Below are 44042 nucleotides of genomic sequence, written 5' to 3'. Positions count from 1 at the left end.
ACCGCCTGCGCCGACCAGCCACCCGCCTCCCGCGTCCCAACCCGCGTCGCCAACGTCATGACCTCCTACACCTAGGCTGGTGGGGTGCGTAATGGGTTCGAGACGGCGGTGCTGCGCGTCGCCGCAGCCATACCCGAGGGCCGCGTGCTCAGCTACGGGGACATCGCCGACCTGCTCGAGGGCATGGGACCGCGCACCGTCGGTCGCGTCATGAGCCGGCACGGCGACGACGTGCCCTGGTGGCGTGTCCTGCGCGCCGACGGCACCGTGTTCGGTCCGCTCGCCGCCCGCGCCGCGATCGAGTACGCGCGGGAAGGGACGCCGCTCGCGCCGGCCCGGGACGGGGCGACCGCGCCGCGGGTGCGGATGCGCGAGGCCCGCTGGCAGCCCTCGCGCGACGAACTGGCCCGGCTGGACCGGGCGCTCGCGGCCGACGGCTGGTGGGAGGCGAGCACGCCGGAGCACGGTGAAGCAGTTCTGTCGGTGCCCGATGATGGAATCGACGCATGAGCAACGACGTGGTGGACCGGGGCGTGGTGAGCCGGGATGCGCGCGAACCCGCCGGGCGGGATGCAGGAATCGGGTCGGGTGCGCCGACGCTCGATCCCGCCCAGCGCGCCGTCGTCGAGGCGGCCGCCGGCCACGGGGCACAGCTGGTGCTGGGCGCCCCGGGAACGGGCAAGAGCACGGTGCTGATCGAACGCGCGGTGCACGCCGTCGACGCCGGTACCGACGCAGCCGGCCTGCTGCTCCTGGCGCCCTCGCGTCGCTCCGCCACCCGGCTGCGCGACCTGCTCTCCGCACGCCTGGACCGCACCGTCGCCTCCTCCCCGGCGCGCTCCTGGCAGGCGTACGCGTTCGACCTGCTGCGCCGGGCCCGCGTGGAGAAGTTCCTGACCCTGCCGGCGCCGCCGCGGCTGCTCTCCGGCGCGGAGCAGGACCAGATCATCGCCGACCTGTTGTCGGGCCACCGCGCCGGTCTCGGGGCCCCGCTCGTGTGGCCCCCCGACCTGGACGACGCCCTGCGCACCCGGGGCTTCCGCCAGGAGGTCCGGCAGCTGTTCGACCGGCTCACCGAGTACGGGCTCACCGCCGAGGACCTCGCCCGGCTCGGCACGGACCGCGGCCGGCCCGACTGGGTGGCCGCCGCCCGCCTGTACCGGGAGTACCGGGACGTGCTGGACCTGCGGATGCCCGAGGCGTTCGACCCGGCCGGCATCATCACCGAGGCGCGGCGCGTGCTGCAGGACAACCCCGCCTTCCTCGCCGCCGAACGGGCCCGGCTCTCGCTCATCCTGGTCGACGACCTGCAGGAGGCCACCCCGGCCATCCACGAGCTGCTCTACGTGATCGGGCAGGACGCCGACATCGTCATCACCGCGTCCGCGGAGTCCGTCGTCCAGGGCTTCCGGGGCGCGCGGCCCGACCTGCTCGCCGGCCTCGACGAGCACCTGCCCGGCCTGCACACCCACACCCTGACGACGTCGTGGCGGATGGGCCACGAGACCGCCGCGGCCTGGCGCCGGGTCGCCGACCGGGTGCCCGTGACCGGCGGCGCGACCCACGGCCGGGTCCTCGACATCCCGCCGCACCCCGGTGATCACGGCGGCGACCGGGGCGTGGACCTGGACACGGACGAGGGTGAGCGCGTGACCGACCGGGTGGAGGCGCACGTCGTCGCCTCCGCCCTGCACGAGGCCCGCTTCGTCGCCCAACGGCTTCTCGAGGCGCACCTGCGGGACCGGCGGCCGTGGTCGTCGATGGCCGTGATCGTGCGCACCGGGGCGATGCTCGCGTCCCTCGCCCGCGCCGTCGCGCAGCAGGGCGTCCCCGTCCGGCTGCCCTCCGCCGAGCGGCCCGTCCGGGACGAGGTGGCCGTCGCCGCCCTGCTCGACCTCTATGCCGTGAGCCTCGGCCGTCGCACGCTCACCGCGGATCTGGCGGTCGCCCTGCTCACCTCCCGGTTCGGCGGGGCGTCCGCGCTCGGCCTGCGTCGCCTCCGGCAGCAGCTGCGGGCGCTCGAGCTGGAGGCCGGCGGCGGCCGCGCGAGCGACGAGCTGCTCGTCGAGGCGCTCGAGACGCCCGGAGCGCTCACCGGCCTCACCCGGGACGCCCAGCCGGCGCGGCTCGTGGCCGGCATGCTCGCGGCCGGGAGCGCGGCCGCCGAGGAGGACGGCGCGAGCCCGGAGACCGTGCTGTGGGCGCTGTGGGAGGCGTCCGGCGCCGAACGCCGCTGGGTGCGGGAGGCCCTGGCCGGGGGACCGGCGGGGGAGCGCGCCGACCGGGACCTCGACGCCATGATGGCCCTGTTCCAGACCGCCGAACGGTATGTCGACCAGCTGCCCGGGGCGTCGCCGGCCCAGTTCCTCGACTACGTCGCGGGCCAGGAGGTGCCCATGGACACGCTGGCCGACCGTGCGGCCCTGGGCGACGCCGTCGAACTGCTCACGCCCGCCTCCGCCGCCGGCCGGGAGTGGGACGTCGTCATCGTCGCCGGCCTGCAGGACGGCGTCTGGCCGAACCCCCGGTTGCGCGGCGAGCTGCTCGGCTCCACCGAACTGGTCGACATCCTCGACTCGGGCGCCGACGTCGCCGGCATCCGGGACGTGCAGGCCCGGCTCCGGCAGGTGCGGCACGACGAGCTGCGCAGCTTCTCCGTGGCCGTCTCCCGTGCCCGGCAGTTGCTCATCTGCGTGGGTGTCGACGCGGAGGACGAGCAGCCCTCGGCGTTCCTCGACCTGGTCGACCCGTGGCCGGATCCGACCCAGCCCCGCCCGCACACGACGGTCGGCCGTCCCGTCACGCTGCGGGCGCTCGTCGCCGAGCTGCGGCAGTACGCGCAGTCCGACGACGCGGCCGAGCGCTCCGCCGCCGTCGCGCAACTGGCCCGGCTGGCCGCCGTCGGCCGTTCCACCGGTGGTGAGGCCGCCGTGGGCCAGACCGCTGCCGACCGTTCCGACGCCGGTGAGGTCGAGCCGTCCGTGCCCGGAGCCCACCCGGAGGACTGGTGGGGGCTGCTGCCGCTGAGCACCGAGGCGCCCATCGTCGCGGCGGGGGAGACGGTGACCGTGTCCCCGTCCCGGATCACCACCGTGCAGGACTCCCCGCTGAACTGGTTCGTCCAGACCGCGGGCGGCCAGGAGACCACCGACCTGGCCCGAAGCCTGGGCACGCTCGTCCACCGCATCGCCGAGCGCCTGCCCGACGGCACCCGAGCCGCTCTCGGTGCCGAACTGAGCCGGCTCTGGGCCCAGCTGTCCCTGCCGGACACGTGGGAGACCGCCAAGCAGTTCGAGCGCGCGCAGACGATGGTCGACCGCTTCGCCGAGTACGTCACCGTCAGCCGCACCGACGGGCGCACCCTGCTGCACGTCGAACAGGACTTCACGGTCGAACTGCAGCCGGTCGACGGCGCCGCGGGGCAGGGCCCGGTCCACACGGTGTTGCGCGGGCAGGTGGACCGGCTCGAGGTCGACGCCGACGGTCGCATCGTCATCGCGGACCTGAAGACCGGCCGGCACAAGCCGAAGAAGGACGACCTGGCGACCCACCCGCAGCTGGGCGCCTACCAGGTCGCCGTCGCCGCCGGGGGCTTCGCCGACGGCGCCCGGCCCGGCGGTGCGGCCCTGGTCAACCTCGGAACGGAGGAGAAGAACATGGTGCAGGACCAGCCACCGCTCGCGGACGGCGACCCGTGGGCCCTCGACCTCGTCCGGTCCGCGGCCAGCATCATGACCGGCGCGAGCTTCGAGTCCCGGCACGAGCCCACCGGCCGCGCCCGCTGCACCCTTCCCGGCGTCTGCCCGCTCTGCGCCGCGGGACGGCAGGTCACCGAATGAGTGCCGGCACCGAGCTGCCCGGCGGGGACACGGAGACCGACGCCCGCAGCACCATGATCACGCCGGCCCGCCTCGCCGAGGCGCTCGGCAGTCCGCCGCCCACCCCGGAGCAGGCCGAGGTCATCGCCGCGCCCCTGGAACCGCTGCTCGTCGTCGCGGGCGCCGGCTCGGGCAAGACGGCCACGATGTCCCAGCGGATCACCTGGCTGGTCGCCAACGGGCTGGTCTCCCCGGACCAGATCCTCGGCGTCACCTTCACCCGGAAGGCAGCCGGCGAGCTCGCCACCCGGGTGGGCTCCGCGCTGCGTCGGTTGCGGGCGGCGGGCCTGCTGCCCGCCAGCGCCGAGGCGGACGGCGCGGCCGTGCTCGACCCGCAGATCAGCACCTACCACTCGTACGCGGCGTCGATCGTGCAGGACCACGGCCTGCGCCTCGGTGTCGAGCGCGACGCCGTCGTCATCGGGCAGGCCCAGGCCTGGCAGCTCGCCAGCCAGGTCGTCGAGGCGTACGAGGGCGAGCACGAGCACTTCGTCAGCGCCAAGAGCACCCTGGTCGCCGGGGTGCTGCAGATGGCCTCGGAGTGCGCCGAGCACCTGCGGGAACCCGCCGCGGTCGAGGCGTGGCTCGACGAGACGGTCACCAGGCTCGCGGCGCTCCCGTACGTCGCCGGGAAGACGACCGCCGTCACCAAGGAGGCCGCGAAGGCGCTGGACCGCCTGCGCACCCTGGGCACCGTCGCCGGCCTCGTGACCCGGTACGACGAGGCCAAGCGGATGCGCGGGGTCCTCGACTACGGCGACCTGGTGCACATCGCCGCGCGGATCGCCGAGCGCGTTCCCGCCGTCGCCGCCGCGGAACGCGCGCGATACCCGGTCGTCGTGCTCGACGAGTTCCAGGACACCTCCCACGCTCAGGCGGTGCTGTTCCGCCGGCTGTTCGGGGACGGTCACCCGGTGACCGCGGTCGGCGACCCCAAGCAGTCGATCTACGGTTTCCGCGGGGCGTCGGCCGGCCAGCTCCAGCAGTTCGGCGACCAGTTCCCCCGCGTGGACGCGGACGGTGAACGGACCCGGGCCCGCACCCTGTACCTGACCACCGCCTGGCGCAACGACGAACACATCCTCGCGGCGGCCAACCGGGTCTCGGACCCGCTCGCCGGCGAGGTCGACGGCGTGGACGCGGTGCCGCCCCTGCAGCCGCGGCCCGGCGCGGGTCCGGGCCGGGTCGTCATCGAACGGCACGCCACGACGGACGAGGAGTCCGCGTCGATCGTCCGGCACGTCAGTGCGCTACGCCCGGACCTGCTGCCGGCCGCCCGCGCAGGCACTGCTGGTCCGTCGGCCGGCGCGCCGGCGGCCTCCGGTGCTGTCGGCGTCGAGCCGCCCTCGGTCGCGGTCCTGTGCCGCACCCGCGCGCAGATCGAACCGATCCGGCGGGCGCTGACCGACCACGGGATCCCCGTCGAGGTCGTCGGCCTCGGCGGCCTGCTCGACACCCCGGAGATCGTCGACGTGGTCAGCACCCTGCAGGTGCTCGCGGACCCGGGCCGCTCGGACGCCCTGATGCGGCTCATGGCCGGGGCACGGTGGCGGATCGGCCCGCGGGACCTGATGGCGCTGCGGGACTGGTCCCGGGTGCTGGCCTCCCGGCGCGAGCGGGCGCTGCGGCAGCGCGAGGAGCTCGACGCGAGCACCACCGGTACTGCGGAGGAAGCGGGTCCCGTCGAGTCGGACACGGTGGATGCGGCCAGCCTCGTCGAGGCGATCGACTGGCTCCCCGACGCGGGCTGGGAGTCGGCGCACGGCCGGTCGCTCTCGCCCGCGGGCCGGGAGCGGCTCGCACGCCTGGCGACCGAGCTGCGAGACCTGCGCGGCTACCTCGGCGACGAGCTGACGACCCTGATCGGGCAGGTCGAGCGGGTCATGCTGCTCGACATCGAGGTCGCGTCACGGCCGGGCGTCAGCATCCACCAGGCGCGGGCCAACCTCGACGCCTTCGCCGACGCCGCGGCATCGTTCCTCGCCGGCAGTCCCCGCATCGACGTCGTCGCCTTCCTCGGCTGGCTCGAGGCGGCGCGCGACGAGGAGAACGGCCTCGAGACCGCGCAGCCGGACGTCCGCAGCGACGCGGTGCAACTGCTGACCGCCCACGCGGCGAAGGGCCTGGAGTGGGACGCGGTGCTCGTGCCCGGGCTGAGCCGTGGCGTGTTCCCGTCGGACAAGAAGTCCCGGTGGAGCTCTGACACCCTGGTCCTGCCGTGGCCGCTGCGCGGGGATCACGCCCACCTCCCGCAGTGGGATCTCGACCAGCCGGACCTGAAGAGCCTCATGGACGCCGAGAAGAAGGAGTTCACGGCGGCCGCGGGTTCCCACGCCGAGCTGGAGGAGCGGCGACTGGCGTACGTCGCGATCACCCGGGCACGGCGCGACCTCATCCTCACGTCCGCGGTGTGGCGCGGCGGCAACGTCAAGCCCGCCGCGGTCTCCCCGTTCCTCGAGGAGCTCGAGGAGTTGACGACGGGGGAGGAGCCCGCCGTGGAGCGCGGTGACTGGGCCGAGGACGCCGGCGTGGAGAATCCGAACGCGGGCCGCCCCCTGACGGCGCAGTGGCCCTACGACCCCCTCGACTCCCCGGTGGACGCGGAGGGCCGCCGGTTGCGGCCGGGCGCCAGTCGCCGGCCGGCCTTGGAGCGTGCCGCCGACGAGATCCTCGCGGCGGTCGCCGCGCTCGGCGAGGTGCACGGTGCGGACGCCGGGCCCGTCGGGGACGAGGTGCGACGCGGTGAGCCGTCGGTCGGTGGGCTGGGTGACGGTGCCGCCCTCGCGGACCGGTGGGAGCGGGAGACCACCGTCCTGCTCGACCGGTTCCTCACCCCGCCGAGCGCCGACCAGGCCCAGCCGCCCACCCACATCTCCGCCTCGACGCTGGTCGACCTGGACGACGACGCGGCCGCCGTCCTGGCTCGCCTGCGCCGTCCCGTCCCGCGCCGCCCGAGCCCGGCGGCCCGCAAGGGCACGGCATTCCACGCCTGGGTGGAGGAGTGGTACGGCGAACCCGGCATGCTCGATCTGGGCGACGTCCCCGGCCAGGCCGACGCCCACGTCGACGCCGGTCACGAGCTGCCCGACATGATCGCCGCGTTCCAGGCGTCCCGCTTCGCGTCGATGATCCCGGCCGCCGTCGAGGCGCCGGTGGAGACGCGGGTCGGGTCCGTCGTCGTGCGCGGGCGGATCGACGCGGTCTTCCGCGACGTCACCGGACACTGGGACCTGATCGACTGGAAGACCGGTCAGGTGCCCACCGGCCGGGACCTGCAGAACAAGGCGGTGCAGCTGGCCCTGTACCGGCTGGCCTGGTCGCGCCTGCACGACATCCCGCTCAGCGACGTGGACGCCGCGTTCTTCTACGTGGCGCACGGCGAGGAGGTGCGCCTGCCCGCGCTGGCCGACGAGGCAGCCCTCGAGCGCATCGTGGCGGGGGCGTTCCCGACGGCGTCAGCCGGCTGACGTCCGGCGCGGGGAGCGGTGGACGCCGCCCGCACTCCGGGCGGAACCGGGCCGGCTGGCAGCAGCGCCGCTCGCTCGGTGCTCGTCAGCGGCGGAAGTCCTCCGGGTGCCGGACAGCGGTGGCACCGGTCGAGCGCGTGGTCGACGCGGGGTGCGGGTCGACGCCGGAGCCGGCCGCGTCGGCATCCGTGTCCTCACCGGCGGCGGCATCATCGGGCGTGATCGACGGCGGCACCGCCGGCATGGCCGGCCGCTCGCCCGGATCCGGCTCCGGGCCGGGGTGGGCGATGACCGGATGCCGGGTGGTGACGGCGTCGGGCTCGGAGATCCGCGTCGCCCCGGTGGGACGCCCGCCGGTCGCCTCCGGCTCGGTGGCCCGCGAATCGGACTCCCGATCCTCGTCGGCGGCGGAGCCAGCAAACGCGTCATCGGACCCGACCGATCCGGTCGGTCCATCCGCAGCGTCGCCGGAGACGATCGGCACCCCGCCCGTGGCGGGAGCGGCGTCCTCGGCCGGTGCCGGCGGCGGCGTGCTCAGTTCCCAGCCACCGGTGCGCTCGACGTCGTGGTCGAGCTCGTCGAGCATGTGCCGGGCCTCGTCGATCATCCCGGCATCGTCCAGGGTCACCCCGCGCACCAGCCACTTGGCCAGGGCGAACTCCGCCGAGAGCGCCGCCCGGTGCATCAGGTGCGCGTCCTCCGGCTCGGGCAGCGCCATCGAGTACGCCTCGAGGACGATGTCGACGAACGACTGGTCGTTGCACGCCACGAGCCACGCGAAGTCGTCCGCCGGGTCGCCGATGTGCAGGTCGGTCCAGCCGGAGATCGCGGTCACCCGCTCACCGTCGACCAGGACGTGGTCCTCGTGCAGGTCGCCGTGTGCGACGGTCGGAGCGAAGCGCCACAGGCTCACGTCCTCGAGCGCGTTCTCCCACCGGCGCAGCAGCCGGGACGGGATCCGCGCGGTGCCGGCGGCCTGGTCCAGTTCGTTCAGGCGGCGCTGGCGGAACTCGTTCGCCGTGTAGGCGGGCAGGCCGGCGTCGTCCACGAGGTCGTGCGGCAGGCCGTGGATCGCCGCGAGCGAGCGGCCGACCGCGGGCGCGACGACACGGGACCGCACGTCGTCGATCCGCAGGCGCTCACCGGGCAGGTGCGAGTAGACGAAGGTCGTCAAAGGACCCTGACGCACGGTGCCGGCGACGGTGGGCAGCTCGAACGGCAGATCGGCGCGCACGGCCGGGGTGAAGGAGCGCAGCACGGTGAGTTCGTTCTCGAGCCGCAGGCTCGCCTCGGGGTGCCGAGGGGAACGCACCCGCCAGGTCCGGCCGGCGCCGTCCTGGATGAGCGCGGCGTCGAAGTCGGCAGCGTCGTCCGGCTCCGCCGCCACCGCCCGGGCGGACAGCAGGGGCACGGCAGCGCTGGCGATGGCCGCCAGGTGCTCAGGGGTACGTCTCACCCCTCCACCGTATGCCGCGGCGCCGGTGACGCCCACGCGCAGCGGCGGCGAGTCGCCCCGCGTGACCGAGATCCCGTCCCCATCAGGCCGCTGCGGTATGCGTTCTGTCGGCGTCGCTGCGTACGGTAGAGGGATGACGACGAGCGAGCCCCCTTCCACCCCGGCCGCGAACACCACCACGGACACCACCCCGACGGACCCGGCCGCCGACGTCAACGCGACCCTGCTGCTCGCCCGGGTCGGCGTCGACCGGCGCGGGGAGCGCCGCACCGACCCGGACCTCTTCCGCACCCTCGCGTCCTCGCCGACCACCCGCTACCTGCCGCTGCGCGACGGGCAGGCCCCGGTTCGCGACGGGCACCTCGTGCTCCTCGAGGCCGCCCCCGCCGGTGACGGCACGCCCCCGATCTACCTCGGGGCGACGACCGCCGACGGCGCGGTCCCCGCGGGCACCGACGTCGTGCTCGTCCAGGTGCCCGGCAGCGAGACCGCCGGCCCCGCCGACGCGGGCGTCTACCAGGACGACCACGCCGGTTCGATCGTGCCCGGTGCCCAGTGGCGGGGCCTGCGCGACGCCGCCGACGACCTCGACGCCGTGGAGGCCGGCCTCTTCGTCGAGTCGCTCGCCCTGCACCACTGGCACCGCGTCCACACCCACTGCCCCCGCTGCGGCGCCCCCACCGAGGCCACCGACGCGGGCTGGGTGCGGCGGTGCACGGCCGACGGCTCCCAGCACTTCCCGCGGACGGACCCGGCGATCATCTGCACGGTGATCGACGACGAGGACCGGCTGCTGCTCGGCCGCTCCGCCCAGTGGCCGGCCAACCGGTTCTCGACGCTGGCCGGTTTCGTCGAGCCCGGGGAGTCCCTCGAGGCCGCCGTGATCCGGGAGATCGGCGAGGAGGCCGGCATCGCCGTCGACCGCCCTCGCTACCTCGGCTCGCAGCCGTGGCCGTTCCCGTGCTCCCTCATGCTCGGATACACCGCGCACGCGGTCGGCACGAAGGTGGTGCCCGACGGTGTCGAGATCCTCGACCTGCGCTGGTTCACCCGGCAGGAGCTGGCGGCCGCTGTCGACGCCGGGGAGGTGCGGTTGCCGGGCACGGTGTCCATCGCCCGCCGGCTGATCGAGCACTGGTACGGGGAGCCGATGGACGAACCCGAGGGCTCCTGGTGACGGCCGTGCCCCGGACGCCGGAGATGGACGAGGCCGAGACGATCCTCGCCGGCCTCGACGAGGAGCAGCGGCAGGTGGCCACGAGCCTGCAGGGGCCCGTCTGCGTGCTCGCCGGTGCCGGCACCGGCAAGACCCGCGCCATCACCCACCGCATCGCCCACGGCGTCCACACCGGGGCCTTCGCGCCCCAGCGCACCCTCGCCCTGACCTTCACCGCCCGTGCCGCCGCGGAGATGCGCACCCGGCTGCGCACCCTCGGCGTCCCCGCCGTGCAGGCGCGCACCTTCCACGCCGCGGCCCTGCGCCAACTGCAGTTCTTCTGGCCGCAGGCCGTCGGCGGTCAGCTGCCCGGCCTGCTGGACCACAAGGCCAACCTCATCGCCGAGGCCGCCCGCCGCCTGCAGCTGACCACGGACCGGGCGAGCCTGCGCGACGTCGCCTCCGAGATCGAGTGGGCGAAGGTCAGCATGCTCACCCCCGACACGTACCTGGGCTCCGCCGCGGGCCGGGGCGAGCCGGGCGGCTTCTCGGCGACGACCATGACGCGCCTGTTCCAGTCCTACGAGGACGTCAAGTCGGACCGGAACGTCATCGACTTCGAGGACGTCCTGCTCATCACGGTCGGCATCCTGCAGGAGGACGCCAAGGTCGCGGCCACGGTCCGGGAGCAGTACCGGCACTTCGTCGTCGACGAGTACCAGGACGTCTCCCCGTTACAGCAGCGGCTGCTCGACCTGTGGCTGGGCGGCCGGGACGATCTGTGCGTCGTCGGCGACGCGAGCCAGACCATCTACTCCTTCACGGGTGCCACGTCCCGGTTCCTGCTGCAGTTCCGCAGCCGCTACCCGGACGCGCAGGTCGTCGAGCTGATCCGCAACTACCGTTCGACGGAGCCCGTCGTCTCCCTGGCCAACCGCCTGCTCACGGCCCGGCGCGGCGGCTCCGCGGGCGGCACCTGGAGCGAACCGCTGCGCTTGGTCTCCCAGCCGGGTGCGGGCCCGGACCCCGAGTTCACGGAGTACCCCGACGACGAGGCGGAGGCCGCCGGCGTCGCCGCCCGGATCGGCAGACTCATCGAGTCCGGGACCCCCGCCAGCCAGATCGCCGTCCTGTTCCGCACCAACGGGCAGTCCCAGGCGTTCGAACAGGCACTCGCGGCCGCCTCGATCGGCTACCAGCTGCGCGGCGGCGAGCGGTTCTTCGCCCGGCGCGAGGTGCGGGAGGCCATCCTTCAGCTGCGCGCCGCGGCCCGCGCCCTGGACGGCGCGAACGGTCCGGGAACGAACGATCCGGGCGCCGCCGACGACGTCGCTGCCACGCCTGTGCCCGCCACCGTGAAGGACGTGCTGTCCTCCCTCGGGTACCAGGACGAGGCGCCGAGCCAGAGCGGTGCGGTGCGGGAGCGGTGGGAGTCCCTCGCGGCGCTGGTCTCCCTCGCCACCGAACTGGCGGACGAGCGCGCGGCTCACGGCCGGCGGTTCGAGCTCGCCGATCTCGTGCGGGAGCTCGACGAGCGTGCCGCGGCCCAGCATGCCCCGACGGTCGACGGCGTCACCCTCGCCTCCCTGCACTCCGCCAAGGGCCTCGAGTGGGACGCGGTGTTCCTCACCGGCCTGACCGAGGGCCTCATGCCCATCACCTTCGCCGAGGACCAGGCCGAGATCGACGAGGAGCGCCGGCTGCTGTACGTCGGGATCACGCGGGCCCGCCGCCACCTCGCGCTGAGCTGGTCCCTGTCCCGCAGCCCGGGCGGGCGCGGGCACCGGGCCGCGTCCCGCTTCCTCGACGGCCTCGCGCCCAACGCCACCCGGTCCCGCGCCGCGGGTGCCGCCCGGTCCGCTGCGCCCCGGCGCAAGACGGCCGCGGTGCTGCACTGCCGGGTGTGCGGCACGGTGCTGACCTCGGGCGCGGAACGGAAGACCGGCCGGTGCGCCACCTGCCCGCCGGGGTACGAGGAGAAGGTGTTCGAGGCGCTGCGTGAGTGGCGCAGCGAGACGGCGAAGGCGGGCGCCGTGCCGGCGTACGTCGTCTTCACCGACGCGACGCTGATGGCCATCGCGGAGCGCATGCCGGGCTCGACGGAGGAGCTGGCCGGCATCCCCGGCGTCGGCCCCGCGAAGCTGGAACGCTACGGTCAGGCCGTGATCGAGGTCCTCGCCGCCTCCTGACCGGGTCGCGACGCGGCCGCAGGATCGCTCAGGGGCCTGTCGGCCGGCATGTCTGCCGGCGCCGCGACCAAGGTGCCCGGATTGCTCTGCCCATCGCCTCGCGGTGCGTCGGCATTCTGGCCGTCATCCGGCGTCGGCGCCCACGCGCACGGGCACGCCGGGTGCGGGCGGCACGGACGGCGACCGACGCGCCCGTCCGCGACGCGCAGCACCAGTTCGGCCGACCAGCTGGCCGGTCGGTGCTCCCCGTCGAGGAAGGCCAGCGCCTGCACCACCGCGAGGGCGGCGAGGGCCGGGACGAACGACGTCGCGGGCGCCGGACCGGCGTTCGCGACGGCCAACTGGTCCCGGATCGCCGGCCACGCCGGATCCGCGTCCGTGCAGTGCCGGTCCTTGCACCGCAGACAGGCCGTGACGCCGGGCACCACCAGCGGTCCGACGACGTGGTCGCGCTCCCGGGTGACCACCGGCAGCACCGCGCGCTCGCTCGCCGCGGCGGCGATGAACGACGCGGGCAGGGCGTCGGCCGCCGTCATCACCACCAGGTCGGGGGAGCCCGCGGCTCGACCGGTCTCGCGGCCGTCCCGGGGGAGGACGCACTCGATCGCGGCGTCGGGGGCGACCGCGCGCACCGCCTGGCGCACGGCGACCCGGCGCTCCAGCCCGAGCTGGGCCAGCCCGACGCCGCCCGATCCGATCTCGGCCGCCGAGACCGGCGGCCCGTCGTCGTGCACGAGCCGGCCGATACCCGCCGCCGCGAGCCCCGTGAGGACGGCGGTCGCGAGTGCTCCCGTCCCGTGCACCCGCACGACGGCGGAACCGCGGCGGCCGAGCACGGCCGGCGCCTCCCGGTGGTGCACCGCACGCAGCTGGCCGAGTTCTCCGGTGAGCCGGTCGGCGCGCAGCCCGCTCGCGCCCTCCGGAGACGGCAGCAGCACCGGGGCGAGGGCGGCCAGCAGGTCCGCGACGCGGGCCCGTTCCACGCGGTGACGGCGCGCGAGCGCGACGAGAGCGGCATCGTCCCGGTCGGTGCGCAACCCGGCGATCACCGCGCAGTCGCCGTCGGTGAGCCCGTCCAGAACGAGTCCTTCGTCCAGTCCGATCTGCATGCTGGAGGGGCTCCGACGCAGCACGCGCAGGCCCGGATTGATGTGCATGATGTGCCCCCGATCCCTCTGGCGATCACCGCCATGACACCGCCGCGGCGCGACCGTCCGATCGGACTCACCGCCGCGGGTGCGGTCAGCCTGCCACAGCTCGCGTGACCCCGACGCGGGTTGTCCACAGGGGTGATCGGGTGCGGTCGGGGGAGCGGGATACGGTGGCGCAGTGACCCCACGACACCGTTCACCCGAGGTGCCCGAGCCCGGCGAGCCGGCCCGTCCGTCCGCGGTACCGGAGGACCGCGGCGTGTCGCCGACCGAGGCGGACGGCGGGCGGCCGCCCGTGGAGGTGCGGCGGTCGTCCCGCCGGCGCCGCACCATCAGCGCCGTGTGGCAGGACGGCCGGATCGTCGTCTCGATCCCCGCGGCGGGCACGGCCGCGCAGGAGCGCAGATGGGTCGAGACCATGGTGGCGCGGCTGACCGCGCAGCGGGACCGGCAGGCCGCAGAGGACGGTCCGGAGGGCCTGAGTGCCCGCGCGGAGGCACTGTCGCGTCGCTATCTCGGGGGACGGGCGCGGCCGGCCTCGATCCGGTGGGTCCCCAACCAGAACACCCGCTGGGGGTCGGCGACGCCGAGCCGCGGCACGATCCGGCTCTCGACCCAGCTGCAGGGCATGCCGGACTGGGTGGTGGACTACGTGCTGCTGCACGAACTGGCCCACCTGCTCGAGGCCGGGCACGGGCCCCGGTTCCAGGCGCTACTGGCCGGCTACCCGCGCCTGACCGAGGCGAAGGCGTTCCTCGAGGGGGCGAGCTTCGCCGCCCGGCGCGGTCTCACCGGCGAGCACGCGGAGGGCTGAGCGGCGGGTCGCGCCGGCCGCCGGCTCGGTGACGGCCGGGCCGTCACTCCCGGCCGACGGACGAGCCTACTCGTCCCGTGAAGTGGTCCATCGTCCGGTTGACGCCGAAGAAATCCGTGAGCCGGTCGAAGAGCCGCGTCGGCAGCAGGCGCATGCCCGGCAGGATCGCGACGAGCGGCGGCATGATCAGCTGCTCGCGCCCGGACTCGATCGCGTCGACGACGCGTCGCGCGACGACGTCCTGGTCGAGGATCGGCAGCAGGCGGGGGAAGCGTGTGGAGACGCCCGCGAACATGCCCGTGTCGATGTAGTACGGACACACCGTCAGGGTGCCCACCGGGTGACCGTCGGCGCGCAGTTCGTTGCGCAGCGACTCGGTGAAGCCGACCGCCGCCCACTTGCTGGCCGAGTAGTCGGTCTGCCGGGCGACGCCGACGAGCCCCGCGGCGCTGGCGATCGTGACGACCGTGCCCCGGCCCCGCTCGATCATGCCGGGCAGGAACGCGCGCGTCACCCAGTACAGGGCGAGGACGTTGACGTCGAAGGTGCGCTCGATGGAGGACTCCGGCGTGTCCAGCAGCCGGGTGCCCGAGACGACGCCGGCGTTGTTGACGACGACGTCGATGCCGCCGGTCTCGGCGATGACCGTCCCCGCCGTGGCGGCGACGGCGTCGCGGTCGGCGACGTTGACCGTGTCGTACCGGGCGCTGCCGCCGGCCGCGGTGATCTGCGCGCATACGGCCGCGGCGGCCGACGCGGACAGGTCCCAGACGGTCACGCGGGCGCCGCGCTTCGCCGCATCGATCGCCATGCGGCGGCCGATGCCGGACCCGCCGCCGGTGATCAGGATGCGGGTGCCGTCCAGGTGCTGACCTCGAGCCATGGCCTTCTCCCCATTCGTGGAACGGATGGAACCGGGTCCACTCATCACCGTCCGGTCCCGACCGGTGCCGAGACGGGCAACGTCAGGACAGCTGGGCTCGGAGGTGATGCGCTGCTCAGATGTTACCGGAGAGTAACTTCAGCACAAGGGGGAGTAGGCCCTGGAGCTGGGCCCGTCCAGCGGAAGCGCGGCCACCGAATGGAAGGCGGCCGACGGTGCGTCAGCCGCGGGGCCGCTTGTCGTCGCCGTCGTCACCCTCGCCGTCGCGATCCTCGCTGTTGCGTGGGCCGTCGTCGTGCGCACCGGTCCCGGTGCCCGTCGCGGCGTCCGGGTCGACGTCGAACAGGGGCTCCTGGCCGGGCAGCTCACCCTCGTCGGTGGAGACGGCGTCCTCGGCGGTGTCCGGCTTCTCGTCGAAGCCACCCGCGAGCAGCTTCTCCAGGGCGGCGTCGACGTCGGCGTCCGCCGCGGCGCGCTGCTCGCTGCGGGCCGTGAAGTCGGCGGGGTGGTCGAGATCCTCGGGGGTGGGCAGCAGGTCCGGGTGCGCCCAGACCGCGTCCCGGCCCTCGGTGCCGCGCTCCTGCGCCAGCGTCGCCCACAGCGCGGCCGCGTCCCGCAGCCGCCGGGGCCGCAGCTCCAGGCCGACCAGGGAGGAGAACGCCTGCTCGGCCGGCCCGCCGGTGGCGCGCCGACGGCGGACCACCTCGCGCAGCGCCGCCGCGGCCGGCAGGTTCGTCGTCGCGGCGGCGGTCGCCTCGTCCACCCAGCCCTCGATCAGGGCGAGAGCGGTCTCGAGGCGGGCCAGCGCCGCCTCCTGCTCGGGCGTGCGCTCGGGGGTGAACATGCCGCCGGAGAGGGCCTCCTGCACCGACTCGGGGTTGGAGGGATCGATCTGCCGGGCGGCCTCCTCGATCCGGGAGGTGTCGATGTGGATACCGCGGGCGTAGCTGCCGATGATGCCGAGCACGTGGGAGCGCAGCCACGGCACGTGCACGAACAGGCGGGCGTGCGCGGCCTCCCGGACGGCCAGGTAGAGCCGCACCTGCGACTCGTCGATGTCCAGTCCCTCGCCGAAGGCGGCGACGTTGGCGGGCAGCAGGGCCATCGTGCCCTCGGCGAGCGGGATGCCGATCTCGGAGGCCGAGACCACGTCGCCGGACAGTTCGCCGACGGCGTGCCCGAGCTGCATGCCGAACAGGGCGCCGCCGAGGTTGCGGATCATCGAGCCGGCGCCGCCCATCATGCCGGCCATCTCCTCCGGCAGCTGCTCGGTCATGGCCTGCGTCAGGGCGGTGGCGATGCTGTTGGCCACCGGCTCGGTCATCTGCTTCCAGGTGTCCATCGTGGCCTCGACCCACTCCGCACGAGACCAGGCGCGGCCGGTCAGGCCGGTGCCGGGGAAGTCGGTCACGGGGTCGAGCCACAGCTCGGCGACCCGCAGCGCCTCCTCGACGTCCCGCCGCTGGGCGGTGGAGACGGAGGGGTCGGCGCCGGAGGCGGCGCCGCGGCGGGCACTCTCGTGCGCCAGCTGCCAGTTGACGGGGGAATCCCCCGAGGCGCTCATCATGGCCTGCATCTGCTGGAACATCATGGCCAGCGTGTTGGGATCCGACGGCATGCCCGCGGCCCGTGCCAGTTCGGCCGGATCGAAGCCCTCGAGGTTGCCGCCGAGCAGCTTGGACAGCATCTCCGACAGCGGGTCCTGCGGAGTGTCGTCGTCGTCGCCGTGCTGGGAACTCATGGGAGGTACCGTCCTCGTGTCCGGTCGTGGCAGGCTTCCGGCCCACCGGTCGGTGCCGCTGCGGAGGGCATCGGCCGGATGACGACTCCGCCAGGAGCCGCGCCGGTGATGGACCCGCGCACCGCTGGACGAACGATCCGGCGGCCCGGGTCCGATGTGTTCACGTTACCTGCGGCGAGTGCGCAGTGTCTGCCCGTCGCGCGTCCGTTCGCCGCGGGCGGAGCCGGGTGACCAGCCGGGGTCCGACCGGTGTCGAACCGCGGGGGATGGCCCTTCCCGACTCCCGGCGGAACGTCAGGGAAGTTCACGACGACGAGCGGTACCCTGTGGGGTGCGCCGAGCCGCCGCGCCGCCCGTCCGGGCGCGGCCGGGACATCGACCTCCGGCGCAGATGAGGACCCCCTCCCCGTGAGCAGCGACCAGTACACCGGATCGACTCCGTCCGTCGAGCCGGACCGGGCCGCCGGTCGACCCGGCACCGACGCCGCGCCCGGCAGCCGGGACGGCGAGTCCGGTGCTCGCCGGTTCCGGACGCCGTGGTCGCGCACCGGAGGGACCGGCCGGACCGGCCGCAACGGTGACGTCGCCGGCCGGACGCCGCGCCGGCGGATCACCACCCTCGGCGTCAGCACCACCGTCGCCGTGGTCTGTGGCGCCCTGGCCCTCGCGCTGCCGTCACCGTTCGTCGCGGAGTCGCCCGGCCCGACGTTCAACACCGTCGGCACCGTCGACGGGCACCGGCTGATCTCCGTGAGCGGGCATTCCAGCTACCCGACCAGCGGGGACCTGGACATGACCACCGTCTACGTCAACGGCGGCCCCAACGGCCCGCTGACCGCCGTCGGCGCTCTCGGCGCGTGGCTGGACCCGACCCGGTCCGTCGTGCCCACCGAGCTGCTGTACCCGCCGGACGTGACCAGCGCGGAGGTCGAGCAGTCCAACGCGGCCGCGATGACCAACTCCCAGCAGGAGGCCATCGCCGCGGCGCTGAGTCACCAGAAGATCGCCTTCACGCGCACCCTGACCGTCGCCCAGGTCGTCGACGGCACCCCCGCCAGCGGCCGGCTGCGGAGCGGCGACGTGCTGGAGAAGGTCGCCGGGCGCTCCGTGTCCGGGATCGAGGACGTCCGCTCGGCCGTCTCGGCCGCCGCGGGCAAGCCCGTCGCCCTGCAGGTGCGCAACGGAGGCGTCACCCGCACGGTCAGCATCACTCCGGCCCGCGGACAGGGAGGCACCTGGCAGCTCGGCGTCGCGCTCGCCGCGACCTACCGGTTCCCGTTCTCGGTGTCGATCGCCCTGGACAACGTGGGCGGGCCCAGCGCCGGCATGATGTTCGCCCTCGGGATCATCGACACCATCACGCCGGGGCCGCTGACCGGCGGCAAGCACATCGCGGGCACCGGGACCATCAGCGCCGACGGCACGGTCGGGGCGATCGGTGGCATCGCGCAGAAGATGGTGGGTGCGCGCGACGCCGGCGCGAAGGTGTTCCTCGCGCCGGGCGCGAACTGTTCCGACGTCGTCGGGCACGTGCCGGACGGCCTCACGGTCGTGCGCGTGGACACCCTGGACGGCGCGGTGCACGCGGTCGAGACGGCGGCCTCCGGTGGTGACGTCGCGGCGCTGCCGCGCTGTGGCTAGGCCTCGCTCGCGACCGGCGGCGTCGCTGTGGCTTGGAGCTCAGCACGCGGCACGGGCAGAATGTGACCAGGACGACCCGAACCCGGCGTCGCCTCGACATCAAGGATCGCAGTGACCTTCGGATCAACCCCCCAGCCACGACAGAGCCGACCTCGATCCGGGCGGCGCCGATCCGCCCTGATTCCCACGATCGTCATCGTCGCCGTCGTCATCGCCGCTATCGTGCTGCTCAGCCAGGTGTACACGGACGTGCTCTGGTACAGCCAGCTCGGCTATCTCGAGGTCTTCCTCAAGGAGAACCTCACCCGCGTCGGCGTCTTCCTCGCCGGGTTCCTCATCATGGCGATCGGCGTGTACGCGAGCATGGCGGCCGCCTACCGCAGCCGCCCGGTCTACGCCCCGGACGAGGGGACCCCGGACAACCTCGCCCGGTACCAGGCGAACTTCGAGCCGGTGCGCCGGCTGGCGATGATCGGCGTGCCGATCGTGTTCGGCATCTTCGCCGGCACCGCGGCGGCGTCCCAGTGGCAGCGCATCCTGCTGTTCTTCAACCAGGTGCCCTTCGGACAGACCGACCCGCAGTTCGGCCTGGACTACAGCTTCTACCTGAACACCCTGCCGTTCCTCGGGTTCCTGTCCGGGCTGCTGATCAGCGTCGTCCTCGTCGGCGGGGTCCTCGGCATCGTCACCCACTACCTGTACGGCGGCATTCGGCTGCACGAGCGAGGCGTGAGCGTCGCCCGTCCGGCGCGCATCCACATCGCCGTCGTCGCCGCCGCGTTCCTGCTCCTGCAGGGCGCCAACTTCTGGCTCGACCGGTACAGCACCCTGCAGAACAACTCGGGCCGGGTCGCCGGCGCGCTGTACACGGACGTCAACGCCGTCATCCCCACGAAGTCGGTGCTCGCGATCGCGGCGATCATCGTCGCGGTGCTCTTCGTGGTCGCGGCCGTCATCGGCCGCTGGCGGCTGCCGCTGATCGGCACCGTCGGGCTCATCATCACCGCGATCCTCGCCGGTGGCGTGTACCCGTGGGTCGTCCAGCGCTTCCAGGTCACCCCGTCGGAGCAGACCTTCGAGCAGCCCTACATCCAGCGCAACATCGACCTGACCCGCAAGGCGTACGGGCTCGACGCGGTGACCTCCCAGGAGTACAAGGCCACCACCAACACGAGCGCCGGCGCTCTGCGGCAGGACGCGCAGACCACGGCGAGCATCCGCCTGCTGGACCCGAACCTCATCTCGGCGGCCTTCTCCCAGCTCGAGCAGTTCCGCCCGTACTACCAGTTCTCCGGCCTGCTCGACGTCGACCGCTACGCCCTCGACGGCAAGACCCAGGACACCGTCGTGGCCGTGCGCGAACTGCGGCCGGACAACATCTCCGGCTGGTACAACCAGCACATCGTCTACACCCACGGCTACGGCGTCGTCGCCGCCGCCGGCAACCGGGTGGCCGCCGACGGCAAGCCCGAGTTCCTGCTCGCCGGCATCCCGAGCAGCGGCACCCTGGGCAACGACGAGACGTACGAACCGCGCATCTACTTCGGTGAGAACTCGCCGGAGTACTCGATCGTCGGCGGCACCGAGGGCGCCTCGGCGCGGGAGCTGGACCGGCCGCAGCAGCAGGGCTCCACCGAGGACACCTTCAACACGTTCAAGGGCAACGGTGGGCCGAGCCTCGGCAACTTCTTCAACAAGCTGCTCTACTCGCTGAAGTTCCAGTCCTCGGACCTGCTGCTCTCCGACGCCGTCAACAGCAACTCCCAGATCCTCTACGACCGCGACCCGCGGGAGCGCGTGCAGAAGCTCGCCCCCTACCTGACGGTGGACGGCAAGCCCTACCCGGCGATCATCGACGGCCGGGTCAAGTGGATCGTCGACGGGTACACCACCAGTTCCTCCTTCCCGTACTCGACGCAGCAGCAGCTGGACTCCGTCACACGTGACTCGCAGACTGCGGACGGCCGGGTGGCGTCGCTGCCGGCGAACAACATCAACTACATCCGCAACTCGGTCAAGGCCACGGTCGACGCGTACGACGGGTCCGTGGACCTGTACGCGTGGGACGACCAGGACCCGCTGCTGAAGGCGTGGCAGAAGGTGTTCCCCACGACCCTGAAGCCGTACAGCGAGATGTCGGCCCAGCTCATGGCGCACGTGCGGTACCCGGAGGACCTGTTCAAGGTCCAGCGCGGCCTGCTCGCCAGCTACCACGTGACCAACGCGGTCGACTTCTACCAGCAGAACGACGTCTGGTCCGTGCCGAACGACCCGACCAGCGCGGACGCCGTGCCGCAGCCGCCCTACTACCTCTCGCTCCAGGTGCCCGGGTCGACCAAGCCCTCGTTCAGCCTGACGTCCTCGTTCATCCCGCAGACCCGGCCGGGGGAGACGCCGCGCAACGTGCTCTACGGGTACCTCTCCGCAAACGGCGACGCCGGCAACAAGGCGGGCGTGAAGTCGCCGGACTACGGGAAGCTCCAGCTGCTCAACCTGCCCAAGTCCGGGTCGATACCCGGGCCGGGCCAGGTGCAGAACCGGTTCAACTCGGATCCGACGGTGTCCCAGACCCTGAACCTGCTGCGGCAGGGCGCCTCCAGCGTGCTCAACGGCAACCTGCTCACCCTGCCCGTGGGCGGCGGCATGCTCTACGTCCAACCGGTGTACGTGCAGTCCAGTGGTGAGACGTCCTACCCCTCCCTGCAGCGCGTGCTCGTCGGGTTCGGCGAGAAGGTCGGGTTCGCGCCGACCCTCGACGAGGCCCTCGACCAGCTCTTCGGCGGCAACTCCGGCGCGTCCGCGGGCGACTCCGCGAACGCCGGCAAGACGTCGAGCGGGTCGGCCGGCAGCTCCAGCGGCCAGGGGACCGGTGGGACGAGCGTGAGCGCTCAGGCGCAGCTCAAGCAGGCCCTCGCCGACGCGGACGCCGCAGTCAAGCAGGGTCAGCAGGCGCTGACCAAGAACGACTTCGCCGCCTACGGGGCCGCGCAGAAGAAGCTCTCGGAAGCGCTCGGCCGCGCGATCCAGGCGGAGAACCAGCTCGGCCAGGGTGGTGGGGCGAGCGCCTCTCCGTCGGCCGGTGCCAGCTCGTCGCCCAGCCCGTCGGCGACGGCGTCGTCGAGCCCGTCGCCCACCCCCAGCCGGTAGGCCGATTTGGTCCGGTCCCCGCGTCGCGGTAGAGTTGATCCTGCGACGCGGGGTGGAGCAGTTCGGTAGCTCGCTGGGCTCATAACCCAGAGGCCGCGGGTTCAAATCCCGCCCCCGCAACAAAGGAAGGCCCTCGATCCTCGGATCGGGGGCCTTCGTCTTTTCCGGTCTTTTCATGCTGGGTGCGAGGATCCGGTCCGGGCACGGGGGACTGGATCTCCCGGCGCTCGCAGAGCTCGCTCTGGTCGACACGTCCCCCTTCCGCCCGAACCGGATCCTCGCGGTGCGGGTCGGCGTGCGGTGAGGCGTCGTCGTGATCGCCTCGTCATCTGCCGTCGTGGTGGGAGGGAATTCGTCGGTCGCCGGGCCTACCGTGAGGGCATGACCGCTCCTCGCCAGCTCGCCTTCCTCAGCTTCGTGCCCGACGACGGCGGGGATGCGGGGGAGGCGCTGCGGCGGGGGATGCGGCAGTTCCGGGACGCCGAGCAGCTCGGGTACGACTCCGGGTGGGTGCGGGTGCGCCACTTCGAGCCCTTCCTCTCCTCGCCCCTGACCTTCCTCACCGCCGTCGCCCAGGCGACCGAGCGGATGCACCTGGGCACCGGGGTGCTGCCGATGCGCTACGAGGACCCCATCCGCACGGCCGAGGACGCCGCGACGCTCGACCTGATCAGCGGCGGCCGGCTGGAGCTCGGCGTCAGCGGCGGCATCGCCCCGCTGGCCGGGGTGCTCGACGAGGTGTTCGGCACGACCCACCGCGGCTTCGACGGCGAGACCCAGGAGCGGATCCACCGGCTCCGGGCGGCCCTGGCCGGCCAGCCCGTCGCTCACGCCACCGGCCCTTTCTCCACCCTGCCCGCCGGGTCCGACCTGCGGGTCACCCCACACGCCCCCGGGCTGGCCGACCGCGTCTGGTACGGGCCGGGCAGCGTCCGCAGCGCCCGCCGCGCCGGCGAGCAGGGCATGGACCTGCAGCTGTCCACGCTGAACAGCGAGGACACCGGCGGCACCTTCGAGGAGGGCCAGGCGGACCAGATCCGCGCCTACCGGCAGGGCCGCTCCGCCGCGAGCGCGGCCGCGGGCGGACGCCTGCGTGAGCCCCGGGTCGCCGTCGGACGCATCGTGCTGCCGCTGCTGACGGACGCGGACCGGCAGGCCCACCGCGGCTTTCTCGACTTCTACAACAACCGGATGGACGAGCGCGGTAGGCCGCGGCAGGGCGGCGCACCCATCCAGTTCGGCCGCATCCACGCCGGCTCGGTCGACGAGATCGTCGACGGGCTCGCCCGCGACCCCGCGCTGGCCGAGGCGACGACGGTCAGCATCACGCTGCCCGCTCCCGGCGGCGAGGCCGCCCACGCGCGGGTGCTCGAGACGGTCGCGACGTCGATCGCCCCGCAACTGGGCTGGAGCGCCGCCGCCTGACCCCGACGTCGCCCCTCCGTGCGGGGTCCAGGTGCCCATGGTCACGGCGCTGACCCTGACCGTATGCTGACCGCGGGGGCGGCAGGCCGATGGGGACCGGCGACACCGGTGCAGTGGATGCGGGGGACGGCGATGACGGGAACACAGCCCGAGGTGACGCTGCGGTTCATGGCCGCACCCACGGACGCCGGGTTGACCGGCACCGTGGACGGCGGCCGGGTCCTCGAGTGGATCGACAAGTCCGGCTACGCGTGCGCGGCCGGCTGGTCCGGGACGTACTGCGTGACCGCCTACGTCGGCAACATCAAGTTCGCCCAGCCGGTGCGCGTCGGCGACATCGTCGAGGTGCAGAGCCGCCTCGTCTACACCGGCCGCACCAGCATGCACATCGTCACCACGGTCGCCTCGGGGGACCCGCGCACCGGGGAGCTGACCGTCGCGACCCAGTGTCTGAGCGTCTTCGTCGCCGTCGACACGACCGGGAAGCCGACCCCGGTGCCGGGCTTCGAACCCGTCGACGAGTGGGAGCGCGAGCAGCACGAGATCGCCCGGCAGCGCATCGACCTGCGGCACGACATCGAGGAGTCCATCGCCGGGCAGGTCTACAGCGACGCCGGGACGGCACCACGCACTGTGCTGCGGTTCCTCGCGGCACCGACCGACATCAACTGGGGCGGCAAGGTCCACGGCGGGACGGTGATGCGGTGGATCGACGACGCCGCCCACGTCGTCGCCTCCGGCTGGCACGGCGGGCCGACCATCGCCGCCTACGCGGGCGGGGTGCGGTTCTACCGGCCGCTGCTCATCGGCGACCTCGTCGAGGTGGAGGCGCGCCTCCTGCACACCGGGACGACGAGCATGCACCTGGGTCTGCACGTGCGCTCGGGAGACCCGAAGACCGGCGAGATGAACCTGACGACGCACTGCATGATCGTCTTCGTGGCGCTCGACGACGAGCACCGCAAGGTGCCGGTCCGGGAGTGGGAACCGGTCTCGGACGAGGACACGGCTCTCGACGATCACGCCCAGTACGTGATCGGCGTCCGGGAGCGGCTGCGCCGGCACGTGCCGACGGTCCCGCCGGCGTCCCGCGCCACCACCCGCTGAGGGGGGCGGGAGTGGAGGCGATCAGGTCCTGGCTCGTGCGGCTGTTCCTGCTGCCCGCCCGGCGGCGGAACTGGATGTTCGTCGGCATGGTGGCCGTCTGGTACGTGACGGTGCGTCTGATCGTCGCACCGTTGGACCGTCACAGCCCTCTTCTGTGGGTCGTGGGTCCGGTCCTCAGCTACGGCGGCCTCTTCTCGCTCGTGCACATCCGGTACGCCTCCACGACCGGAATGCTGTTCGGCCGTCTGCTCCCGCTGCCGCGCCGAGAGCTCGTGCGGTTCGCCGCCGACAGGTTCTGGGACGTCGAGACGTGGGACTCGCCGGCGTCCTCCGCCGAGGTGCTCGAACGCCTCGCGAGTCTCACCACGCCCGCCACACCGACGCTCGTCCAGCGCCTGCCCGATGCGCTCTTCCTCCGGCTCCGTCGGTGGCACCAACCGGAGCCGTGGCCGAGTTCGGCTCCGCTGCCGCGCCGCATCAGAGTTCAGGCGCGGCTCCTGTTCCTCGTTGAGGACCGGCTCGACGGCGGCTCCACGGTGGACGCGCACTGGGACAGCGAGCCGCGCCTGACCGACGCCATGCGCGCCCGCGCTCAGCTCGGCCGGGACGTCGTCGACGCCGCTCGGGCGCTGACCGAACAGGCCGACCGCGGATCCGACCCGACCCCGGGGAATGACCGATGAGCTGGCTGGAACAGGCCGCCCGCCGGCTCGCGGTGATCAACCCGAGCCGGAAGAAGCGGATCGCGATCTCTGTCGGCATCTCGCTGGCGCTCGGTGTCGCCTACCTCGCGATCGAGCGCGCGACGGGTGGCTCGCACGGGGAGTGGTCGGTGCTGATCGTCGTGGCCTGGTTCGCGGTCTCCCAGTTGGCCGGCCGGCTTCTGGACGGCATGTCCAGCGGCAGATACGCAGGCAAGCCGCTCGACCTGCCTCGGGCGCGGATGATCCGTGACGCCGCCCGGCACTACGCCGAGGTCAGCTCGTGGACGAGCCCGCTCAGTGCGGAGGAGGCCTTCGGCCGGCTGATCGAGCGGATGCGGGTGCCGCAGGTGCGGACCCGCGCCTACGACGGCGCCGTGTGGATCCAGCTGTCGCAGCGCCAGACGATGCCGTCGCCGTCCGCGCCCGACCAGGTCTTCCCGACGACGATCACGGCGGAGGCGCTGGTCTTCGTCGACGACGCGCCGCGCGCCGGGGACGGCTGGTTCCGGCCGGGTGAGCGCGCCGTCGTCACGGTGCACCACGAGGTCCGCACCGCGCGAGGCGTCGGCACCACGATGATCGAGGACCGCCGGCAGGCCGCCATCCTGACCGACCATCTGCTCATCGCCATCCAGGAAGCGACCGGCGGGATCACCGGGCGCGAGGAGGCCGGACGATGACGACGGCCGAGACGGAACCGGATCGCCGGGCCGTCGCACGCACGAGTTGGATGGAACGCGTGGCGCGGACGCTCGCCCGCGCCACACCGACCACGCCCGCCCGCGTCGCCACCGTGGTGGTGATCTCCGTGGCGTTCTACGGAGCCTTCCTCCTCATCCGGCTCCGCACCGACCTCGCGGAATCCCCCTGGTACCTCCTGTTCGTCCCCCTCTGGCTCGCTCTCGGCTACGTTGTTGGCCCGATCCTCGGTGCCGTGCTCACGGGGTGGTATCGCGAGCGGCCCCTCGACCTTTCCCGGGAACGCCTGACCTGGCTCGGGACCCGCCGCTACCGCGCGACGAGCGCGTGGGCCAGTCCGCTGAGCGCCGAGGAGGCGCTCATTCGTCTCGCGCAGCGGTTCGCGATCCCGTCGGTCCATCGGCGGGTCCTCGACGGCGGCCTCTGGCTGGAGCTGGAACGGGACATCGTCTCCGACGTCCAGGCCGTCTCGATGGGCGTCCGCGAACGCGCGGCGGTGGACATGCTCGTGATCGTCGCCGAACGGCCGACGACCGCCGGCACTCGGACAGGCAGTACGGTCACGGTGCACCACGGCCGACGGCGCGGGTGGACCGCGGCCCCGGACGGCGGGACGACCGCGCGGCTGGCCGACCACCTCCTGCTCCTGATCCGGGAGGTGACGGAGGCGGAACAGGGGTGAGAACGCCGCTGGAGGGAGGCGTCAGCGGCCGGACGCCCCGATGTCGTCGTAGGCGTCCAGCGCCCGACGCCGGGTTTCCTTCAGGTCCGCCATGGGCTCGGGGTAGTCCGCGGGCGGGTCGTTGTCCCACGGCTCGTGCAGCGCCGAACCGCTGCGCCCGGCCAGCTCGGGCACGAACTGCGTGATGTAGGCGCCGTCCGCGTCGAACTTCCGGGCCTGCGTCACCGGATTGAACACCCGCACATACGGGAACGCGTCCGCCCCCGATCCGGCCGTCCACTGCCAGTTGGCCGGGTTGTTCGCGGCGTCCGCATCGACGAGGGTGTCCCAGAACCACTGCTCCCCGGCACGCCAGTCGATGAGCAGGTTCTTGACCAGGAACGAGGCGGTGATCATCCGCACCCGGTTGTGCATCCAGCCGGTCTCCCACAGCTGCCGCATCCCGGCGTCGACCAGGGGGTAGCCGGTGCGGCCGCGCTGCCAGGCCCGCAGGTCGCCGGGGGAGCGGCGCCACCGCATCCCGTCGAACTTCCCGCGGTGGTTGACCGTGGCCAGGTCCGGGTTCGCGTACAGCAGATTCCAGTTGAACTCGCGCCAGTGGATCTCCGACAGGAACGCGTCCCGGTCCGCGCGGGGGCTCGCGCCGGCGACGGCGGCCCGCACCTGGAAGGGGCTGATCTCGCCGAACCGCAGGTGGGGGGAAAGGCGGCTCGTGCCCTCGACGCCCGGCCGCTCGCGGCTCCCGTCGTAACCGTCGAGGATGCCGTCGACGAACTCCGTGAGCCGGTGCCGCGCCCCGGCCTCCCCGGGCTCCCACGCCTGCGCGAGGCCGGCGGACCAGTCCGGGTCGTTCGGGTACAGGCCCCAGTCGTCCAGGTCGTCGGAGGCGACCCGCGGGCCCGAGAGCTTCCGCACGGCGGGCACCGGGTCTCGCGGCTGCTCGGCCCGCTGGCACGCGCGCAGGAATGGCGAGTACACCTGGAACGGCTCACCGGCGCCGGTCATGATGGTCCACGGCTCGTGCAGCAGGTTCGCCGCGAAACTGTGCGCCTCGACGTCGTGCTCTCCGGCCCAGTCCTTGACGGCGGCGTCGATCTCCCGTTCGGGTCCGCCGTAGCGCCGGTTCCACAGGACGGCGTCGGCCTTCGCCTCGGTGACGACGGCGGGCACGACGTCGATCGCGGCGCCCCGCCGAAGCACCAGGTGCGCCCCGGCGGCCTCCACGGCGGCGCCGAGCGCGGTGAGGGAGTGGTGCAGCCACCAGCGGGCCGCACCGCCGGTGGCCCGGACGCCGTCACTCTCCTCGTCGAGCACGTAGAGGACGACGACGTCGCCGTCGTCCGCGGCATGCCGCAGCGCCGGGTTGTCAGCCATCCGCAGGTCGTCCCGCAGCCACACCACCGTGGTCGTCATGCGGTCAGCCTACCGACGGTTCTCTCGATAGCCGAGACGACGGTCGCCGCCGGTCAACTCGACCGACGGCGACCGTCGTGGACAGGATGCGGTGGGCATCCCGGCAGAATCTCAGTACTGTCCGCTCAGTACTCGGCGCTCGGTACTCCCCGCTCAGTGCTCCGAGTTCAGTACTCCGTACGGGTCGGCTGCGCCGTTCCGGTGCCCGAGGCCGAGCCGGTCGAGTAGTCGATGTCCGAGGTCTCGGAGGTGTCGCTCTCGATCGACTGCTGCGGCCGGTTGCCGGCCTTCAGCGCCGCCAGCCGGGCCTCGACCTCGGTCTGCTCGCCGAGGTCCTCGAGGGAGTCGAACTGGGCGTCCAGGCTCGAGGCGGCCAGCTCCTGCTGCCCGCGGACCCGCGCCTCCTCGCGCCGGACCTTCTCCTCGAAGCGGGCGACGTCGCTCGTCGGGTCCATGACGTCGATGCTGCGCATGGACTCGTGCACCTGGGACTGCGCCTGCGCCAGCTTCGCGCGCGAGTTGAGCTCGTCGCGCTTGCGGGTCAGCTCGTCGAGCTTGCCGCGCATCTGGTTGAGACCGTCCTTGAGCTTCTCGACGATCTCGCTCTGGGACGCGATGGTCGGCTCGGCGCCGTGCGCCTCCTGCTCGGCGGACATCTGCCGCTGGATGGCGACCTTCGCCAGGTTGTCGAACTTCGTGGCGTCCGCCGCGTTGCCGCCGGCCCGGAACTCGTCCGCCTTGCGACTGGCCGCGAGCGCCTTGTTGCCCCAGTCCTGCGCGGCCTTGAGGTCCTGCTGGTGGTCGTCCTGCAGCATCCGCAGGTTGCCGATGGTCTGCGCGACCGCGGACTCCGCCTCGGCGATGTTGTTCGTGTAGTCGCGGACCATCTGGTCGAGCATCTTCTGCGGGTCCTCGGCCTGGTCGAGGATCGCGTTGATGTTCGCCTTCGCCAGTTGCGCGATGCGCCCGAAGATGGAGTGCTTGGCCATGCTGCTTCCTTTCGTGGATGTCAACCGTTGCTGCTCATCGCTGCGGGCCGCTGATCGCGTGCCGGTCGGACACCTCGATTGTGGTGGCCCGCGGCGATGAAGTCGAGGTCGGGGCGTGGAGGCCCGGACCGGGATGGAGCCGGCTCAGAAGTCGCCGCCGCCGAAGTCGCCGCCGCCGAAGTCGCCGCCACCGAAGTCACCGCCGCCGAAGTCACCGCCTCCGCCGCCGCCCCAGGAGTCGCCGCCGCCCCAGCCCCCGCCACCGCCCCACGAGTCGCCGCCGCCCCAGCCGCCACCGTGGCCGCCGCGCAGGATCGAGTCGATGAGGATGCCGCCGAGGACGGCGCCGCCGAAGCCGCCGCCGAACCCTCCACCGAAGCCGCCGCCACCGCCGTAACCCCGGCCCCGGCCGCCGCCCCACCCGGCGTAGTCGCCGATGTCGTCCTGGGCGGCGCGGCTGGCCTGCTCGGCGAGGCTGTCGGCCTGCTGCGCGTAGGTCAGCGCCGAGCGCGGGTCACGGGACTGCAGGGACAGGGCCTGGTCCAGGTTGCGCTGGGCCTCGGCGAGCCGGGTGCGGGCCTCACTGCCCACACCGCCGCGGCGGGTCGCGATGAAGTCCGACGCCGCGGAGATCTTCGCCTGGGCGCTCATGACCGCTTGCTGCAGCGAGTCACGGGCACGCCGGGACTCGGACTGGGCGTCGCGGATGCCGGTGAGCGACGCGTCGAGCGTGCCGTGAGCGCTCTCGACGCGGCGCAGCAGGTCGAAGGGATCGGGCCGCCCGGACCGGATCTCGTTGTCCACGGCGGCCACCGCGGTCTCCGCCGCGGCGATCTGTCCCACGAGTTCGGGGTTCTGGCCGCTGCCGGCGAGCGCCTTCGCCTCCGCGATGTCCTGGGCGGTGTCGCCCATGGCCCGACGCAGCCGCTCGTCGGCCTGGTTCAGGTCGTTGCCGACCCGGTCGATCGCATCGAGCAGCTGGTCGGTCTGCTGCACGGCCTGCTCGGCGGCGCGGATGGCCAGCGCCGACTCGGACCGGTTGCCGCCCTGGTCCTGGAGGTTGCGCTGCGCCGCCTCACGCGCCGAGGTGACGAAGGCGAGCCGCTCGTTGGCCTGCGCGATGTTGTCGGAGATCGTGGCGAGCGCGGAGTCGGCGTACCGCTGGCGCAGCGTGCCGAGCGCCTGCTCGTGCTCGGCGACGCGGGCCGCGGCCTGCTGGGCCGCCTGCGAGACGCGGTCGAGGGCCTCGGGCGCCCGCTGCTCGAGGGCGCGGAGCGCGTCGAAGTCGCCCTTCTGCTGGTCCAGCGCGCGGTTGGCGTCCTGAGAGCGGTTGATGATCTCCCCGAGCCAGGCGCGCTGCTGCTCCTCCGTGTCGGGGATGTCGTCGTCGAGCTGCTGCCGCAGCTTGAAGGACTCGCGCAGGTGCGCCTTCGCGTCCTCGATCGCGGCGGCGAACCGTCCGGTCTCCTTCTCCCCGTACTGGGCCTGGGCGAAGGCGAGCTCCTGCTCGGAGGTGCGGATCCCGTCGTCGGCGGCGATGAGCGCCGCACCGGCCCGCTTGTTCAGCTCGTCCACACTCAGCCCCGCGAAGGGGTCGGCGGGCTGGCGGGTCTGTGCGCCGCCCTCGTTCTCGTAGAGGGTTCCGGCGCCGTCCTGCCGGTAGGTGCCGGCGATCTGCTTGTCGCGATTGCGGCGCCGCCGGCCGAAGAAGAAGATGCCGCCGATCACGGCGGCGGCCACGAGGCCGACGCCGAGCAGCGGAGACAGCAGCCCCGTGCCACCTGTCGAGGAGCTCTGGCGGTCGACCGTGCCGCTGCCGCTGCCTGCCGCGCTGCGGAGCCCGTCGGCGGTGGTCAGGGCGGCCTGCGCCCAGTTGCCGGACTGGACCTGCGAGCCGGCGGCGCTCTTGACGGTGCTGATCTCGCTGTCGCTGACGGAGCCGGTGTTGTAGTCGATCAGGGCGCCGCTGCGGGAGTCCGTGGCGACGGCGAGGACGGCGGAGTTGCTGGGCGAACCGCTGCGCTGCAGGGCCGACCGGGCCCAGGCCGAGGCGTCGGAGCTGCCGAAGTCCTTCACGTAGGCGACGAAGAGGTTGACGCCGGTGGACTGCCTCAGGTCGCTGACGGCCTGCTCCACTTTCGCGGTGTCACCGCCGAGAACGCCGGCCGAGTCGATCACCGGCCGGCTCGAGCTGAAGGTCACGGGCGACTCGGCGTGGGCCGTCGCCGGGAGGGCCCCCGAGATGCCGAGTGCGGCGAGAAGGGCGATCAGGACGGCGACCGGTCGTCGGTGGCGGGAGCGCATGGAATTCCCCTCGTCTCCCGGTCGGAGCGCTTCTCGCGCAGACCGCCACGCTTCTCGTGACCGGACCGCCGGGATCATCTTGATTCTATGGTTGCGACAAAACCCGGTGGAAGGCGACCGCATCTGCCCGCAGCGAAACCGGCGATGCGTTGTCGGCCGCCTCACAGTCGCTGCTCAGGGAACGACCTCGTCGAACACAGATTTGAAGGTCAGACTGTCCGTGAAGCAGGGTTGTGGTTCAGGTTGAGAAAGGAACCCATCATGACAGAGCAGCACGGGTCGGATCAGCCGACTTCTCGCGGGTCGTCGGGCGACGGCACGCCTCCGCGGCCGGCGCACCAGCCGGGTGAGTCCTTCACTCAGCCGATCCCGCGCCCCGAGGACACCCAGTCCTACGGCCAGCAGTCCGGTGACCGTCCGGCGCTGGGCCAGGAGGGCTACGACCGTTACGGGCAGCAGGACCAGTCGGCCTGGGGCCAGCACGACGGCGGCCCGTACGGCCAGACCACCGGAGACGACCGGTACGGGCAGGGCCAGTACGGCCAGTACTCCTCGAACGACCAGTACGGCCAGCAGTACGGCCAGTACGGTTCCAACGACCAGTACGGTCAGTACCCCGCGGGCGACCAGTACGACCAGCACGGTCAGCACGACGGGTCCGGCGCGGCCTGGGGTGGTGCTGCGGGCACGACGGCGACGGCGACCCGTCCGGCGTCCCGTCGTCGGCGCTTCGGTGCGGGCACCCTGATCGCGTGCACCCTGGCCGCCGGCCTCGTCGGCGGCGGTGCTGCCGCGGGTGTCACGGCGATGGCCAACGGCGGGTCGACGGCGGACACGTCGTCCACCTCGCAGCAGGGTGGCACGAACACCGTCATCGTGAACAACCAGAAGAGCGTCAACGCGATCAGCGCGGCGGCGCAGAAGGCGTCTCCGTCGGTCGCGACGATCTCGGTCTCCGGTGGCGGATCGTCCGGCACGGGGTCGGGGATCATCCTCGACAACGACGGGCACATCCTGACCAACACGCACGTCGTCACCCTCGACGGCCAGGTGTCGAAGCCGACCATCCAGGTCCAGCTCAACGACGGCCGGATCCTCTCCGGATCCGTCGTCGGCACCGACCCGCTGTCCGATCTCGCCATCGTCAAGGTCAGCGCGCCGAACCTGACCCCGGCGGAGATGGGCAGCTCGTCGTCGCTGAACGTCGGCGACACGGCGATCGCCATCGGCTCTCCGCTCGGCCTGGCCAACACGGTCACCGACGGCATCGTCTCGACCCTGAACCGCACCATCGCCGTGCAGTCCTCGGCCGTGCCGAAGGACAACAGCGGTGACTCGGGCAGCCAGAACGGCCAGTCGCAGAGCCCGTGGAACTTCGCCCCTCCGGGTGGCGGGCAGAGCCAGCAGAGCTCGAGCCAGGGCAACGTGTACCTGAACGTCATCCAGACCGACGCGGCGATCAACCCCGGCAACTCCGGTGGCGCGCTCGTCGACCAGAACGGCAAGATCATCGGCGTCAACGTCGCGATCGCCTCGTCCGGCTCCTCCCAGTCGGGCAGCAGCACGGGCAACATCGGCGTCGGCTTCTCGATCCCGATCGACAACGCCAAGCGCGTCGCCGACGAGATCATCAAGAACGGCAAGGCCACACACGGCCAGCTCGGCGCGACCGTGCAGTCCTACGCTCCGGGTTCCTCGTCCTCGTCGAGCTCGGCCTTCTCCAACGGCGCGCAGCTGCAGAGCATCGTCTCCGGCGGCGCGGCCGAGAAGGCCGGCCTGCAGAAGGGCGACGTCGTCACCAAGGTCGGCAACCGGACGGTGCAGGACAGCCAGGAGCTGACCGCGGCGGTCCGCGAGCAGGCCGCCGGGGCCAGCGTGAAGTTCGAGTTCACGCGCAACGGCAAGGCGCAGACCGCGAACGTGACCCTGGGCGAGGCCACTCTCCAGTAGCCACGGTCCCGTGGTTTTCGCCTCATCGCAGCGCCGTCCCCGTTCTCGGGGGCGGCGCTGCTGCGTCGACGGGGAATGCCCGACGGCTTGCCGGGAGTCTCTGCCGGGCTTCTCCCGAGCCGGCCGCCCGGCGCTGCCCGCGGTGATCAGCCCTGTGGTTAGCTTGAGGGCGTGCAGACCTCGGGCTTGAGAATCCTCGTGCTGGTCAAGTACGTGCCGGACAGCCAGTTCCCCCGGCAGCTGACCGGTGACGGCCATACGCTCGCGCGCGGCGACAGCATCCTGTCCGAGCTGGACGAGTACGCCCTCGAGGCCGCCGTCCGCATCCGGGAGGCGGCCGCGTCGGACGGCGCCGACGCGTCCTCCGTGAGCATCACCGCGCTCACCATGGGCCCGGTCGACGCGGCGAACGCGCTCCGCAAGGCGCTGCAGCTCGGCGCTGACGAGGCGTACCACCTGACCGACGACGCGCTCGCCGGGTCCGACGCCGCCGCCACGTCCCGGGCGCTGGCCGCCGCTTGTCAGCACCTCGGGGGAGCGGACCTCGTGCTGTGCGGGATGGCGTCGACCGACGGTGAGACCTCGCTCGTGCCGGCCCAGCTCGCCGAGCGGCTGTCGCTGGCGCAGGTCACGTTCGCGGCGAGCCTCGAGGTGGCCGACGGAACGGTGCGGGCCACCCGCAACGGCGCGACGGACGCCGAGAGCATCGAGGCCCCGCTGCCCGCGCTCGTCTCGGTCACCGACCAGGCCAACGATCCGCGCTACCCCAACTTCAAGGCCATCATGGCGGCGAAGAAGAAGCCCGTGACGACCCTCTCGCTCGCCGACGTCGGGATCTCCGCGGACGAGGTGGGCCCCGCCGGGTCGTGGACCCGTGTCCTCGAGGCCACCGAGCGTCCCGCCCGCACCGCCGGCACGGTGATCACCGACGAGGACGGCGACGCCGGCATCAAGCTCGTCGACTTCCTCGCCGAGCGCCGGCTGCTCTGACCGGCCACCGCCCGACCCGTCCGCTCGCGCGTCCCCGCGCCACCCGTTCTCGCGTCTCGTTGAGGAGATCTGCATGAGCACCGTCCTCGTCTACCTGGACGACCCGCACGGCACCACGCTGGCCAAGGCCGCACGTGAGCTGCTCACCCTCGGCCGCTCCCTCGGGGAGGTGACCGCTCTCGTGCCCGTCGACATCGAGTCCGCCCTCCTGGACAGCCTGTCCGAGCACGGGGCGAGCGCCCTGCTGACGCCGGCCGAGCCGCTGCCGGACCAGCTCGTCGCGCCGAAGGCCGCACTGCTGGCCGCCGCGATGGGCCAGGTCGGCGCCGACGTCGTGCTCCTCGGCAACACGTTCGAGGAGAAGGAGATCGCGGGGCGCGCGGGCATCAAGACCGGCTCCGGCGTCATCACCGACGCCGTCGCGGTCAGTGCCTCCGACGACGGCGTGGCCGCCGCGAAGTCGGTGCTCGCGGGCGCCTGGTCCTCCCGGGTGGCGGTCACCGAAGGGACACCGATCATCACGGTCAAGCCGAACGCCGTCGTCGCACTCGCCGCGTCCGCGTCGACGGAGGTCACCACCGGCACCGTCGCGGTGCCCGACGCCGGGCCGGCGGCACGGATCACCGCCCGCTCGCCGAAGCCGGCGAGTGCGCGGCCGGAGCTGACGGAGGCACGCGTCGTCGTCGCCGGCGGCCGCGGCACCAACGGCGACTTCGCGCCGCTCGAGGCGCTCGCCGACGAGCTCGGCGCCGCGATCGGCGCCTCCCGCGCCGCGACCGACGCCGGCTGGATCGAGCACGACGCGCAGGTGGGGCAGACCGGCAAGACCGTCTCCCCGCAGCTCTACATCTCCGCGGGCATCTCCGGCGCCATTCAGCAGAAGGCCGGGATGCAGACGTCGCAGACGATCATCGCGATCAACAAGGACGGCGATGCCCCCGTGTTCGAGGTCGCGGACCTCGGCATCGTCGGCGACCTGTTCACCGTGCTGCCGCAGGCCACCGAGGAGATCCGCCGCCGCCGCAGCTGAGCTTTTCGTGCGCGTCTGCGCTCCGACGCCGCTCGTTGTCGCTCTCCCTCGCCCCCGAGAATGCATTGTCTGGGGTTTCAGGGGTGTCTTGACCCCGGATCCTGCATTCTCGGGGGGCGTGGAGGGAGGGTACACGGGTCACGGGTCGCCGGATACCTCACCCGGCTGGCATCGCCGACGGCGTCAGCGGGTGAAGGCGGCGCCGGTGAAGTCGTGCTGGCGCCAGGCCTCGTACACCGCGATGGACGCGGCGTTCGTCAGATTCAGCGAGCGCCGGCCCGGCAGCATCGGGATCCGCACCAGCTCGGTGACGTGCGGATCGGCCTTCGCCTCCGCGCTCAACCCGACGGACTCCCGGCCGAACATCAGGACATCGCCGGGCTCGTAGGCGATGTCGCTGTGCGTGCGGGTGCCCTCGGCGGTGAACGCGAACACCCGCGCCGGCATCAGCGCGGCCCAGGCGGCCTCCCGGTCCGGGTGGACGGTCATGACGGCGAGGTCGTGGTAGTCCAGGCCCGCCCGGCGCAGCTTGTTCTCCTCGAGGTCGAAGCCGAGCGGCTCGATCAGGTGCAGTTCCGCGCCGGTCAGTGCCGCCAGCCGGATCGCCGCCCCCGTGTTGCCGGGGATCTCGGGGGAGTCGAAGAGGATGCGGAACACGCCGACCAGTGTAGTGGCGCAGGTGAGCGGCCCCGACCGCCCGTGACAGGCGACGCCGGGCCGGGTGAGAATCGAGCCATGTCCATCCCCGACGGCACCACCGCCCGGCCGTGGGTGCTGCACGTCGACCTCGACCAGTTCATCGCCGCCGTCGAGGTGCTGCGCCACCCCGAGCTGGCCGGCAAGCCCGTCGTTGTGGGCGGCCGCGGCGATCCGACCGAGCGGGCCGTGGTCTCGACCGCGTCCTACGAGGCCCGGGCGTTCGGCGTCGGGTCCGGGATGCCGATGAAGGTCGCCGTCCGCAAGATCCCCGACGCGGTGTTCCTGCCCGTCGACGCCGCCGCCTACGAGGCAGCGTCCGCCGTCGTCATGGCGACCCTGCGGGAACTCCCCGGCGTCGTCGTCGAGGTCCTCGGCTGGGACGAGGCGTTCCTCGGGGTGACGACCGACGATCCGGAGGCGGTGGCCCGGCAGGCCCAGGCGGCGGTGCTCGCGGCCACCGAGCTGCACTGCTCGGTCGGCATCGGGGACACCAAGGTGCGCGCCAAGATCGCCACCGGCTTCGGCAAACCGCGCGGGACCTTCCGGCTGACCGCCGAGAACTGGTTCCCGGTGATGGGGGAGCGGCCCACCCGGGAGCTGTGGGGCGTGGGCGCGAAGGTCTCGGCCCGGCTGGCCACCCACGGGGTGCGCACCGTCGCCGAGCTCGCCGCCGCCCCCGAGGAGGAGCTCGTCACGGAGTTCGGCCCGCGGATGGGCCCCTGGTACGGGGGCCTCGGCCGGGGCGACGGGCCGCGCGTCGTCGACGACAGCCCGTGGGTCGCCCGCGGGCACAGCCGCGAGACGACCTACCAGCAGAACCTGACGACGCCGGAGCAGATCACCGACGCGATCCGGGTCCTCGCCGAGGCCGTCCACGGGGACACCGAGGCCGAGGAACGGCCGGTCGTCCGGCTGACGCTCAAGGTCCGCTACGCCCCGTTCTTCACGAAGGTCTACGGCGGGAAGCTGCCCGAGGCGACCCGTGACCGGGACGCCGTCGTCGCCGCGGCCGTCGACCTGGCCGGCCGGATCGAACCCGGACGCGAGGTGCGCCTGCTCGGTGTGCGCGCCGAGATGGCGCTGCCCACCCCGACCGACCCGGAGACCCGGACGCCGGTGCGCGGCCGCTGGTGAGACCGCCCCACCGAGAACGGCCGGTCAGACGGCGCCGGTCGGGAACGGCCGCGTGAGACGGCGGGTGACGCCGCCGCACCCGGCCCCCATGGGTGCGGAATCACCACCGACTAGACTGGACCGGTGCCCGCGTACTTCGACCACGCGGCCACCGCGCCCCTCTGCGGGCCCGCTCTGGCCGCGATCACCACTGAACTGACCCGCTGCGGCAATCCCTCCGCCCTGCACGGTGCGGGCCGTCGCGCCCGGATGGTCGTCGAGACCGCCCGCGACGAGATCGCCGCCGCCGCCGGCGCGCACCCCTCCGAGGTGATCCTCACCGGAGGCGGCACCGAGGCGGACAACCTCGCGATCAAGGGGCTCTACTGGTCCCGGCACGCCGCGGACCCGCGCCGCCGCCGGATCCTCACCTCCACGATCGAGCACCACGCCGTCTCCGAGACCGTCGAGTGGCTCGAGGCGACCCAGGGCGCCGAGGCCGTCTGGCTGCCCGTCGACGAGCGCGGCATCCTCGACCTCGACGCGCTCGACGCCGCCATCGCCGAGGACCCGGACACGGTCGCCCTCGTCACGGTCATGTGGGCCAACAACGAGATCGGCGCCGTCCAGCCGGTCGGCGAGATCGTCCGCCGCGCCGAGGCCCACGGCATCCCGGTGCACGCCGACGCCGTGCAGGCCTTCGGTGCCGTGCCCGTCGACTTCGCCGCCACCGGCCTGGCGGCCGCCTCGATCAGCAGCCACAAGATCGGCGGCCCGCTGGGCATCGGCGCCCTGCTGCTCGGTCGGTCCGTGGCCGTCACGCCCGTCCAGCACGGCGGCGGCCAGGAACGCGACGTGCGCTCCGGCACCCTCGACGCCCCCGCCGCCGCCGGCTTCGCGGCGGCCGCGACCGCCGTCATCGGCGACCTGGCCGCGGAGTCCGCCCGGATCGCCGGCCTGCGCGACGCGCTCGTCACCGGGGTGCTCGAGCGGGTGCCCGCCGCCGTCCTGCGCGGACCGGCGTCCGGCCCCGAGCGGCTGCCCGGCAACGCCCACTTCACCTTCACCGGGTGCGAGGGCGACTCGCTGCTCTTCCTGCTCGACGCGGCCGGGGTGCAGTCCTCGGCCGGCTCGGCCTGCAGCGCCGGCGTCCCGCGCGCCTCCCACGTGCTGCTGGCGCTCGGCCTGGACGAGGCCACCGCCCGCGGCGCCCAGCGTTTCAGCCTCGGCCACACCTCCACCGAGGACGATGTGGCCCTGCTGCTCGACGTGCTGCCGGGCGCCGTCGAGAAGGCCGCCGCCGCCGGCATGGCCGGTCACGTCCCGGACCTGCAGTCCGCCGGCCGCTGACGCCGGCACCACGAGCAAACCGACCCCGAGCACTTCTGAGGAGACCATGCGCGTCCTGGCTGCCATGAGCGGCGGAGTCGACTCCGCGGTCGCCGCCGCCCGTGCCGTCGACGCCGGGCACGACGTCGTCGGCGTCCACCTGGCCCTGTCCCGCATGCCCGGCACCCTGCGCACGGGCAGCCGCGGTTGCTGCACCATCGAGGACTCCCGCGACGCCTGGCGCGCCGCCGAGAAGCTCGGCATCCCGTACTACGTGTGGGACTTCTCCGAGCGGTTCAAGGAGGACGTGGTCGACGACTTCATCGCCGAGTACGAGGCCGGCCGCACCCCGAACCCGTGCATGCGCTGCAACGAGAAGATCAAGTTCGCGGCCCTGCTCGAGAAGGCGCTGGCGCTGGGCTTCGACGCCGTGTGCACCGGCCACTACGCCCGCGTCGACCGCGACGCCGACGGCCACCCCGAGCTGCACCGCGCCAGCGACTGGGCCAAGGACCAGTCCTACGTCCTCGGGGTCCTGACCGAGGCCCAGCTCGAGCACTGCCTCTTCCCGCTGGCCGACGCGCCCACCAAGGCCGCCGTCCGCGCCGAGGCCGCCGAGCGCGGACTCTCCGTGGCGAAGAAGCCGGACAGCCACGACATCTGCTTCATCCCCGACGGCGACACCGTCGGCTGGCTCGCCGAGAAGATCGCGATGGAGCCGGGCGAGATCGTCGACGAGACCGGCGCGACGGTCGGTGAGCACGCCGGTGCGCAGGCGTTCACCGTGGGGCAGCGCCGCGGCCTCAAGCTCGGCCGTCCGGCCGCGGACGGCAAGCCCCGCTTCGTCCTCTCGATCGAACCGAAGCAGAACCGGGTGACCGTCGGACCCGAGCGGCTGCTCGCCGTCGACGAGATCCGCGGCATCCGGATCTCGTGGGCCGGGCGCCCGATCCCGGACGCCGTCGTCGACCCCGCGACCGGCGCCTCCGCCCGCTTCCCTGTGCTCGCGCAGGTCCGCGCGCACGGCGACCCCGTCCCGGCGACCGCACAGGTGGTGACCGGCGACGACGGTGACCACCGCCTCGTCGTGATCCTGGACGAGTCGCTCCGGGGTGTCGCCCCCGGCCAGACCGTCGTCCTGTACCAGGGCACCCGGGTGCTCGGCCAGGCGACCATCGACACCGCCCGGTCGCTCGCCGCCGTCTGACGTCGGCAGGGAGGGCGCGGGGAGAACCGGCCCGGACGAGGAGCACACGCACACCCGGAACGCAGCCGGGCAGGTGTGCCGACCCTACGACTGGCCCGGCGGGCCGGTGAGGGGCGATGCCGACAACATCGACTGGTCGCTCGTGGAGGATTCCACCGCCGGTACGCTCGGTCCATGGCTGTGGACTCGACCGCGTACTCGACCGGGGGCCGCCTGCGACGGCGACCCATCCTGGTCTTCCTGGCGATCGCCTTCGGCTTCTCGTGGCTGGTGGGGCTCGGTCTCGCCCTGGCCGGTGGCTTGCGCAGTCCCGCCCTGCCGGTCCTTCTGCTGGTCTACATGCTCGGACCCGCGATCGCGGCGCTCGTCGTCAGCCGCTGGGTGGAGCGGCCGGACTCCATCCCGCGGGCGCTGGGCATCAGCCAGGTGCGCCCGGTCGGGCGGTTCGTCCTGCTGCTGCTCGGTGCCGTGGTGCTGGCCGTCGTCCTCGTGCTCGGGGCGCTCGCCGTCGGTGCCCTGTTCGGCCTCTACCACGCCGACCTCACCGGGTTCTCCGGGTTCCGCGCCTACCTCGAGCAGGTGGCCCCCACGGCGCTGACCCGCGTCAGCCTCGGCACCGTCGTGGCGCTGCAGTTCCTCAACGTCCTCATCGGCGCCTTCGTCAACATCGTCCCGTCCCTCGGTGAGGAGCTCGGCTGGCGGGGCTGGCTGCTGCCGGCGCTGCTGCCCGCAGGCGTCCCGACCGCCGTCGTCGTCTCCGGCGCCCTGTGGGGGCTGTGGCACGCCCCGCTGATCCTGCTCGGCTACAACTACCCGGGCGGGCCCGGCTGGCTCGCCGTGATCGCGATGATCTGCTTCGCCGTCGTCATCGGCGCGGTGCTCAGCTGGATCCGGATGCGCACCGACTCGATCTGGCCGGTCGCCGCCGCGCACGGCGCGATCAACGCCGCGGCCGGCTTCCCGCTGGTGTTCCTCGCCTGGGGGACGACGTTCAGCCCGCTCACGACGACGATCCTCGGCTGGTCCGGCTGGCTCGTGCCGGCCGTGCTGGTCGCGGTCCTGGCCTGGCGCGGACAGTTCGGTGTCGACCGGCAGCCGTGGCTCGCTCCCGTGCAGGGGCGGCCGCTGGCCGGGCCGGGCACGGGCCTGCGCGCCCCTAGACTGGACCCATGATGGATTCGTTCGACCCGTCCGCCAGCTCCCTGGGGGAGGACGTGGATCCGGCCGTCATGCACGAGCTGCTGCAGATCCGGTCCAGCATCGACAACTTCGACGCCACCCTGGTCTACGTGCTCGCCGAGCGGTTCCGCGCCACCCAGCGGGTGGGGGTGCTCAAGGCCGAGCACCGGCTGCCGCCGGCGGACCCGACGCGCGAGTCGATGCAGATCGCCCGGCTGCGGCGGCTGGCCGAGGAGGCCCATCTGGACCCGGCCTTCGCCGAGAAGTTCCTCACCTTCATCATCGAGGAAGTCATCCGTCACCATCAGGCGATCTCCGACGGCACGTCCCCGCTGCCGGTGATACCCCGGCCGGGCGCGACGACCGATGTGCGCGGCACCGCCGACGCGGACACCCGGGCGTGAGCCTGGAGGCCAGCACCACACCGGACACGACCTCCTCGCCGGACACCATCACGGCGACCGGCCCCATCGTCGTCGCCGGCACCGACCTGCTCGGCGCGCTGACCGCCATCCGGGGTGAACTGGGTGACCCGCACCTGCCGTCCCTGCCGCTGCTGCCCGACCGCGGTCCTGGTGCCGACGCCGCCGGACGCGCCGCGGCGCTGCTCGAGGAGCTGCCCGTCGAGATCGGCCCGCACGGCTGGCGGGTGTCCGCCCGCCCGGGGGAGGACCTGCGCCGGTCCCGCTCGCTCCTGGCCTCCGACGTCAACGTCCTCGCCGACCTCGCCGGCGCCGAGCAGATCCCCGCGACGCGGATCGGCGTGACCGTGCTCGGCCCCGTCACCCTCGCCTCCGTGCTCGACCTCCCCGGCGGCGAACGCGTCCTCTCCGACCACGGCGCCCGCCGGGACCTGGCCGACTCCCTCGCCGCCGGGCTCGCCGCCCACCTGGCGGCCCTGCGCACCGCGCTGCCGGGCGCGACCGTCACCCTGCGGATCGACGAGCCGGCGCTCGACGCCGTCCTGGCCGGCACCGTCGCGACCGCGAGCGGCTACCGCACCCTGCGCGCCCTCGACCGGGCCGAGGTGCGGCAGACCCTGCGGCAGGCGGTCGAGGCGGCCCGCGGCTCCGGGACCGCGGACGTCGTACTCGCCGTCGAACCCGCCCCGCTGCCGCTGAGTCTGGCACGCGAGGCGGAGGCGGACGCCCTGGCCGTGCCCGCGTCGGCGCTGCGGACCGCACCGGACGCGCTCGGCGAGTACCTCGACGACGGCGGCGCGCTCACGGTCGGACTGGAGACGACGGCGGTCGATCGGCGTGGCACGCGCGGGCTGCGGGAGGTCAGCGACCTGGCCGGCCAGGTCCTCGACCCGTGGCAGCGCCTGGGCCTGCCGGTGACGCGGCTGCCGCAGCTCACCGTCACCACCCGCATGCCGGCCGGCGCCCTGACCGGCACCCGGGCCCCCGCGGGTGCGCCCGATGCCGGACGGCTGCCCGCCCTGCTGCGCCGCCTCGTCGCGACCGCGGACGCCCTCGAGACCACCGCCCGCGACGCCTGACGCGCTGCGTCGTCGTCCGCCGGAGCCGCACCCGGTCAGGCGACGGAGTGGGGCTCCGGGTCGAACGTGCCGGCGTAGACGAACAGGGTGCCGATCAGCGGCTGGACCACCCGGGTCTGGATGGTGAACCGGCCGGTCGCGTCGTCGAAGCCCTGCTCCGTGTAGGCCGCCGCGGCGAGCACGCGCGGGACGCGCAGCCCCGGTACCGCGCGCGGCGCGCGCGTCGGGCCCGGCCCCGCGACGGAAGAGTCCCCGGGAGGGCCCGCCCACGCCGCGGTCGAGGCCAGCCGCATCGCTCCCGTCCCTGTGACCGAGAGTTCGAGCCCGGTCCGGAGCAGGTGGTGCGTGCCGACGAGGTCGAGCAGCAGGCCGTCCGGCCCGAGCCGGCACAGGTCGGTGAACCGCCGGGTGCGGTGCCCGAAGTCGAGGATGCGCTCGGCGGCCAGGCACGGCGCGCCGGCGTCGTCCACGTAGGACCGGTTGACGATGCTGAACGGCACGTCCTCCCCGTACTCGGGGAAGAACATCTGCTCGCCCGCCAGGGCCGCGAACGCCGGCCGCAGCACCGGCACGGTGCAGCCGGCGACGGCGAATCGCCCGTCGTAGCGCAGGCTCGTGCCGGCCGGCTGGGCGAAGTACTCGCGCACCCGAGGGTGCAGGTCCGCGTATCGGTCACCCAGTACCTGCTCGTACAGCGATCCGCTCATCGTGTCGTCCTCATGGGGCCATCCTCCCGAGGGAGCACGCGGCCGGCAACCGGCTCAGAGCCGGCCCGCGGCCTTGAGCCGGATGTACGCGTCGGCCAGCCGCGGCGGCAGCAGCGCCGGGGTCTCGTCGACGACCTCGACGCCGAGCAGCCGCAGCTGCGCCGTCATCGCCGCCCGTTCCAGCCGGGTCCGTTCGGCCGCGGCAGCCCGGTAGACCTCGCTCACGGTGCCCCGTTCGGCGGCGGTCTGGTCCAGCGCCGGGTCCCGGACCGCGGCGACGATCACGACGTGCTTCGCGCACAGGGCCGGCAGCACCGGCAGCAGTCCCTCCTCGGCGGCCCCGGAGTCCAGCGACGTCAGCAGCACGACGAGGCTGCGGTGCGCGCTGACCGTGGCGACGTGCGCCGGCAGCCGGGAGAAGTCCGCCTCGATCAGCTCGGCCTCCAGCGGCGCCATCGCCTGCACGAGGGAGGGCAACAGCTCACCGCGGTCCGCCGAGCCGACCCGGGCCCGCACCCGCCGGTCGACGGCGAGGAAGTCGACCCGGTCCCCGCCGCGGTCGGCGAGCACCGCCAGCAGGAGGGCCGCCTCCATGCCCGTGTCCAGGCGCGGCTCGTCGCCGATCCGGGCGGCCGCGGTGCGGGAGGTGTCGAGCACGATGACGACGCGGCGGTCCCGCTCCGGGCGCCAGGTCCGCACGACGACGGCCTGCCGCCGGGCGGTGGCGCGCCAGTCGATGGACCGGACGTCGTCGCCCCGGACGTAGTCGCGCAGCGAGTCGAACTCGGTGCCGGCGCCGCGGATCTGCACGGCGGCGCGGCCGTCCAGCTCCCGCAGCCGGCGCAGCTTCGACGGCAGGTGCCGGCGCGCGTGGAAGGGCGGGAGCACCCGCAGGCGTCCGGGCAGCGGTACCGTGACCTGCCGGGCGGCCAGGCCCAGGGGGCCGACCGAGCGGATGGTCACGTGCGGGCTCAGTCGGTCCCCGCGCCGCACGGGCACGAGCGTCGTGCGGACGCGGCGTGCCTGCCCGCCGGGGATGACGACCCGGTGGCGCGGGTTCACGGCACCCGCGGACGGCTGCCATCCGTCGCGCACGCGGGCCCGCAGCGTGCGGCGCGCCGGGTTGGCGAGCACCAGCCCGCTGACGACCTGCTCGGTGAGCCGGACGCTCTCGGGCAGCTCCCGGGTGACCGTGACGCGGCGCGGCGAGACGGCGAGGCCCACGTCCAGGACGGCGAGCACCACGAGGACGCCCGCGAGCACCAGCAGGGTCCCCGGCGCCGGTGCGAACAGGACGACGACGCCGGCCAGCAGGGCGAGCAGGACGAACCGACCGGTCAGGGCCACGGACGGCCCTCCCCGCCGGTCACCGGGGCACCGGGACGGTGGCGAGGATGCTGCCGAGCACCCCGTCGGCCGAGACACCGTCCATCTGGGCCTCCGCGCGCAGGGCGACGCGGTGGCGCAGGGTCGGCAGGGCGAGGGCCTTGA

Annotated in this window: 33 protein-coding genes and 1 tRNA gene (1 of these 34 cut by a window edge); 23 read left to right on the top strand and 11 right to left on the bottom strand. The window is 73.4% G+C overall.

Going from position 1 to position 44042, the window contains the following annotated elements:
- Positions 1 to 84 precede the first annotated feature (84 nt).
- The 3 genes from V6N00_RS15325 to V6N00_RS15315 are packed head-to-tail and all read left to right on the top strand — an operon-like array spanning position 85 to position 7345.
- Positions 85 to 510 (top strand): MGMT family protein, encoded by a 426-nt coding sequence (locus tag V6N00_RS15325; protein WP_334233658.1) that lies wholly within the window; start codon positions 85 to 87, stop codon positions 508 to 510.
- Complete coding sequence (locus tag V6N00_RS15320) at positions 507 to 3839, top strand: ATP-dependent helicase (RefSeq protein ID WP_334233656.1); 3333 nt, start codon at positions 507 to 509, stop codon at positions 3837 to 3839. The genes V6N00_RS15325 and V6N00_RS15320 overlap by 4 nt, the downstream gene beginning before the upstream one ends.
- Entirely contained in the window at positions 3836 to 7345 is a 3510-nt protein-coding gene (locus V6N00_RS15315) for an ATP-dependent helicase (RefSeq protein ID WP_334233653.1), read from the top strand. Before V6N00_RS15320 ends, V6N00_RS15315 begins: the two co-directional genes overlap by 4 nt.
- Positions 7346 to 7430: 85 nt before the next feature.
- On the opposite strand, the gene V6N00_RS15310 is transcribed toward V6N00_RS15315, so the two are convergent.
- On the bottom strand, positions 7431 to 8801 hold the full coding sequence (locus tag V6N00_RS15310) for a phosphotransferase (protein WP_334233651.1): 1371 nt from the start codon (positions 8799 to 8801) through the stop codon (positions 7431 to 7433).
- Positions 8802 to 8934: 133 nt separating this feature from the next.
- Here V6N00_RS15310 and nudC point away from each other — a divergent pair, with 133 nt between their 5' ends.
- Together nudC and V6N00_RS15300 are read left to right on the top strand one after the other, a co-directional pair.
- Positions 8935 to 9978: an NAD(+) diphosphatase gene (nudC, locus tag V6N00_RS15305; RefSeq protein ID WP_334233650.1), complete on the top strand. Its 1044-nt coding sequence runs from the start codon at positions 8935 to 8937 to the stop codon at positions 9976 to 9978.
- A gap of 23 nt (positions 9979 to 10001) precedes the next feature.
- Complete coding sequence (locus V6N00_RS15300; RefSeq protein WP_334233670.1) at positions 10002 to 12146, top strand: ATP-dependent DNA helicase UvrD2; 2145 nt, start codon at positions 10002 to 10004, stop codon at positions 12144 to 12146.
- Here V6N00_RS15300 and V6N00_RS15295 read toward each other — a convergent pair.
- On the bottom strand, positions 12113 to 13303 hold the full coding sequence (locus V6N00_RS15295) for a hypothetical protein (protein ID WP_334233648.1): 1191 nt from the start codon (positions 13301 to 13303) through the stop codon (positions 12113 to 12115). The genes V6N00_RS15300 and V6N00_RS15295 overlap by 34 nt on opposite strands.
- A gap of 253 nt (positions 13304 to 13556) precedes the next feature.
- Here V6N00_RS15295 and V6N00_RS15290 point away from each other — a divergent pair, with 253 nt between their 5' ends.
- Positions 13557 to 14111, top strand: coding sequence for a SprT-like domain-containing protein (locus V6N00_RS15290; protein WP_334233646.1), 555 nt, complete (start codon positions 13557 to 13559; stop codon positions 14109 to 14111).
- 43 nt (positions 14112 to 14154) lie between these two features.
- On the opposite strand, the gene V6N00_RS15285 is transcribed toward V6N00_RS15290, so the two are convergent.
- Positions 14155 to 14994: an SDR family oxidoreductase gene (locus V6N00_RS15285; protein WP_334233644.1), complete on the bottom strand. Its 840-nt coding sequence runs from the start codon at positions 14992 to 14994 to the stop codon at positions 14155 to 14157.
- 220 nt (positions 14995 to 15214) lie between these two features.
- Complete coding sequence (locus tag V6N00_RS15280) at positions 15215 to 16735, bottom strand: zinc-dependent metalloprotease (protein ID WP_334233643.1); 1521 nt, start codon at positions 16733 to 16735, stop codon at positions 15215 to 15217.
- A 408-nt stretch (positions 16736 to 17143) separates the two neighbouring features.
- Between V6N00_RS15280 and V6N00_RS15275 the strand changes: the two genes are divergently transcribed.
- From V6N00_RS15275 to V6N00_RS15240, 8 genes are all read left to right on the top strand, one after another.
- Complete coding sequence (locus V6N00_RS15275; protein WP_334233641.1) at positions 17144 to 18376, top strand: YlbL family protein; 1233 nt, start codon at positions 17144 to 17146, stop codon at positions 18374 to 18376.
- Between the two features lie 111 nt (positions 18377 to 18487).
- A complete protein-coding gene (locus tag V6N00_RS15270) occupies positions 18488 to 21523 on the top strand; it encodes a UPF0182 family membrane protein (protein WP_416385095.1) in 3036 nt (1011 codons plus the stop codon).
- 46 nt (positions 21524 to 21569) lie between these two features.
- A tRNA-Met gene (locus tag V6N00_RS15265) sits at positions 21570 to 21643 on the top strand.
- 261 nt (positions 21644 to 21904) lie between these two features.
- Positions 21905 to 22948: an LLM class flavin-dependent oxidoreductase gene (locus V6N00_RS15260; RefSeq protein ID WP_334233638.1), complete on the top strand. Its 1044-nt coding sequence runs from the start codon at positions 21905 to 21907 to the stop codon at positions 22946 to 22948.
- A 168-nt stretch (positions 22949 to 23116) separates the two neighbouring features.
- Positions 23117 to 24055, top strand: a complete 939-nt coding sequence (locus V6N00_RS15255; protein ID WP_334233636.1) for an acyl-CoA thioesterase — start codon at positions 23117 to 23119, stop codon at positions 24053 to 24055.
- Positions 24056 to 24066: 11 nt separating this feature from the next.
- Positions 24067 to 24738, top strand: coding sequence for a hypothetical protein (locus V6N00_RS15250; RefSeq protein WP_334233634.1), 672 nt, complete (start codon positions 24067 to 24069; stop codon positions 24736 to 24738).
- Positions 24735 to 25439, top strand: coding sequence for a hypothetical protein (locus tag V6N00_RS15245; protein WP_334233632.1), 705 nt, complete (start codon positions 24735 to 24737; stop codon positions 25437 to 25439). The genes V6N00_RS15250 and V6N00_RS15245 overlap by 4 nt, the downstream gene beginning before the upstream one ends.
- Before the next feature lie 59 nt (positions 25440 to 25498).
- Positions 25499 to 26140: a hypothetical protein gene (locus V6N00_RS15240; protein WP_334233630.1), complete on the top strand. Its 642-nt coding sequence runs from the start codon at positions 25499 to 25501 to the stop codon at positions 26138 to 26140.
- 21 nt (positions 26141 to 26161) lie between these two features.
- On the opposite strand, the gene V6N00_RS15235 is transcribed toward V6N00_RS15240, so the two are convergent.
- From V6N00_RS15235 to V6N00_RS15225, 3 genes are all read right to left on the bottom strand, one after another.
- Positions 26162 to 27553, bottom strand: a complete 1392-nt coding sequence (locus tag V6N00_RS15235) for a cryptochrome/photolyase family protein (RefSeq protein ID WP_334233629.1) — start codon at positions 27551 to 27553, stop codon at positions 26162 to 26164.
- A gap of 167 nt (positions 27554 to 27720) precedes the next feature.
- Complete coding sequence (locus V6N00_RS15230) at positions 27721 to 28542, bottom strand: PspA/IM30 family protein (RefSeq protein WP_334233628.1); 822 nt, start codon at positions 28540 to 28542, stop codon at positions 27721 to 27723.
- A gap of 144 nt (positions 28543 to 28686) precedes the next feature.
- Positions 28687 to 30846 (bottom strand): TPM domain-containing protein, encoded by a 2160-nt coding sequence (locus V6N00_RS15225; RefSeq protein WP_334233626.1) that lies wholly within the window; start codon positions 30844 to 30846, stop codon positions 28687 to 28689.
- A 261-nt stretch (positions 30847 to 31107) separates the two neighbouring features.
- On the opposite strand from V6N00_RS15225, the gene V6N00_RS15220 reads away from it, so the two are divergent.
- From V6N00_RS15220 to V6N00_RS15210, 3 genes are all read left to right on the top strand, one after another.
- Positions 31108 to 32796, top strand: a complete 1689-nt coding sequence (locus V6N00_RS15220; RefSeq protein WP_334233624.1) for a S1C family serine protease — start codon at positions 31108 to 31110, stop codon at positions 32794 to 32796.
- A gap of 186 nt (positions 32797 to 32982) precedes the next feature.
- A complete protein-coding gene (locus V6N00_RS15215; RefSeq protein WP_334233668.1) occupies positions 32983 to 33786 on the top strand; it encodes an electron transfer flavoprotein subunit beta/FixA family protein in 804 nt (267 codons plus the stop codon).
- A 73-nt stretch (positions 33787 to 33859) separates the two neighbouring features.
- The gene (locus V6N00_RS15210) at positions 33860 to 34816 is read left to right on the top strand and encodes an electron transfer flavoprotein subunit alpha/FixB family protein (protein WP_334233622.1); all 957 of its coding nucleotides are present in this window, start codon (positions 33860 to 33862) and stop codon (positions 34814 to 34816) included.
- Between the two features lie 183 nt (positions 34817 to 34999).
- On the opposite strand, the gene V6N00_RS15205 is transcribed toward V6N00_RS15210, so the two are convergent.
- Complete coding sequence (locus V6N00_RS15205) at positions 35000 to 35473, bottom strand: tRNA (cytidine(34)-2'-O)-methyltransferase (RefSeq protein WP_334233620.1); 474 nt, start codon at positions 35471 to 35473, stop codon at positions 35000 to 35002.
- A 78-nt stretch (positions 35474 to 35551) separates the two neighbouring features.
- On the opposite strand from V6N00_RS15205, the gene V6N00_RS15200 reads away from it, so the two are divergent.
- From V6N00_RS15200 to V6N00_RS15175, 6 genes are all read left to right on the top strand, one after another.
- On the top strand, positions 35552 to 36649 hold the full coding sequence (locus V6N00_RS15200; protein WP_334233618.1) for a DNA polymerase IV: 1098 nt from the start codon (positions 35552 to 35554) through the stop codon (positions 36647 to 36649).
- Between the two features lie 123 nt (positions 36650 to 36772).
- Positions 36773 to 37978 (top strand): cysteine desulfurase family protein, encoded by a 1206-nt coding sequence (locus V6N00_RS15195; RefSeq protein ID WP_334233616.1) that lies wholly within the window; start codon positions 36773 to 36775, stop codon positions 37976 to 37978.
- 46 nt (positions 37979 to 38024) lie between these two features.
- Positions 38025 to 39164: a tRNA 2-thiouridine(34) synthase MnmA gene (mnmA, locus tag V6N00_RS15190; RefSeq protein WP_334233614.1), complete on the top strand. Its 1140-nt coding sequence runs from the start codon at positions 38025 to 38027 to the stop codon at positions 39162 to 39164.
- 174 nt (positions 39165 to 39338) lie between these two features.
- Positions 39339 to 40337, top strand: coding sequence for a CPBP family intramembrane glutamic endopeptidase (locus V6N00_RS15185; protein WP_334233612.1), 999 nt, complete (start codon positions 39339 to 39341; stop codon positions 40335 to 40337).
- Positions 40334 to 40747: a chorismate mutase gene (locus V6N00_RS15180; protein ID WP_334233610.1), complete on the top strand. Its 414-nt coding sequence runs from the start codon at positions 40334 to 40336 to the stop codon at positions 40745 to 40747. The genes V6N00_RS15185 and V6N00_RS15180 overlap by 4 nt, the downstream gene beginning before the upstream one ends.
- Positions 40744 to 41844: a uroporphyrinogen decarboxylase/cobalamine-independent methonine synthase family protein gene (locus V6N00_RS15175; RefSeq protein ID WP_334233608.1), complete on the top strand. Its 1101-nt coding sequence runs from the start codon at positions 40744 to 40746 to the stop codon at positions 41842 to 41844. Before V6N00_RS15180 ends, V6N00_RS15175 begins: the two co-directional genes overlap by 4 nt.
- A 35-nt stretch (positions 41845 to 41879) precedes the next feature.
- On the opposite strand, the gene V6N00_RS15170 is transcribed toward V6N00_RS15175, so the two are convergent.
- The 3 genes in view from V6N00_RS15170 to V6N00_RS15160 are tightly spaced (at most 54 nt apart) and all read right to left on the bottom strand, a layout consistent with a single transcriptional unit that may run on beyond the window.
- Positions 41880 to 42551 (bottom strand): DUF4166 domain-containing protein, encoded by a 672-nt coding sequence (locus V6N00_RS15170; protein ID WP_334233606.1) that lies wholly within the window; start codon positions 42549 to 42551, stop codon positions 41880 to 41882.
- Positions 42552 to 42605: 54 nt separating this feature from the next.
- A complete protein-coding gene (locus V6N00_RS15165; RefSeq protein WP_334233604.1) occupies positions 42606 to 43898 on the bottom strand; it encodes a DUF58 domain-containing protein in 1293 nt (430 codons plus the stop codon).
- Between the two features lie 19 nt (positions 43899 to 43917).
- Positions 43918 to 44042 carry the 3' portion of an AAA family ATPase gene (locus V6N00_RS15160; RefSeq protein WP_334233664.1) on the bottom strand. It continues 841 nt past the right edge of the window, so only the last 125 of its 966 coding nucleotides appear in the window; its start codon lies beyond the right edge, outside the window; its stop codon occupies positions 43918 to 43920.

The organism is Tersicoccus mangrovi, from assembly GCF_036881825.1.
Lineage (GTDB): Bacteria > Actinomycetota > Actinomycetes > Actinomycetales > Micrococcaceae > Tersicoccus > Tersicoccus mangrovi.
This window is presented reverse-complemented; position numbering and strand designations above follow the sequence as displayed.

Coding starts and splice junctions, on each gene's coding strand:
- V6N00_RS15320 (WP_334233656.1), top strand. CDS start 507: ATGAGCAACGACGTGGTGGACCGGGGCGTGGTGAGCCGGGATGCGCGC.
- V6N00_RS15315 (WP_334233653.1), top strand. CDS start 3,836: ATGAGTGCCGGCACCGAGCTGCCCGGCGGGGACACGGAGACCGACGCC.
- nudC (WP_334233650.1), top strand. CDS start 8,935: ATGACGACGAGCGAGCCCCCTTCCACCCCGGCCGCGAACACCACCACG.
- V6N00_RS15300 (WP_334233670.1), top strand. CDS start 10,002: ATGGACGAGGCCGAGACGATCCTCGCCGGCCTCGACGAGGAGCAGCGG.
- V6N00_RS15295 (WP_334233648.1), bottom strand. CDS start 13,303: ATGCACATCAATCCGGGCCTGCGCGTGCTGCGTCGGAGCCCCTCCAGC.
- V6N00_RS15285 (WP_334233644.1), bottom strand. CDS start 14,994: ATGGCTCGAGGTCAGCACCTGGACGGCACCCGCATCCTGATCACCGGC.
- V6N00_RS15280 (WP_334233643.1), bottom strand. CDS start 16,735: ATGAGTTCCCAGCACGGCGACGACGACGACACTCCGCAGGACCCGCTG.
- V6N00_RS15260 (WP_334233638.1), top strand. CDS start 21,905: ATGACCGCTCCTCGCCAGCTCGCCTTCCTCAGCTTCGTGCCCGACGAC.
- V6N00_RS15255 (WP_334233636.1), top strand. CDS start 23,117: ATGGCCGCACCCACGGACGCCGGGTTGACCGGCACCGTGGACGGCGGC.
- V6N00_RS15245 (WP_334233632.1), top strand. CDS start 24,735: ATGAGCTGGCTGGAACAGGCCGCCCGCCGGCTCGCGGTGATCAACCCG.
- V6N00_RS15235 (WP_334233629.1), bottom strand. CDS start 27,553: ATGACGACCACGGTGGTGTGGCTGCGGGACGACCTGCGGATGGCTGAC.
- V6N00_RS15230 (WP_334233628.1), bottom strand. CDS start 28,542: ATGGCCAAGCACTCCATCTTCGGGCGCATCGCGCAACTGGCGAAGGCG.
- V6N00_RS15225 (WP_334233626.1), bottom strand. CDS start 30,846: ATGCGCTCCCGCCACCGACGACCGGTCGCCGTCCTGATCGCCCTTCTC.
- V6N00_RS15220 (WP_334233624.1), top strand. CDS start 31,108: ATGACAGAGCAGCACGGGTCGGATCAGCCGACTTCTCGCGGGTCGTCG.
- V6N00_RS15210 (WP_334233622.1), top strand. CDS start 33,860: ATGAGCACCGTCCTCGTCTACCTGGACGACCCGCACGGCACCACGCTG.
- V6N00_RS15200 (WP_334233618.1), top strand. CDS start 35,552: ATGTCCATCCCCGACGGCACCACCGCCCGGCCGTGGGTGCTGCACGTC.
- mnmA (WP_334233614.1), top strand. CDS start 38,025: ATGCGCGTCCTGGCTGCCATGAGCGGCGGAGTCGACTCCGCGGTCGCC.
- V6N00_RS15185 (WP_334233612.1), top strand. CDS start 39,339: ATGGCTGTGGACTCGACCGCGTACTCGACCGGGGGCCGCCTGCGACGG.
- V6N00_RS15180 (WP_334233610.1), top strand. CDS start 40,334: ATGATGGATTCGTTCGACCCGTCCGCCAGCTCCCTGGGGGAGGACGTG.
- V6N00_RS15170 (WP_334233606.1), bottom strand. CDS start 42,551: ATGAGCGGATCGCTGTACGAGCAGGTACTGGGTGACCGATACGCGGAC.